The organism is Flavobacterium sp. TS_SC_5 (genome assembly GCF_056156265.1).
This window is the reverse complement of sequence record NZ_CM149588.1, coordinates 980416-1038086: the sequence shown is the minus strand read 5'-3', so window position 1 is coordinate 1038086 and position 57671 is coordinate 980416. Positions and strand designations below refer to the sequence as shown.

Sequence of the window (57671 nt, the reverse complement as noted above, 5' to 3'; positions counted from 1 at the left end):
GGATTTCGGCTTGTTCCAAAATTTCTTGATCCAAATCATTCTCTGCAACATAAGTTGCAACCTTATCGAATTTCATGATGTCTTCCAAATCAATTTGCGGACGAGAAAACACTTTGAACATTTTATCCCCTTGCGTAATCATTGCCGTATCTTTTGATTCTAAAATAGGATTTGCTTCCGCCACCGAAACGCTGGTTTCTTTGAAGAATGCAACCATCTTTTCAGATTCGTTTAATTTGTGTTCCATTCTGCGCAAACGCGCTTCTGAAGCTAAGCCTATTTCATGTGACATAGGCGTCAATCTGAAATCAGCATTGTCCTGACGCAACAATGTTCTGTATTCTGCACGAGATGTAAACATTCTGTATGGCTCTTCTGTTCCTTTCGTGATTAAATCATCAATAAGTACTCCGATATATGCTTCGTCTCTTTTTAAAATTAACGGCGCTTTTTCATGCACTTTTAAATGCGCGTTTATTCCTGCCATCAATCCTTGAGAAGCCGCTTCTTCATATCCTGTAGTTCCGTTTATTTGTCCAGCGAAATACAATCCTTCAATAAGTTTTGTTTCTAACGTATGTTTCAATTGTGTTGGCGGAAAATAATCATACTCGATGGCATAACCCGGGCGAAAGAATTTCACCTTCTCAAATCCAGCAACAGAACTCAACGCTTTGAATTGAATATCCTCAGGAAGCGATGTAGAGAAACCATTTACATATACCTCGCACGTATTCCATCCTTCCGGCTCCACAAATAGTTGGTGTCGTTCTTTATCTGCAAAACGATTTATTTTATCTTCGATCGAAGGGCAATATCTTGGTCCTAGACTTTTTATTCTTCCGTTAAACATTGGCGAACGATCAAAACCTTCTCTTAAAATATCGTGAACATCAAGAGACGTATACGTCATGTGGCAAGATCTTTGATGAACCAATGGAGAAGTTACATCCGAATAAGAAAATTTATCCGGTTTCGCATCTCCTTTTTCCTCGTTCATTTTCGAATAATCCAAAGATCGTCCATCTACTCTTGGAGGTGTTCCCGTTTTCATTCGACCCGATTCAAAACCTGCGGCAACTAAATCTTCGGTAATTCCGTGGGCAGCACTCTCGCCTGCTCTTCCTCCTCCAAATTGTTTTTCTCCAATATGGATCAAACCATTTAGGAAAGTACCATTGGTCAACACAACAGATTTAGATCGAATCTCTACTCCAAGTGAAGTTCGAATTCCTTTTATTTTTCCGTTTTCAATAATCAAACCCTTAACCATTTCTTGATAAAAATCAAGATTAGGAGTTCCTTCCAGCATCATTCTCCACTCCTCAGCAAAACGCATACGGTCACTTTGAACACGTGGCGACCACATTGCAGGACCTTTGGATTTGTTCAACATCTTGAACTGGATTGCAGTTCTGTCGGAAACAATTCCAGAGTACCCTCCGAGCGCATCAATCTCACGCACAATTTGTCCTTTGGCAATTCCGCCCATCGCTGGGTTGCATGACATCTGTGCAATATTCTGCAAGCTCATAGTCACCAATAAGGTTTTTGAACCCAGGTTTGCGGCAGCGGCAGCAGCCTCAGAACCGGCATGGCCAGCACCCACCACTATCACATCATATTCATTTAAAAACATCTTCTTTTATAATTTAATCCTTGTTCAGGATTGTAATTTTGAAATCTATATTTTGTTCCACGTGAAACATTGCGAACCTATTTTCAAACCAACTCTATATGTTCCACGTGAAACACTTTTGACTTGAAAATTTGAAAGACACTATTGTTCCACGTGAAACATAGCGATTTTTTCATCTTCTTTAGAACGCATTAAAAGCTCTTCGGCTTCACCTTTGTCCTTGTAGCCACAATAATGTAAAATGCCGTGAACCAATACACGCTTTAATTCCTCTTCAAAAGAAACATTAAAATCAGTAGCGTTATCTTTTACTCTTTCGATAGAAACAAAAATGTCTCCGTGCAATTCATTACCCATAGAATAATCAAAGCTGATAATATCCGTTAACGTATCGTGATCGAGATACTCCATGTTAATTTTATGAAGATACTCATCATCACAAAAGATATAATTTATCTCTCCTTCTTTCTTGTTTTCCGAGGTAATAACATTTCCCAACCAAGCAGCTGTAGCTTCTTCGTTGTCTAAAATAAAGTCGGTTTCGTAATTAAAATTGATCATTTTTTATTAAAATATTCTTGAACCTTTTGATTAAAATTCGAGCGCAAAGGTAAGGATTGTCTATTTAATATTTCTATGCTATTTAAATAATCTAATAAAGCAGCCGGCAGCGCATTAGATTGATTATTAAACTCCTTTTTATTAGTTTCTGATTGGCGTTTGTTTTCCTCTCCTTGTTGCTGAATGGCAGAATTCAATTTCAATAGTTCCTGTTTTACATTCAGTATCTTTTGAAGTGTTTCGTTCTTAAAACCTTTATTCAACAATTGTTTTTCAATTTGCTTCATTTGTTCCAAAGTGCTTTGTCCATTTCCACCCAATCCTTGTTTGTTCAATTCGTTTTGCAATGCTTCACGTAATTGTTTTTGCTCTTTATAAATTTCCATTATAGCTTGAGCGTCACCTTCGCCACCCTCACCGTCTTGACCTGATTCCCCAGGCTTACCTTGCTTGCCGTTTTGTCCCTTTTGACCTTCACCAGGCTTCTCGCCTTTCTTTATTCCGTCTTTCATTTTCTCGCCAAGACCTTCTTGTTTTTTAATAATATCCGGCAATTGCATTCCTTGTCCTTGACCCGGTTTCGGTTTACCAGAACCCATTCCTGACATTTGCATTTGCATATTGTTAAGCATATCACTTAGGAAATCTCCTAATTTGTTAGCCGCAGAAATGGTATATTGTTGATGCGACAAACCTTTTGGAACTTGAGCATCTGTTAAACTGGACAAAGACTTATCTACGTTGTAAACTACATTGCCAATTTCTTTAGTAATATCCTCCGCAATTTTAGGATTGCGCAACGACATCGCAAACAAACTATCATCAACATGCTTGAACTGTTGTTTTAAATCCTGTTGCACTTTGATGTTTTTATTGAACGCTGGAGATCCTGATTTATGCTTTTTAAATTGGTTCATCAAGTCTTCTTGGGATAAAGAAAATGCTAATAGGTTGTCCAAGATTTGTCTTAACATGGCAACATCTTCCTCCAACTGTTCCATCTCACCTTGCTCCAAAGTTTGCGACATTTTTTGCGACATCTCTTTCATTTTCTTAGATGCGCTTTTTTGATTTGGCTTAGCTTTATCTTTTTTGTCCTTCTTCAATTCCTCAGAGGCTTTCTTTAAATCTTCATCAATACTTTTTTCTTTAGAATCGTCTTTAGGTAAATCCAAAGGTGATTTTAATTCCTTGTTTTCTTTATCCAAATCATTTAAATCTTCTTGGATTTTGTTAAACTCACTATTAATATCTTCTTGCTTGTCTAGTTTGTTTTCCTTTTCATCACTAGATAACTTATCTTGTTTCTCAGAAAGCTTGTCCAATTTGTCTCCTAATTGTTCCGCTTTCTTTTCTACATAAAACCTCTTTGTCAACTCTACTAATTGCTCTAAATTCTTAGTTTGGTTTTTACTGTTTTGTTTGAATTTATCCAACTTAGTCAACAACTCTTCATTCTGAATTTTATCGTTTAGTTCTTTCAATTCATCTAAAAGTTTCTGGTTTTTTTCCAATTCCTTTTCCGCTTTGTCCATTCGTTTTTGAAGCTCTTCTTTTAATTCATCCTTCTTATCGGTTTTGAATTGCTCAAAATTATCGTTCATTTTTTTAGTGAATTCCTTCATCATCTCATCTTGTTTCATTTGACGCTTGATGAAATCATTTAATTTTTGCTGATCTTTGAAATCCAGATTTTCTTTTTCTTTACCGGTTTTTTGCAACTTCTCCATTTCAGAGATTTGCTTATCCTGATTTTTTAAAGACTTCTCTAAACTATTGATATTGTCATTTTGCTGCTGCAAAATTTGATCTTCTTTTTCTTCATCTGTCGAAACACGATTCGAGAAAACAGAAGACTTTGTACTTTTGAAATTATGGATTGCATCGTTATCAAAAACTTCAAAATAATAATCATAAGACACGCCTTGCTCTACCGGAAGATTACTTGGAAACGAAAACACGAATTGATCAAAAGCACTCTTCTTAATAGAAATTGTTCCACGTTTAGCAGTTTGTGGTTTCTCTCTTTCGTAATAAACAATCTGAAGTTTAGACAATCCATAATCATCGGAGATTTGACCTAAAACATAATTCTTAGCCACCTTCAAACTGTCTGGTGCATTGTTCACATTGATTGTTGGGAACTGATCTTTGACAATAGTAAGCTGATAATTGAGTTTTTCATAGTTTTTTACCTTATCATTTGAAGTAAGGATTTGATAATCTGTGTTTTGAACTATATTTTTTGAGAAAACAAAGGTGTTTTCTGTTTTTGAAAAAGTAGCTTTCGAGATTCCATCCATCCACACTACATTTTCTGTCGCTTGTGTATTCATTTTCCAAGTGACACTCGTTCCTTCCGGAATAACAGCATTTCCTGTTCCTTTGATAGTTTCTGATTTTTTATTCAAATAAGAAGGAAAGTTTAACTGCATTTCAAAATTAGCAATCGATGGAACAGTTATCACTTTCAATTCATAATCCGGAGAAGAAATAGCATTTCCCTCCACGTGGAACAAAATATTTTCTGAAGGCTTTGCCATCTTAAATTGAAACTCTCCCGCTTTAGATGATTCCATAAAATAACTTTCATCATCAATAAAAATCATCGCATTCTCAGGAGCTACTTTCCCTTCGGTTTTAATTCGAAGAATAAAATCCTTTCCTTGTTCAGTTTGTAAATTAGAATTAAGAACTACAAATTTAAATGGTGCAGGTGGCAAAAAAGTCGAATTGAAGTGCACTACTCTATTCAAACTTTGAGAAATCATATTGCTGTTTCCAGAGAAGTAAAAAAAAGCAAATAACAATATTGGAATCAAAGCCAAAGGGAAATATTTCCTGTTAACATTATAGTTTATCGCGTTACCAAAAGGAATTGGTTGCAACGCATTCGCTTTTTGTTCAATCGATGCAGCTAATAATTCCGATTTGATTTGATGCTCATTCGGATTTGATAATTGTAAAAAGTTAGTAAGTTTGTCACTCACTTCCGTAAAATGATTTCCAATAATTGACGAAGCCTGATTGTAATCGATTCCTTTTTGAAGTTTGAATAATTTAAAAATTGGAAACAAAATAAAACGGAACAACAGATACACTTCTACTCCAACGAAAGTCCAAAATAAAATGGTTCTTCCCATTGGCTTAAGCCAAAGAAAATATTCAACAAAAAGCGTAAAAAGCAAATACAACAATCCTAAACCGACAAAGAAAATAGTTCCCCGTATCAATTCGTTGGTGTAAAACTTCCTGATGAAAGCTTCTAATTTCTGATAAATAAATTGCTGATTTTCCAAAATTTATACTTTGCTTTTTGTAACCAATAAATATAATAATTTATATGCTTGAAATTATCTAAAATCCAAAATATCTAAATCAATGATTGCAATCACTTGGCAAACAAAATAATCGTTTATACCGCTAATTCGCTAATTTTTATAAAAACATCCAAAATAAATAAACCGCTTGCTATAGAATTACACTAATTAATATCCTTAAATACAAAATTTAGTTTATCTAGAAATAAATTTGCGAATTTGCGGTTCTTTAAAAAACTGATGTGTTTGCCTGATTGAAATCGTATCTTCGCCAAAAATTTACAGCAATGTCTAAACAAGCTCGGGTGCGTTTTGCACCAAGTCCAACTGGACCTTTACATATTGGCGGAGTTCGTACCGCATTATTCAATTATTTGTTTGCCAAAAAAAACAATGGCGTTTTCTTCCTCAGAATTGAAGATACAGACCAAAACCGTTTTGTTCCGGGTGCCGAAGAATATATCATGGAAGCGCTGGAATGGTTAGGAATTGCGCCAGATGAGACTATTGGTAAAAATGAAAAATTTGGTCCATACCGTCAAAGCGAAAGGAAAGATTTGTACCAACAATATGCTGCTGAATTAATCAATTCCGGAAATGCGTATTATGCTTTTGATACAGCTGAAGCTTTGGATGCAGCCCGAAAATTAGAAGAAGAACATGGAAAAACCTTTATATACAATCATACCAACAGAGAAAAACTGGACACGTCGTTAGTTATTTCTGCAGACGAAACTGCAAAAAGAATTGCTGATGGAGAACATTATGTAATCCGTTTTAAAACTCCGGTGAATGAAACGTTTCATTTGCTTGACATTATTCGTGGTGATGTGAAATTTGAAACGAATCTTTTAGACGATAAAGTACTGTTCAAAAGTGACGGTATGCCAACCTATCATTTGGCTAATATTGTGGATGATCATTTAATGGAAACGTCTCACGTAATTCGTGGTGAAGAATGGTTGCCATCAATGCCTTTACACGTTTTATTGTATAGAGCATTTGGTTGGGAAGCTCCGGAATTCGCACATTTACCATTGATTATGAAACCTATTGGAAACGGAAAATTATCCAAACGTGACGGCGATAAAATGGGATTTCCTGTATTTCCATTGGATTGGAAAACCGCAGAAGGCGTTTCATCAGGTTACAGAGAAAAAGGATTTTTCCCGGAAGCCGTAATCAACTTTTTAGCATTATTAGGTTGGAACGACGGAACGGATAAAGAATTATTCTCGCTGGAAGAATTGGTAGAAGCATTTGACTTGAACAGAGTTCATAAATCCGGAGCTAAATTTGATCCTGAAAAAAATAAATGGTTCAATCACCAATATTTAATCAAACAGGAAGATGCAACTTTGGCGAAAGCCTATGCTCCTATTTTGGCTGAAAAAGGATTTTCTGTTGATGAAAGTGTCTTAACAAAAGTTGTTTCTTTAATCAAGGAACGCGCGCATTTTGTTTCTGAATTTTGGGAAATGAGTGATTTCTTTTTTGTAGCTCCAACTGCGTATGATGAAAAAGCAAGCAAAAACTGGAAAGCAGAAACTCCGGCATTGATGCAGGAATTAATTTCTGTTGTACATGAAATCACCGATTTCACTTCTATGAATATCGAAACGATTGTGAAAGAATGGATGACAAAAAATGAAATTGGAATGGGAAAAGTAATGCAACCATTTCGTTTGAGTTTAGTTGGAGCGCTCAAAGGTCCTCACCTATTTGATATTGTTGAAGTAATTGGAAAAGACGAAACGATTACTAGAATTCAAAAAGCAATAGCAACTCTGTAAGCGTACAAGAATATTGTTTAACAGAAAGGCATCTAATTCATAATTTAAGACTTATGAATTAGATGCCTTTCCTTTTATTACACTTAAAATTTATCTATTAAAAAAAGTAATACCAAGTAAATAAACATTTTAATTTGTAAATTGTGAGATAATTTTTAACTAAAAAAAAACATTATGAACATTGCTTTAATTATCCTACTCGTATTCGGGTTTTTCATTTTACTTTCTTCATTTTTTACAGTCAAGCAGCAAACAGCTGTTGTTGTAGAGCGATTTGGAAAATTTTTAAGTATCAGACAATCCGGTTTGCATTTAAAGATTCCATTAATTGACAGAATCGCAGGACGTGTGAATCTAAAAATCCAACAATTAGACGTTATCATTGAAACAAAAACCAAAGACAACGTTTTTGTGAAACTTAAAGTTTCGGTTCAGTTTATGGTTATCAAGGAGACTGTTTATGACGCTTTTTATAAACTGGAATATCCGCACGATCAAATTACTTCTTATGTATTTGATGTTGTTCGTGCCGAAGTTCCGAAACTGAAACTGGATGATGTTTTTGAAAGAAAAGATGATATTGCCATTGCTGTAAAAAGAGAATTGAACGAAGCCATGACTACTTATGGTTACACAATTATCAATACTTTGGTAACGGATATCGATCCGGATATTCAAGTAAAAAATGCGATGAACAGAATAAATGCTGCCGATAGAGAAAAAACAGTAGCTGAATTTGAAGCTGAAGCATCCAGAATTAGAATTGTGGCCAAAGCGGAAGCAGAAGCAGAAAGCAAGCGTTTACAAGGACAAGGTATTGCAAACCAAAGAAGAGAAATTGCAAAAGGATTAGTAGAAAGTGTGGATGTCTTGAACAGAGTTGGAATCAATTCTCAGGAAGCTTCGGCATTGATTGTGGTAACACAACATTATGATACACTGCAAGCTATTGGTGCTGACGCTAATTCGAATCTGATTTTACTACCAAATTCTCCACAAGCTGGAAGTGACATGCTTAATAACATGATTGCTTCATTCAGCGCTTCCAATCAAGTAGGCGAATTAATGAAAAGAAGAAGTGAAAAAGTGAATTCAAGAAGAGAAAACGCTATCGAATTACCCGAAGAACCTGAATCTTCAGATTCAGAAGAATAAAACTTAAATTATAAAAAAAGAGGCTTAAACGCCTCTTTTTCTTTTTGCAAACCAATTTTTTACAAACGGAATTACTTTATTGAGTATAAATGGTGCTGCTGTTGAAACGATTGCTCCATAAGGAATAACGGAACTATACGACCCTATTAAATCGCTTACAATGTTTTGAGGTGTAAAGCTTTCCTTAGTTTTCTTTACTCCAAAAACCAATTTTTGATAACTGATTTCTTTTTCAATCTTTAAAATCTCCAGTTCTCTATCAATTTGAGCGTAAGAAGAATATATTTTTTTTTCCATAATTTAGTCTTTAAAAAATATTTCTGAAAATTTCTCTAATATTGGTCCTTCTACGATTTTATCTTTTATTAAAAATAAGAGACTAGTTATCAATAGGTATATACCTCCAATTATTAAAAATCCCAATGGATAACTATCTAAATACTTACCAATCGCCATTGCTCCTGCTATTGAACAAAACAATAAAACCATACTAAAACACAAAAAAATCAATGCAAACTTCAGAATCATGGTCGTAGATTTCATTGCTACTTTGAAACCCCATAATTTATAATAAGCCACATTGCTCTGGATATACCCTTGTATTTGTTCCTGAATATCCTCCGTATTTTCTTTTAATTCTTCAAAAGCCATAATTTTATTTTAAAATGATTAAATAATCAAAAAAAATTATTTTTGAAATTTAGCGTTCTGTCTTTTTAACTCCGCTAATTTATCTTCTAAAAAAGAAATAACTTCTTCCGTTTTATGACTCATGTTCGAAACTAAATCTTCATAAGAATCTTCCAAGTCAAATTTAGCAGTTGTCAATTTATCATTTAACTGTGAAGATACCGTATCAAACTTATTTTGAAGATCATTTTTAGCATCATCAAAACCATCTTTTAATTTACCTCTGGTTTTTGATCCTTTATCCGGTGCATATAAAATTCCTAATCCAGCCCCAATTGCTACTCCTGCTAAAACAGCTAATAATGTATTCCCTGTATTATTCGACATGATTCCTAATTTTAAAAGTTTGTTTCATAAAGATACGGATTTATTAACAACAAGCCGTTAACAACTCGTTAAAGTGTATTTTTACAGGACACAAAGCAAATAAAAGCGAACTGTTCTACGATTATTTAAATTCTATACTTACTGTCGTTCCTTTTAAAAATCCCTCTTAAAATCAATTTATGGACGTTGTTTTCGATTGAAAAAAAATATTAAAAAAAGTATTTTTATAAGAAATTACAATAATAAGAAAAACTCTCTAAGAAGAGAGCTTTTGATTGATAAAATCTATTTAAAAAAAGAATTTTATATTTTAAGATCATTTAATAATTGCAACACTTTTTCATTTTTCTCGTTCGTTTTTAATTCTGAAAGTTGTGTTCCAAAAAGACTAAAATTACTCAAATCATTTTTCAAATTTTCGATAGCTAAAATTCTAACTGCAGCCATTTGACTTTTTAATGACATCGTGTATAATTTAGTCAAAGCTTCTTCTTCGATATCTTTTACTTGAACTTTATCCGAATGATGTAAAATCAAATTAGAAAACAGCAACGAGTTATTATCATTCTTAATATTTTTTACAATAGTCTGAATAATTAAACTGTAATTATCAATACTTTTTATATTTGCAACAATGCTGTTGAGAATCAAATTCGCGTTGTTTTCGTCCTTTTCTTTTACATATTTATTGATTTCTTTTTGAGTATTCATCAATAAATTTTCTTCTTTTTTGCCTTTTTCTTCCCAAGCATCTTTCAATCCAACAGTTTTATTGAAGACTATTTTACCTTCAGTGGAATCTTTATCAACATTGAAATAACCCAAACGTTGAAACTGAAATTTCTCCCCAGACTGAACCGTTGCCAAACTTGGTTCTACAAATCCTTTTACAATTTGTAACGAATCAGGATTCATAAATTCCAAGAAATTTTTCTCTTTATGACTGTCTGGTGCTTCATCAATAAACAAGCGATCGTACAAACGAACTTCTGCTTCTAAAGCATGTTGTATTGAAACCCAATGCAAGGTTCCAGCCACTTTTCGTTGACTGGCTTCGCTCCCGCTTCCGCTTCTGCTGTCTTCATCATAAGTTACATGAACTTCAGTGATATTCCCTGCAGCATCTTTCACAACACTTTCTCCTTTAATGATATAAGCATTTTTTAGACGTACTTCTCTGCCTAAACTCAATCGGAAAAACTTCGCTGGAGCATCTTCAAGAAAGTCTTCTCTTTCAATAAATAATTCATTTGAAAAAGGAACTTTTCTAAATCCTGCATTTTCATCTTCCTGATTATTTTCGGCTTCCAACCATTCGTCTTTATCCTGCGGATAATTCGTGATTACTAATTTGATCGGATCTAAAACCGCCATAACCCTTGGAGCCGTTTTATTTAAATCTTCGCGCAAGCAAAATTCTAAAAGTGAAAAGTCGATTATATTTTCTCTTTTGGCAACGCCAATTATATCACAAAACTTACGAATAGAATTTGATGTATACCCTCTTCTTCTCAATCCTGAAATCGTTGGCATTCTGGGATCATCCCAACCATTTACTATGTTTTCCTGTACTAATTGCAACAGTTTTCGCTTGCTCATTACCGTGTAATTCAAATTCAAACGTGCAAATTCATATTGATGTGGTCTTACTTTTGAGTCATCATAAATTTGGTCTAAAAACCAATTGTACAATTCTCTATGCATAACAAATTCCAGCGTACAAACAGAATGCGAAATTTGTTCGATATAATCACTTTCTCCATGTGCAAAATCATACATCGGATAAATTTTCCAATCGTTTCCGGTTCTGTGGTGATGACGGTGTAAAACACGATACATTAATGGATCACGCATCAACATATTGGTAGAAGCCATATCAATCTTCGCACGTAAAACGTGGCTTCCTTCTGGGAAATCACCGTTTTTCATTCCTTCAAACAAAGTCAAATTTTCTTCAACCGAACGATTTCTGTAAGGTCCATCCACTCCTGGTTGCGTAGGCGTACCTTTTTGCGCGGCCATCTCTTCTGATGATTGACTGTCAATGTAAGCCTTACCGTTTTTAATCATTTTTACAGCCCAATCGTATAATTGTTGGAAGTAATCCGATGCATATCGTTCTTCGGCCCAACTGAAACCCAACCACTGCAAATCTTCTTTGATTGCATCTACATATTCTTGCTCTTCTTTCGCTGGATTTGTATCATCAAAACGCAAGTTAACCGGCGCATTGTATTTTAAACCCATTCCAAAATTCAAGCAAATTGATTTGGCGTGGCCAATATGCAAATACCCGTTAGGCTCGGGGGGAAAACGAAAACGTAATTTATCCTGGTGAAAACCGTTTGATAAACTGTCTTCAATGATTTGTTCTATAAAATGGAGCGATTTTTCTTCAGTTGACATTTTTTTGTTTTATTTTAGCAAAGATAAAAAAAGTTTGAGGTTAAAAGTTTAATGTTTCCATAGAAACCTATGAAAAGTTAGCAATTCAGCTTTTAACTTTACACTTTAAACAAAAAATAAAATAATGGGAATTATAAAACTTCAAAATATCAGAACCTACTCCTACCACGGTTGCTTAATCGAGGAAGGAAAAATAGGATCAGACTATACGGTAAACTTAGAGGTGAAAACTGATTTCAGAAAATCCAGTATTACGGATAATTTGAAAGATACTGTTGATTACGTGCTCTTGAATCGTATTGTTGTAGAAGAAATGGCGATTCGTTCGGACTTATTAGAACATGTGGCACACCGTATTTTGACGAGAATATTTGAAGAAATTCCTGAAATTTCCAGAATTATTGTTGCTGTTTCTAAACTAAACCCTCCTATTGGCGGTGATGTTGAAGCAGTTACTATTGAAATGGAAGAATACAGAAGTTAGATAAAAATATTTTTTAAAATTTTTAAACTTTAAACTTTTAAACTCTAAACTTTTTGAGTACTTTTGCCGTCCATGCAACTATGGCGTCGTGGCCGAGTGGCTAGGCTGGGCTCTGCAAAAGCTCCTACTCCGGTTCGAATCCGGACGATGCCTCTAAAAGCTTTCTAGAAATAGAAGGCTTTTTTTATGTCAAATTTTTAGGAAAAATCAAATAAAATTATAGTTCGAATCCGTCCCGAAGCTTCGGGAGATGCCTCAAAAAGCTTTCTAGAAATAGAAGGCTTTTTTTTGTCTAATTTTTAATAAAAATTAAATAAAATTATAGTTCGAATCCGTCCCGAAGCTTCGGGAGATGCCTCAAAAAGCTTTCTAGAAATAGAAGGCTTTTTTTTGTCTAATTTTTAATAAAAATTAAATAAAATTATAGTTCGAATCCGTCCCGAAGCTTCGGGAGATGCCTCAAAAAGCTTTCTAGAAATAGAAGGCTTTTTTTTGTCTAATTTTTAATAAAAATTAAATAAAATTATAGTTCCAATCCGTCCCGAAGCTTCGGGAGATGCCTCAAAAAGCTTTCTAGAAATAGAAGGCTTTTTTTTGTCTAATTTTTATTAAAAATTAATTAAAATTATAGTTCCAATCCGTCCCGAAGCTTCGGGAGATGCCTCAAAAAGCTTTCTAGAAATAGAAGGCTTTTTTTTGTCTAATTTTTAATAAAAATTAATTAAAGATAGAGTTCGAATCCGTCCCGAAGCTTCGGGAGATGCCTCAAAAAGCTTTCTAGAAATAGAAGGCTTTTTTTTGTCTAATTTTTAATAAAAATTAATTAAAGATAGAGTTCGAATCCGTCCCGAAGCTTCGGGAGATGCCTCAAAAAGCTTTCTAGAAATAGAAGGCTTTTTTTTGTCTAATTTTTAATAAAAATTAATTAAAGATAGAGTTCGAATCCGTCCCGAAGCTTCGGGAGATGCCTCAAAAAGCTTTCTAGAAATAGAAGGCTTTTTTTTGTCTAATTTTTAATAAAAATTAACACTAGTGTCCACTATAGATTAAAAAAAGTTCTTTGAAATTATTGTAAATCTGTATTTTAAGTCTCATTTTAGAGCGTGACGATTTGAATTGAATTCTTATGTTCGTAAATTAACTTTACGAAAATGAATCACGGCAAATATGTCTTTTCTCAATTGGTTGAATTTCTACCACAACGTGTTTTTGATAGACTTGTAACAAAATATAATGGTAATAAAAGTGTTAAACATTTTACTTGTTGGAATCAACTTTTATGTATGCTTTTTGGTCAATTATCCTCTCGTGAAAGCTTGCGAGATTTGATAACTGTTATCGAAGCACATCAATCAAAATCGTATCATTTAGGATTTGGAAAAAATGTAACTCGAAGCAACTTATCCAAGGCAAATGAAAATCGTAATTATAAAATATTTGAAGACTTTGCCAACCATTTAATATTGATTGCCCAAGAAAAAAACTGCAACGATAGTTTTGAAATAAAAGGTAATATTTATGCTTTTGATTCTTCAACTATTGACTTGTGTTTGAGTGTGTTTTGGTGGGCTCATTTTCGAAAAACCAAAGCAGGAATAAAACTCCACACACTTTTTGATATTAACACACAAATCCCAGTATTTATTCACATCACAGAGGCAAATGTGCACGATGTTAATGCTATGGACATCATCAATTACGAACCTTTTGCTTACTATATTTTTGACCGTGCTTATGTTGATTATTTAAGGCTTTATCAAATCACAAAATCAACTGCTTATTTTGTAGTCAGGGCAAAATCAAATTTAAAATTCAAAAGAATGTATTCTAAAAAAACGGATAAATCTACTGGGGTTATTTATGACCAAACAGGGAAAATAGACGGCTTTTATACTTCAAAAGATTATCCCGAAAAGATTAGAAAAGTGAAGTTCTTTGATGCTGAAAATAATAAAACCATAATCTTTTTGACTAATAATTTTGACTTGTCAGCCGAGCAAATTGCTTTGCTTTACAAACAGCGTTGGCAGATTGAATTATTCTTCAAATGGATTAAACAACATCTGAAAGTTAAGACCTTTTGGGGTACAACAGAAAATGCTGTTCGCATACAAATCAACATCGCAATAATAACTTATTGCTTGGTGTCAATAATTGCAAAAGATTTAAAAATCAATCGTTCCATCTACGAAATTCTACAAATTTTATCAGCATCATTACTTGATAAAACACCTGTAAATGAATTACTTATGAAATCAGATTACAATAATGTCAATGAACTTGATTCTAACCAGCTGGTTTTCAACTTATTTTAAGTGGACACTAGTGAAATATTGTACTGAAAAAAGACGCAAATTATATTTCAGGAACGATACAATATGGGGGGAATTTATCCTCTGGAGCCAATAATTTCAAAGGAGGTTTTTTTATGTCAAATTTTTAGGAAAAATTAAGTAAATATAGGGTTCGAATCCGTCCCGAAGCTTCGGGAGATGCATCTAAAAGAGATACAGAAGTGTGTCTCTTTTTTTATGTCTAATTTTTAGAAAAAATTAATTAAAGATAAGGTTCGAATCCGTCCCAAAGCTTCGGGAGATGCCTCTAAAAGAGATACAGAAATGTGTCTCTTTTTTTATGTCTAATTTTCAGGGAAAATTAAGTGTTAAGTCTTAATTAAACTTAAATTCTTAATGGTTTAAAAACTTAAATGACTTACATGTTTAAAAAAAAAAAGCCTTGATTCTAAATAATTTAGAGTCAAAGCCATTTCTATTTTATAAAAATTAAAAACTAGATTTATTCAATCTTTTCAAAAGCTTTTTTAACCATTTCTTTTTCTTCCGGAAACCAACCCTGTGTGATTAAAACCATCCCAAAAACCATCATTACAATACTGATTCCTTTTTTAATTTTTAGAATATTTACTGGTGTTAGTTTTGTTTTTAATTGCTTAGCCAAAAGTATTTTGAAACAATCTACAACCAAATAAGTTCCAATAACTGCAATAAAAAACGTAATCATTCTTGATGTTTGCATTTCAAGTTTTGGGCCAACAGAAATAATGATTGCCAACCAAAAACCAAGTACACCAACATTTATAATATTTAATAAAAAACCTTTTATGAAAAGGCTTATATAGTTTTTTTTGACAATTTCCTTGTCGATGATATCGGTATTGATTTTCTGTTCTTTTTTTAACTGTATGAAGGAAATTATACCATAAACTAACATTAATACACCTCCAAAAATGAAAAGAGCCGGCTGATCTTTTAAACTTTGAATCAATCGGTAACTGCCTAAATAGGCAACGCCAATGAAAATAATATCTCCTAAAATGACTCCTAAATCAAATACTAAAGCAGCTCTAAATCCTTTTACAATACTTGTTTCCAGTAAAATAAAAAAAACAGGACCAATCATAAAACTCAAGAAAATTCCCCAAGGAATACCAGCTATAATATCGTTTATCATTAAAAATTTAAATTTGTTACCCCTAAAATCTAAACCAAAGTACTAATTTTTTTCTAAAATCGTACCGCCGATGAAAACTTCCTTGTTAATCTGTTTTGGTTTCCCGTAGATAAAAATAGAACCTCCAGCACGAACTTTCGCATCAACTAATGTAGATGCATGGATTTCTGATTTTCCGCCAGCAGCAACGCTTATTGTGGTTTGTGAAGTCTCTAATTCCTTTGCGTTTAGAATACCGCCGGAAGTAATTACAACATCTTGATTTTTCGCTTTCCCGGACAAAGTAACTATTCCGCCTGCATTTGCTTTAATGTTTACTTTGTCAACATCTATTTCTAATTTTATTTCTCCTCCTGATTTTGCATTCAAATCTAAGCTTGTTTGTTTGAAATCTTTTTCGCTTGATACATAACTTCCCTCACTAACTGCAATGCTTTCCAGGTTTATAAAATATAATTTAACAATAATATCATCTCCAGATAATAATTGTGGAAACGGCATCCTGATTTTCAATTCTCCATTTCTATTTACAGTTTCCACTTCATCAGCGCGTGCTCCGGTTACAACAATCTTGTTTTCTGAAGATTCAATTAATTTGACATTGATTTTATCAAAAACTTTAACATCGTCAAAATCTCCTAAGTTTCTGGTTACTTGAGCGTTTGTAATTTGACTTAAAAATACAAAAGCAATAATCACTAATTTTTTCATTTTTTTTATTTTGACGGTTCTTCAATTCTTCTTAAAAAATTAAAATCCAGTTGTTTTTTAACTAAATCGGCATTTTTTACTTTAACGTAAATTTCATCTCCTAATTGTAATAATTTACCAGAAGTTGCGCCGGTTAGTGCATATTGTTTTTCATCAAAAGTGTAATAATCGTCTTTTATATCCCGAATTCTACACATTCCTTCACATTTATTCTCGATGATTTCAACGTAAATTCCCCATTCCGTAACACCAGAAATTACTCCCAAAAATTCTTGGTCCTGATGATCTTGCATGTATTTTACCTGCATGTATTTAATGGAATCACGTTCTGCATTAGTTGCCAAACCTTCCATGGTAGAGGAATGCAAACATTTTGTTTCGTACGTTTCTTCATCAACAGATTTTCCTCCATCAAGGTAATGTTGTAACAATCGATGCACCATGACATCAGGATAACGACGAATTGGCGAGGTAAAATGCGAATAATAATCAAAAGCCAAACCGTAATGTCCTATGTTATCCGTAGAATATTTGGCTTTACTCATACTTCTAATTGCAAGAGTGTCAATTAAATTCTGTTCCTTTTTACCATTAACATCTTCCATTAATTTATTCAAAGCTTGTGAAATAGAACCTTGTTTAAAATCAATTTTATGTCCAAACTTGGCAATAACAGCTTGCATCGCAAAAAGTTTATCCTCGTTAGGCTCATCGTGAATTCTGTAAATAAACGTTTTCTTTTGTTTTCCAATGTACTCCGCTACTTTTTTATTGGCTAAAAGCATGAATTCTTCGATTAGATGATTTGCATCTTTCGAAACTTTAAAATAAACGCCTTGCGGTTCACCCGCTTCGTCTAAATTGAACTTCACCTCTACTTTGTCAAAAGAAATAGCGCCTTCAGCCATTCTTCTTTTTCTAAGAATTTTAGCTAATTCATCCATTTTTAGCGTCGCAGCAACAATTGCTGCTGAAACTTGATACGAACTTCCTGTAATCGAAATTTCTTCCGGAATCACATCGTCTTTGGTTTCTATGATGTACTGCGCTTCCTCGTAAGCAAAACGCTGATCGGAATAAATTACTGTCCTTCCAAACCATTGGTTAACCACTTGCGATGTTTCGGTAATTTCGAATATGGCTGAGAACGTATATTTTTCCTCATTTGGACGTAACGAACACGCAAAATTGGATAATACCTCGGGTAACATTGGCACTACTCTATCCACTAAATAAACGGATGTCGCTCTTTGATACGCTTCATCATCCAGGATTGTTCCTTCCTGAAGATAATGCGAAACATCAGCAATGTGAATTCCAATTTCGTAGTTTCCGTTTTCTAGTTTTTTAAATGACAAAGCATCATCAAAATCCTTCGCATCTTTTGGATCAATGGTAAAAGTCAACGTATCTCGCATGTCACGACGTTTGGCAATTTCCTCTTCTTCAATCGAAGTATCGATTTTTTGTGCAAACGTTTCCACTTCAATAGGAAATTCTGACGGCAAACCGTATTCAGCAAGAATCGCATGGATTTCTGTATCGTGTTCTCCTGGTTTCCCTAGAACTTTAATTACGGAACCAAAAGGACTATCAGCTCTGGCTGGCCAATCTTCTATATGAACCAAAACTACATCGCCCTGCTCCGCCTCGCCTATTTTATCCTTTGGAATAAAAATATCAGTGTACATTTTTGGATTTGCAGTAGAAACAAAAGCAAAATTAGCTTGAATGTCAATAACACCAACAAAATCGGTTTTATGTCTTTCAAGGACTTCAATTACTTCACCTTCCGGTCTTTTTCCTTTTCTACGATTGTAAACATAGACTTTAACAATGTCTTTGTCTAAAGCGCGATTTAAGTTATTTGTAGGAATAAAAACATCTTCTTCCATGTCAGGAGTAACAAAATAAGCAGTTTTGCGTCCTGTCATGTCAATCTTACCTTCGTAATACTCTTTACTTTCAGCTTTCACTAAGTATTTACCCGGTTCTGACTCTATAATTTTATTTTGCGAAGCCAAAATCTTCAAATCTTTGATAATTTGATTTCTGCTTTCGGTATCATCAAGCTCTAGCTTTGCTCCTATTTGTTTGTAGTTGAATGCTTTATTAGCACTTTGCGATAATATTTTTATAATTTTTTCAGAGAAATCTTTCCCTTTTTTTATCGGCTTTCTTAATCTTTTACTCATAAATCTGTTCTTAAAAGTCTAAAATTACAAAATAGTAAACTGTTTTCAGTACAGAGTACACAGTTTTAAAGAAAATATAACTTTACAGAATAGTTGTATCTTTATAAAAAGTATCAAAAAATGGAAGAATTTCAAACAATTGCAATTTTTAATTATTCGCATGAAATTGTAGTTATAAAGCATTTGCTGGAGCAGGAAGAGATTAATTATTTTTTTGAAAATGAAACATTGGTTTCTATTGATCCGTTTGGAAGTTTTGCTTACGGTGGAATTAAACTCAAAATTCATTTCAACGATTTTGAAAAAGTTCAGGAATTATTAGACAACCTAAACAATAATTTGAAAATTGTTTGAAACTGAAATCAATCTAAAATCAATTTTTTGACTTTGACTTTTTTGAAAGTTGTCAACATATATTAATATAATAAAAAAGAAAAATTAAATTTAAATTATTTTTTGGTTGTTATTATTGCTTGTTAATAGTTGCAATAAATTTATTTTAAAATGTATTGAAATCAAGTTTAAAGATGTTATCGGGAGTTATCAACATACTTATTTTAGGATAAAGTATTAGTTTTAAAGTATTTTTAGATTTTAATTAACAATGGTTGATAACAGAAAAACTATTGGTTTTGTAAATAACTCACATCACCGTTTTTTGTTGATAACCTACTTTTTAATATTAATAACTATTCTAAAAATTCCCCTAACTAAATTAGGATTTAAAAACTGGGTTTTGGATTACATATTTTTTCGATACAACCAAAAAATAGTTCTTATTTTCTATCCAAAGTTATGAACAGTTTGTGTTAATTTAAAGTTAACTGAATATCAAGCAATTGCGTTATGCTATTAACAATGTAAATTTTTAACATTTTTAATATAAAAATTTCATTGATTTACAGCTATTTATACATTTAAAAGAATTGTTGATAACCGCTAAATAAATCATAATCTGATAGTTACAATATGAATTCTTGCATGTAGTTTTGATGATGCATTTGAATTGAAATTATCAAATAAAGAAGCCTTAATTAATTCATCATAATAGATTACTTTAATTAAATTTGCAGCACACAACTTAATACATATAATATGAAAATCTCCATAGGAAACGATCACGCAGGACCGGATTACAAAAAAGCAATCGTTGAAATGCTTAAAGCAAAAGGACATGAAGTAACGAATTATGGAACTGACTCAGCAGAAAGCGTAGATTATCCAGATTTTGGTCGCCCTGTTGCAACAGATGTTGCTGAAGGGAAAGCTGATTTTGGAATTGTTATTTGCGGAAGCGGAAACGGAATTTCAATGACGGTTAATAAACAATCTAAAGTTCGTGCTGCTTTATGCTGGATGAAAGAAATTGCAGTTTTGGCCCGTCAGCATAACGATGCGAACATTATTAGTATTCCTGCGCGCTTTACTTCGATTCCACAAGCAGTAGAAATGGTAGAAGCATTTTTAAACACTGAATTTGAAGGTGGAAGACACCAAAATAGAGTAGATAAAATTTCTTGTTAGAACTCTATTATTCCAAAATAAAAAAGTACAAAAAGGATTAAAATTTGGATTACTATAATTCCGTAAAACCTCAAAAGGAAGCTTTCTTTTGAGGTTTTATGTCTAAAGAAAAGCATGGCTAACCCGGAACCAATTGTTCCGCCCAGAATACTTGTAAACAATAAATTACGTTCTGAAATTCTCCATTTTTGCTGTATGGCGAGCCATTTGTCTAGTCCTATTATTGAAAAAGCAACTAAATTAATAAGCGGAAAATACCAGAATAAAAAAGACATAAATAAGGAGTTTTGACTCAAAGATACTATTTTAGCAATATGATTTTATAATCTTAAATTTAAAATGACTAACATACAATTCATAGCTAAGTCTGTTCAAACTGCAGCTATAAACATTCAAAATACCGTTCAATTATTACAAGAGGATTGTACCATTCCATTTATTTCACGCTATCGAAAAGATAAAACGGGTAATCTTGATGAAGTTTTTATTGAACAAATTGCAAAATTTCAAAAGGAATATGAAGTGATTGTAAAACGCAAAGAAGCGATTTTAAAATCGATTCTGGAACAAAATGCACTTAGCCCAGAATTAGAGAAAAAAATCCAACAGAGTTACGATTTACAGGAATTAGAAGATTTTTATCTGCCATTCAAAAAGAAGAAAAAAACTAAAGCCGATACTGCCCGAGAAAACGGATTGGAGCCATTAGCCAAAATTATTATGGCGCAAAATAGTGATGATGTCGATTTTATTTCAACAAAATATTTGAACGAAAATGTCATCAATGAAGATGCAGCGTTGCAAGGAGCAAGAGATATTATTGCCGAATGGATTAATGAAAATATTTATGTTCGAAAGCAACTCCGACGATTGTACGAACGCAAAGCCAGCATAACTACTAAAGTCGTTAAAACAAAAAAAGACTACGAAGCGGCGCAGAAATTCAATCAATATTTTGATTGGTCAGAACCGTTGACTAAAGCACCTTCGCACAGATTATTAGCGATGCTTCGCGCCGAAAATGAAGGTTTTATCAAGTTTAAAGTAGAGGTTGATATTGATGAAGCGTATGATATTATTGATGCGTTAGTTTTAAAAAGTCAAAATAAAACTATGTCGCACGTACAATTAGCCATCGAAGATTCGTATAAACGATTACTGAATCCAGCCATTTCAAACGAAGCTTTGCAAGAAGCTAAAGCCAAGGCTGATGCCAATTCTATTCAGGTTTTTGCAAATAATTTAGGGCAATTATTATTAGCTCCGCCTTTAGGTGAAAAACGAATTCTGGCCATTGATCCAGGATTTAGAAGCGGATGTAAAATTGTATGCTTAGATGAAAAAGGAGATTTGTTGTATAACGAAACCATTTATCCGCATGCACCTCAAAAAGAGGAAGCGATGGCGATGAAAAAAATTCGTTCGATGGTCAATTCGTATAAAATTGATGCGATTTCAATAGGAAACGGAACGGCTTCGAGAGAAACCGAATTCTTTATCAAGAAAATCGCTTTTGATAAACCGGTTCAGGTTTTTATAGTTTCTGAAGCGGGAGCATCTGTGTATTCGGCTTCGAAAATTGCCAGAGACGAATTTCCTAATTATGACGTTACGGTTCGAGGTTCGGTTTCTATCGGAAGACGATTGAGTGATCCATTGGCGGAATTGGTAAAAATTGACCCGAAAGCCATTGGCGTAGGCCAATACCAACATGATGTAGATCAAACTAAACTCAAAGAAGAATTAGACAATACGGTGATTCGTTGCGTGAATTCAGTTGGAATAAATATCAACACGGCGAGTAAACATTTGTTGAGTTATGTGAGTGGAATAGGTGAGAAGCTAGCTGAAAATATTGTGAATTATCGTTCGGAAAACGGTCCTTTTACAGATCGTAAACAACTCAAAAAAGTATCTCGTTTAGGTGAAAAAGCGTATCAGCAAGGCGTTGCTTTTATCCGAATTTCAAATGCAAAAAATCCGTTAGATAATTCAGCGGTTCATCCGGAGGCCTATGGAATTGTGGAAAAAATGGCAAAAGATTTGAAATTGACGGTGAATGATTTAATCGCCAATAAAGAAAAAACAGCCTTAATCAAACCAGAAAATTACATTACACCAGATATAGGATTATTGGGATTGAAAGACATCATCAAAGAACTCGAAAAACCAGGATTAGATCCAAGAAAATCAGCTAAAGTATTTGAATTTGACCCAAATGTAAAAACTATTAAAGATGTAAAAACAGGAATGGTTTTACCAGGAATTGTCAATAACATTACCAATTTTGGTTGTTTTGTGGATATCGGAGTCAAGGAAAGTGGCTTAGTTCACATTTCGCAACTAAAAGCGGGTTTTGTAAGTGATGTGAATGAAGTGGTAAAATTACACCAACACGTTCAGGTAAAAGTAACGGAAGTGGATGAAGATAGAAAGAGAATTCAGTTGACGATGGTTATTTAAACCATAAAAAAAGGCTTTTCAAATTATGAAAAGCCTTTTTTTTATTTTATTTCTTCTTCTTTTTTATCAGCGGGCTGGCCGTCTTTAGCAGCATTTTTGAATTCTTTGATTCCGCTTCCTAAACCTTTCATCAATTCCGGGATTTTTTTACCACCAAAAAGTAATAAAACAATCGCTAATATAACAAGGATTTCTGTAACACCTAATCTTCCCATGATTGAATAATTTATTGCCGAAGCAAATTAGTAATAAAACTGCAGACAAAGGTATATAGAATTAGTTAACCGAAAATCATTTTGATGCATTTATTTGGTTTCAACGGCGTTAAAAATTTATTAAAACTTAATTTAGGTTTGTAATAATCAAGGAAAACAAGGAAATACAAGCAACGACAATAATTGTTATATTTGTTCAATAATCAATTTATATGTCCAAGAAAAGACAAAAACGAAAAAAAATTAAAGAAAAACTATTCAATAAACGACGTTTAATCATACTAAACGAAGATACATTTGAAGAAACTTTTTCATTAAAGCTTACTTTAATGAACGTTTTTGTTGTAGCGACCTCAGGAGCAATAATTATCACATTTGTTACCACTTTTATTATTGCTTTCACCCCATTACGAGAATTTATACCAGGCTATTCTTCATCAAAATTAAAGCGAGATGCTATGGAACTGGCTTTAAAATCAGACTCTTTGTCAAAAGCTTTGAAAAGAAATGAAGCGTACATCAAATCCATTCAGAAAGTGTTGACGGGAGAATTAGAATATGCAAAATTCAATAAAGACTCGATACTGGAAGCAGCAGATGAAATTAGTACAGCAGTTGATTTGTCGCCATCCAAACAAGAACTGGAATTGCGGGAACAGGTAGCAAAAGAAGAGAAAAATTCGCTTTCTAAAAAATCAAAAAAAGAGTAAAAAAATAATTTTTTATCTTTTAAAGAACAAAATAAAAATGTCAATAAAATCAATTGCAGCCAAAATATTTGCAAAAAAAATATACAAGAAAACACAACTTTGGGCCAATAATCCTATTGAAACGCAAAAGAAGGTTCTACAAAAATTAATCAAAGATGCCAAGCAAACGCAATTTGGTATCGATCATCATTTTGAGCAAATAAAGAATGAAAAGGATTTTGCCAAGCAAGTTCCGGTTCGGGATTATGAAGCGTTAAAACCGTATGTGGATAAGGTGGTAAAAGGGGAGGAAAACATCCTTTGGAAAGGAAAACCACTTTATTTTGCCAAGACCTCCGGTACAACTTCCGGAGCCAAATATATTCCGTTGACTAAGGAATCGATGCCGTATCATATTGAGGCTGCCCGCAATGCGATCCTGCATTACATTCACGAAACCGGAAAAGCTGATTTTGTGGATGGGAAAATGATTTTCTTACAAGGAAGTCCCATATTAGAAGAAAAAAATGGAATTAAATTAGGAAGATTGTCTGGAATTGTGGCGCATTTTGTTCCAAAATATCTTCAAAAGAACAGAATGCCTTCTTGGGAAACGAATTGTATCGAAGATTGGGAAACCAAAGTAAATGCGATAGTCGAGGAAACATTCAACGAAAATATGGCTGTGATTTCCGGGATTCCTTCTTGGGTGCAAATGTATTTTGAGAAATTGCATCAAAAAGGAGGGAAGCCGGTGGGTGAAATCTTTAAAAATTTCAATTTGTTTATCTACGGCGGCGTCAATTATGAACCGTATCGTGCCAAATTTGAAAATCTTATTGGACGAAAAGTAGACAGTATTGAGTTATTTCCGGCTTCGGAAGGATTTTTTGCATATCAGGATTCGCAAAAGGAACGCGGCATGTTACTGCTTTTGAACTCTGGAATTTTTTATGAATTTATAAAATCGGACGAATTCTCTAATGATCCCGACGGTTCGGGACCAAAACGATATACGATTGGCGAAGTGGAATTGGGTGTGAATTATGTTTTGATAATTTCTACCAATGCGGGACTTTGGGGCTATAATATTGGTGATACGGTTCAGTTTACCAGTTTAAAACCGTACCGAATAATTGTTTCGGGAAGAATCAAGCATTATATTTCGGCTTTTGGAGAACATGTAATTGGGAAAGAAGTGGAAAATGCGCTACGGGAAGCAATTATTGGAACTACAATCCGAATCAATGAATTTACGGTGGCGCCGCAAATCACTCCCGCAGCAGGATTGCCGTATCACGAATGGTTCATAGAATTTGATCCCGAAGCATCGGGAGAACCTGAGGATCTAGAGAATTTTGCGGAAGCGCTGGACAATGCCATGCGAAAACAAAACATGTATTATGATGATTTGATTGTGGGCAAAGTGTTGCGAAAAGTGGTGGTTACCAAAGTCGTTAAAAATGGTTTTCAAGACTATATGAAATCGATTGGTAAACTGGGAGGTCAAAATAAAATCCCGAGACTTTCCAATGACAGAAAAATAGTCGATTTGTTAAAAAGAGAATAGATGAAAGAAAAAAGATATCTGGTATTAATATTTTTAACTTGTTTCTCAATTACGGCTCAAATCAAAGGTTATGTGGTTGATGACAAAAAACAACCTATTCCCTACGTTAATATTTGGGTGGAAAGCGAAAATACTGGAACGACATCTGAGGAAAATGGTTCATTTTCTATTCATGTCGAAGATCAAAATAAGGTTTTGATTCTCTCGGCTTTGGGTTTTGAAACTAAGAAAGTTAAAGTTTCGGAAGCAGAAAAAGTAGTTTTGAAAAGAATAATTTTTCAGTTGGATGAAGTGGTTATTTCTAAAAGTAAAAGCACTGTAGAAATAGAGATTGGAAACTCTAAACACATAAATTTGTCACATTTATCAGGTGCTAAACCATTGATTTTTGCTAAACGATTTAATTATAGTAATGATTTTTCAAAAACACCAAACATTAAAAACACTATTATTTTTACAAAAAATGAAATAAAAAATGCCACTTTCAAATTAAGAATTTTTGGAGTAGATAAAGAAGGTGGTCCAGGTTTGGATTTATTAAATGAAGATATTATTGTAAAAGTTAAAAAAGGGAAAAGACAAAATAAAATTGATTTAACTAATTATAATTTGCTACTTCCTCAAAACGGAATTTTTATAGCTTTTGAATCAATGATTATAGAAAGCAATAAGTTTGAATTCAAATACAATGAAAGCAATTCAAGAAAAATAAAAGAACAAGTAGCATACGCTCCCAATATTGTTTGCAATGCGGTAGAACTAGAAAATACGTTTGAATATAGTGGAGGGAAATGGATTCAAAGAAAAAAATCAGTTAGTGAAAATAATTATAAAAATAAAGTTATTGAACCTGCAATTAATCTTACTTTAACAAATTAGAAAATAAAAAAACTACCTTTGCAGGTTAGAAAATAAGCAGAAAATGAAAGAAACAAAAAATATATCACGCTCCAGAGCGCAAGAATCATCGGCAGCAATTGAAAAAATGTACATCACGATGCGTCACCTTTTCAACAGGGGATTTTACAAACCTATGGGAATTTCAGGTGATACCTTGCGCGAAGCATTATTAGCATTGCGACCAGAAATTTATGGAAATATTGCCGAAGAAAAAGTAGAATTGAACGGACTTTTATATGTCATTGAACGTCTGCCGGTAGGAATTGAAGAATGTAGGTTTATCAATTTAACTTCGGATGAAGGGTATTCTAAATCACATTTTCAGGCGATTGTTCCGCCAAAAAGACGCCGTAATTGTTACCGTATCGATGAGGAGCAAATGAATGTGGAGATTACAAGAGGACGTTCGGATATTTATGATATTCTGACGCATTTGACTTTCATTTTCATCGAATCACACAAAATTAGAAACCGAGTTTTACTGGATGATGCCGGCGAAGTTTCTCGCGACTGGTTCAAACTGGAACAAGCAGTTTCACAAAAGAAGAAACTGACTTTGGTAGAAAAAGAGAAAGCCATTTCGCATGCCGCCAATATTCTGGGAAGAACATTTGAGGAAGTATTGGATATTTATGATGCTTTTGGTTCAGTTGCTGCGCCAGATCGTTTCTTGCATGTCATCTTTTGGTTGGGAAAACTAGCCATTGAAGAAATTGTAGATGATAACAAGAGAACAATCACCTTTAGTCCTATTTTGAGAGAGCGTTTGGGTCACCATATTCACGGGGAAATTTGGGCTACTAACATCAAGGAAGTTTTGAAAGAAAACCAACTTTTAGACCGTCCGATTCACGTAATTAGTGCGAACATGCACAGTGTGATGAACTCTATTTTTGCAACGGAAGTTTTGAAAACCAAGTTCAAAGACAAATCGGATTTCTTTATTTACGAGGAATTGAGTAAGTCCGGCGCCAATGCGGTTCGAAACCAAGTGGAAGAAGTTGCGTTGAAATGCGGTATGATTTCGTTGCCGGATACATCAGGAACAAATATCGATGTGCAGATTTTTGATACTGCTAAAATTGATTGGGCAAAAACATCTTTTCCTAAAGCAAATATCGGTGATAAAGAACCAGTATTGATTGTGATGGATTATGCCTTTGGAGAACAAGCATACGAAACCATTGATGAGTTGTTAAAACCGTTTAAAAAAGACACCTTATTGAATGTGGAATCAGTTTCTATAATGGGAAAAGCTGGAATTTTAGAAGGTGGAAAAGGTGACATTATGATTCCGAATGCACACATCAATGAAGGAACGGCGGATAATTATTTTTTCGAAAATGAATTGACTGCTGATATGTTTGAAGGGAATGATATTGCTGTTTTTGCCGGACCAATGGTTACTGTTTTGGGAACTTCATTACAAAATAGAGATTTATTGAAGTTTTTCTATGAATCAACATGGGGAATTATCGGACTGGAAATGGAAGGTTCGTATTATCAAAAAGCGATACAATCTGCTTCTAAAATCAGAAAAAGTGTTCCTCATGATGTGAAGGTGAGATATGCGTATTATGCCTCTGATAATCCGTTGGAAACCGGAAGTACATTGGCTTCAGGCGGACTGGGAACCACCGGTGTAAAACCAACGTATTTGATTACGATTAAGATATTGGAACAAATTTTCCACGTAAAATAAAAACATAGGATGAACAATAACCAACCCAATAACCAAGAGGATCAAGAAATTGATTTGAATCACGTTTCAAAAAAAATAGGAAGTTTTTTTGAAAATATTAATACGTTTTTATTTAACTGTATTCAGTTTTTTGTAAAAAATGCGATTGTAATTTCAATTTTGTTGGTAATTGGAGTTGGATTAGGGTTTTATTTAGATGTGACAAAAAAAATCTATAATCATCAAATAATAGTTACCCCAAATTTTGAAAGCACTGATTATTTATATTCAAAAATTGACTTGATTGAATCTAAAATTAAAGAGCGGGATACCGTTTTTCTGAAAGAAATTGTAGGGATAAAAAGGCTAAAGAAATTATTAAAATTGAAATTAAACCCATTACTGATGTTTACAAATTCATTGAAAACAAGGCAGAGAACTTTGAATTAATTAAGTTGATGGCTGAAGGCGGAGATATAAAAAAAATCCTCGAAGATAATTTGACAAGTAAGAATTACACTTTGCATACGATTACTTTTAAAACCAAAAAACAAATACACAATACCGGAACTGTTCAACCTATTTTAAATTATTTAAACGAAACGGATTACTATAAAAAAATCCAAAAAGAAACGGTAAATAATATCCAAGTAAAAATGATTCAAAATGACACTATTATTTCACAAATAAATGGTGTCTTGAATGGATTTTCTAGCATGGTAAATGGCGCTCAGAAAAGTGACAAATTGGTTTATTACAATGAAAACACACAGCTTAACGATGTTATTAAAACTAAAGAAATTTTAATTAATGAACAAGGAATTCATAGAGTAGAATTAGTTGGATTAGATAAAATTGTAAAAGACAATAGTACAACATTGAATATTGAAAATACGAGCTCAGTCAATGGAAAGTTAAAATTGGTTTTTCCTGTTTTATTTTTGCTTTCTTTTATTTTAATTTCTTTATTTTTAGGGTATTATAAAAATCAAATGAGAAAATCAAAAGGGATCTAATTAATTAGATAAATATAAATTCCTAAATTTTTGAAAAAAAAATCAATATGGGTTTCAATAAAATAAAAAAAAATCCATTTGTTTTACAGAGTTTAAAAACGATGTTTTTAAGAATTTTAGGTGTAGTTACTCTTTTTGGATTTTCATTGTTTTTAACGCATAATTACGACCCAAAAATCATTGGTCAATATGACTTTATTAGGATGGTTTTATTAGTACTGAGCAGTATTTGTGTTTTGGGTACGGATCAATCCATTTTGTATTTTACTGGAATTTTAAAAAGCACTAATGAAACCCAAAAACTAAAGGCAATTTATAAAAAGATTGTAGTGCTTATTTTTATGCTGTGTTTACTGGTATTAATTGTATTTTTTAGCATTGGACCAAATAGAATTGCTGTTTTTTTTAATGATAAAAGCACTTATTTGCTGATGGCTAAGGCAATTATTGCGTTATTTTTCTATTCGGTAACCTTATTTAATACAGAAACAATTCGAGCATTAGACAAAATTTATATGGCCGAATTATTTAGAAATACGTTCAAGTATGTTTCTGTTATTATTGGAGCAGTCGTTTTGTTTTATTATCATCAGGAAACCTATTTAGTTGATACTTTTTTGATTGGATTTTTGGCACTTTCGATAATAACAACAATTATTATTTTTAAGCTTTTCAAAAAGCAGAAAGACGATTCGATACTGCTAAATGACACCAATTCTTTTTCGTACTCTTTTATTGCTCACAAATCATACCCCATGGCTATAAGTAATTTAGCTATTTTCTTGATGATGACTTTTGATGTGGTTTTTTTGAAAAAATTTAAAGGCGATGAAACCGTAGCTTATTATGCTGTTGCAATGAAGTTAGTTTCGATTTTGTTTATGATTAACAACTCCGTTTATATTTCTGTTTCTTTAAAAATCGCACAACTTTATACAGACAAGAATCGCACAGAACTATTAAAAGCCCTGAAACACAGTGCCAGAATAATTGTTTTGTTGACAGTACCGGTGGTATTATTTGTTTGTTTGTTTTCCGAAAATATTTTATATTTCTTTGGAGAAAATTACATACAAGGGAAACAGGCGCTTCTTATATTAATGATGGGACAATTAATGGCTTCCTTTTTTGGAGTATCTGCTATATATTTGAATATGACGGGAAGACAGAGTATATTTCAAATTGTCTTAATCTTTGCAGTTCTGGTCAATTTAATTCTAAATATTATATTAATTCCAATATATTCTCTTACCGGAGCGGCAATTGCTTTTGTTTCGAGTTTACTTTTTTGGAACATAGTTACAGCAATAATTATTTATAAAAAAGACAAGTTGGTAGTTCTATTTCATTAGAATAGGCGTAAAACAAGACTTTTTTCATATGATTGTTCACAAACAAAATAAGATTTTCCTATAAAAAGCAAAGATGCAAACACTAGTTAAAAAAAATAAGGCAGTATTTATAGGGTTGTTTTTTTGTAATTTAATAATTGCCTTTTTGACGCCTTATATTTTGCCGGAAAGATATTTTAATGATACGGTAATAATCGTATTTGATAAAGGTCATGAAATTGGGTGGTTAGGCAGTTATCCGTTTGCGATTATGTTTTACAAACTTACGGGCTTACGGCATCTTCCTTTTTTTCTTATTGCCCTGATTCAATTTCCTATAATAACTTATATTTTATATAAAATAGGTGTTCCTTCTAACTTCCATAAGCTGAATGTAAAAAACGTTTTGGTCTATATTGCGTTGCTGCTTTCAGGAATATATATGTCTATGCCCACTAAGGAATTTATAACATTTTTGATGTTCTGTACCATTCCTTTTATATTTCAGTCCAATAGAAAACCAATATTTAAAATTGTTTTTTCACTTTTTTTAATAGCTTGTTTTTCATTTTTCAGGCCGTATTATCTTTTAATGCCAATATTCGCGGTAGGAATGTATTTAGTATCATTTATCAAATTTGAGAACAAAACATTTTCTACTATTTTTTATGGATTACTGATTGCCATTTTTTTATCGCTAAGTCATGGCGTTATAAGAGGAGAGTATATTTCTAAACAAACAAGGGAAGATTATGTCACTAATGCAAATAAAAATAGCATAAACACAGCAATCGTGTCGCCAATTTCTCAAGATTCATGGTACGGTGAAGCATTTGGAATTGTTTATGGTTTTATGGCTGTAAATGTCCCTGTAGTTGAGGCAATAAAACATGTTTTATCTCCGCAAGTGCTGGCTTTTGTAATTTGGCAATTATTGATTTTTTATATTTTATTTGTTCGATTTTCCAGATGTTTAAAAAACAGAAAACAATATCAATTTGAGTTGTGGACTTTATTAATTTTATTTGCTTATTTTATAGTTCAAGGCATATTTGAACCCGATTTAGGCACTTCCGTCCGACATAAAATAGGACTTTTTCCTTTAATATATTTTGCACTGTATTATGAATATTTCAGAAAAGACATTCGACAAAGTATTTAACGTATTTTTATTTTTAATTGCTATTACCTTAATTTTCAGAAAACTGTGCACTATTTTTTTGATCATTTTTGTAGTTTTAAATTTGTTATTTTTAAAAAAAATAAAAATTTCAAAAAGCCAATTGCCAATTATGTTGGTAATAGCAGCTCCGTTTTTGACGGAAATACTGTTTTTTGGAAATAATGATTCATACGCCCTAGGTCTCAAATCACTGGAGAAAAGTCTTTCACTGCTCTTTTTTCCGCTATTTATAATAGGGAATTACCAACGTATTCAATTTCTTCAAATTTTAAAAGCGTATTGCGTGGGCACAACAGTTATTATGTGCTTCTTTTTTGTCCGTTTTATACTTTTGGATCCTTGGCATTTTTTCAAATACCTAAATGGAATTGATCTTTGGGAAATGGGTTATGTGTTTTCGAATGGTATTGGGATTCACGCGCCTGCGCTCAATATGCATTTGGCTTTTGTTGCTTTTTCTAATCTTTATTTTTTGTTTGATACTTCAAAAAAAATGAAAGGTAAATGGTTTAAATTTGGAAATTGGACACTTTTTATTCTCTCCTTCTTCTTTGTTTTATACGTGAATACCAGAATGGCATTGCTAGCCACTTTGGTTGGTTTTATGACGGTTGGATATTTTCAAATTTCCAAAAGGTTAATTTCTAAAGTTTTTTTCAAAAGAGCAATAATAGCACTGGTTTTGATTGGTTCCATTTTATTTTTGTTCCTTCAAAAGGATCCTTACATGAAAGAAAAGTATTCGACCCAGATTTTTTCGAATATGGACAAAGTGGGGAAATTAGATGAAATAGATCATCCAGAAATCGCCGTTTACAGTTCGTTTGTGACCCGATTGTCCATTTGGAAATCAGCTTGGGAATTGTCTCTTAAAAATCTTCCTTTTGGTGTGGGAGCATCGGACGGGAAGATAGAACTAGTAAAGTATTTTAAAGAAACGAATCAAATATTTCTGGCAAAATATGAGTTTCCAACACACAATCAATTTTTAGATTATTTACTAAAATTTGGAATATTGGGATCAATTGTGGCTTTACTTTATATTGGATTTATTGCTTTTTTGGGATTTAAAACAAAAAATGCAGTTATAATTTCCTTCTTTTTATTGTTTTTTATTTCAAACTTTACAGATGACTTTCTCCTTCGTTTTGATGGAATTGTGTTCAGCGGGTTATGGATTTCTATATTTGCCAGTTATTGGCTTCAACAAAAGAAAAAAATCATTGTTGCGTAATATTTTAGAATAAAAAAAAACCGCTTATTTAGCGGTCTTAATTACATCTTTTTTAAATTCTAAATGAGGGAATATTTCTCCAACCTCAGAAAATTGTTGCAAAGTTTCCATTGGCACATTTTTCACCACATAATCTTTTCCTGGAGGAAGCGTTTTGATATAATCATCTGTAGCAGCCACAGAATTAGTTCTCCAACGAGCGCCTTCTTTTATTAAATACCATTGACCATTAGTTCCCAAAACAATTTTGCCTTCGTAACGGTCAAAGTCACTAACTTCAACTTGTACTTCATTAGTCGCTACTGGCACTACTTCCTGAATGGTATCTTGCTGTGTCGTTTCCTCTTTCTTGTTTCCACAAGACAATGAAAATAAAGCAACTAGAGTCGCAATCATAAACGTTTTTTTCATTTGAATTTATTTTAAATGATAGAAATCAAAATTTCCGTAAATATCGTTATTTTTTTTAATCAAAGAAATTTAATAGAAGTTATATGTAGTAGGAATATTTTTTAAAATAGATGCTAATGAGATAATTTACATCATTACTTTGTAATTATTAAATTTGTAATACATTTGATTTATATTATTAAATGAGCAAAGAATAGCGAATGATTATTATTCTTTTACATCAAAAAAATGGCAAAAAAAAAGATAGTTCATTTATTGCATTCTATAGGAGGAGTCGATGTGTATTTGAGACTTGTTTTAGAAAATATGAATACTGATTCGTATGAAAACATTGTTATTCATGGAACTAAAGACACGGAAAAACCTTTTTTTGATAAAAACGGGAATACAATAAAAGAATATAAAGTTTCTATTTTTAGAGATATTTCAATATTCTATGATATTAGATCATTATTTCAAACGTATAAAATTCTAAAAAAAGAAAAGCCAAATCTAATACACGCACACAGCGCTAAAGGTGGAATTGTAGGCCGAATTACAGGAAGATTATTAGGAATAAAAGTGATTTATACGCCACACGCTTTCTCTTATTTGAGTACACAAAATAGTCTGAAAAAAAGCCTTTTTTTGAGTATTGAAAAGCTGCTTGCCAATGGAAATAATCTACTGCTTGCCACATCAGCATCCGAGAAAAAGCGTGCCATAGAAGAAGTTGGTTATAAACCAGAAAATGCGATAGTTTTCAATAATTGCATTGAACCAATAACTAAAATACAACCCTTAACCATTCCTAAAAAGTGGCGTGAAGATTACATTTGTACCGTTGGGCGTCCATCATATCAAAAAAATATTGAACAAATGATACGGGTGATGCATGAAGTTAATAAAGAAGCTAAAATTCATTTAATCCTAATGGGAGTTGGCCCGGTATCAGGCCAGTTAGAATCCGTTAAAAAGTTGATTCAGGAATTAGACATGACCGATTATGTAACGCTTTTAAATTGGACAGAAAGAACCGATGTATTTCATATAATTAATCAATCTAAATTTTATATTTCAACATCCAGATATGAGGGAATGCCGTATTCTATTATTGAAAGTTTAGCATTATCTAAAGCTTGTGTAGTTACTAATTGTGATGGAAATAAAGATTTGATTGTAGATAATTATAATGGATTTGTTGTTGATAATGAAGATATAAAGGGTTTTAAAAGTAAAATTTTGAAGCTATTGAGTGATAAAAAATTATTGGATAAGTTGTCAAAAAATGCGTTTAATTCGTATTCCGAAAACTACAATATTAAAGAGAATATTTCTGAACTGGAATCCATCTATTTAGAATAATATTGAAAAAAAGTTAATGTATAAAGAGCTCATCAAACAAAAGATTAAAAAAGAAAAATTTCATCCAGGGATTATTGGGTTTTTCATTAATTATAATTTTCTGATTCGGAAATCAATTCGAAGCGCCATAAAAAATAATGCTGATAAACTTAATGGTTCTTTGTTAGATTTTGGTTGTGGAACGAAGCCTTATAAAAATCTATTTGTAAATGTAAAGGAATATATTGGTGTAGATTATAAGATTGAAGGAAGAGAACAAAATTATAATGAAGTAGATAAATTTTATGATGGCAAAAAAATTCCATTTGAAAACGAACGGTTCGATTCTCTTTTGTGCACCGAGGTTTTAGAACATGTCTTTAATATCGAAGAATTATTAAAGGAATTTAATAGAGTATTAAAGAAAAATGGAACGGCTCTAATAACGACTCCTTTTATGTGGGAAGAACACGAAATGCCCTATGATTTTGCAAGATATACAACACCGGCGTTAAAATATTTGTATCAAAAAAATGGTTTCAAAGTGGTTGATAATTTTAAAACAGGAAATTATATTGAAGTTATTTTTCAGTTCAATTTAAATTACATAAAGAATATACTCCCTAAAAATAAAAACTTAAGACAGGTTTTTCTAATTCCTTTTATCATCTTTTTCAATTTTTTTGGAGTGCTTTTCAGTTTAGTATTGCCAATTGATAAAACAGCTTATTTCAATAATGTATTTGTTTTAGAAAAAATTGAATAATTTAAATTGCTTAACCAATAATTGAACATAAACGGTTATGAAAAAAAAGATTTTGCTTATATTTCTTTCACAATCCTAACGATAAGTTTATTTTTGACAGAATCCTCTCTGTGAGGTTAAAGAGAGTGGTAGTGTAGAATTAATTATTTGTTTTTAATAAATTACTTCTATGATATCCAAACTATAAAATCAATATGAAAAGAATACTTATCACCGGAGCCGCAGGATTTTTAGGATCACATCTTTGTGACCGTTTTATCAAAGAAGGTTATTTTGTAATTGGTATGGATAATCTCATCACGGGAGATTTAAAAAACATTGAGCATCTTTTCAAACTGGAGAATTTTGAATTTTATCATCATGATATTACAAAATTTGTACATGTTCCGGGTCAACTAGATTATATCCTTCATTTTGCTTCGCCTGCAAGCCCAATAGATTATTTAAAAATCCCGATACAAACCTTAAAAGTGGGTTCTCTTGGAACGCACAATCTTTTAGGTTTGGCAAGGGTAAAAAATGCAAGAATCCTTATTGCATCAACTTCTGAAGTATATGGAGATCCATTGGTTCATCCGCAAACGGAAGAATATTATGGCAATGTAAACACGATAGGACCGAGAGGTGTATATGACGAAGCGAAACGTTTTCAGGAATCCATAACCATGGCGTATCATACCTTTCATGGCGTAGAAACCAGAATTGTTAGAATTTTTAATACGTATGGTCCAAGAATGCGTCTTAATGACGGTCGCGTTATTCCAGCTTTTATAGGTCAGGCAATTCGTGGGGAAGACTTAACTATTTTTGGGGACGGAATGCAAACCCGTTCGTTTTGTTATGTAGATGATCAGGTAGAAGGTATTTTTAGATTATTGCATTCTGATTATGTGTATCCGGTAAACATTGGAAATCCGGATGAAATCACCATCAAGGATTTTGCAGAAGAAATTATAAAACTCACGGGAACCAATCAAAAAGTAGTATATCATCCTTTACCTGTAAATGATCCTTTACAGCGTCAGCCTGATATTACAAAGGCAAAAGAACTGCTTGGATGGGAAGCCAAAATCGGTCGTGCCGAGGGAATGAAAATCACTTACGACTATTTCAAATCGTTGTCCAAAGAAGAACTTTCTAAAGAAGAACATAAAGATTTTTCAGGTTACATTAAATAACAAAAGAATAACATAATTTTATATTCGTTTTTAAATTATTGGTAACGAGAGGAGTAATGGAATTCATTCATCAAATATGACGGCATCTCAAACAGGAAGATATTCAAAATACATTAGACCCATTAGTATTTCAATAGACCTAATTGTTATTTTGATTCTTGGTTTTTTCTTCTTCAAGGACCTTAATTTTAACATTGAGCGCTTTCTTGTTTATCAGTCATTTGGGTGGATTACAGTTGCTTTTTTTATAAGATTCTACGAGATATATCGCTTTACAACTCCACTTGAAATAATCTCAAAAATAGTAAAGCAAGGCGTTTTATTCCTTTTAATAACCATTGCTTTTTTTCCGTTTTCAAAACAAGTTGTTTTTAACGGAATAATAGTTGCGATGTTTATATTCTCCGTTATGCTACTGATTACTATTTCAAAATTTTTATTGTTTTATTATTTAAAAGAATATAGAATAATAACAGGAAGTAATTATAGAAACGCTGTCATAATTGGTTATACTCCGGAGGCTATAGCATTAAAAAATCTTTTTGAAACAAGAAGTGATTATGGCTATCGTTTTTTAGGCTATTTTTCAGATAAGAAATCAAATCAAAATATTACAGGGAAATTGGTAGATTTGAAACCTTTTGTTATAGAAAATTCTGTCGATGAAATTTATTGCTCTTTGAATGAAATTTCAGATGAAAACTTGAAAGATTTAATTGATTTTGCTGATGAAAATTATAAAAAGATAAAATTTATACCAGATACAAAAGAGATTTTTTCTAAAAATTTAAAAATTGACTATTACGAATTTTTCCCGGTTCTATCGCTGAAAAAAACTATGCTCCATGAGCCTGCTACAATGATATTCAAAAGGGTTTTTGACATTGTTTTTTCAATTGCAATTATTATCGGTCTCTTGTCCTGGCTAATTCCTTTATTAGCAATTTTAATAAAATTAGAATCCAGAGGTCCGGTTTTTTTTAAACAAGGAAGACCAGGAATTGATGAAAATGAATTTTTATGTTATAAATTTCGTTCTATGAAAATCAATATAACAACTGAAAAAGAAGCCTCTAAAAATGATCCTCGCGTTACCAAAATAGGAGGGTTTATGAGAAAAACAAGCTTAGATGAAATGCCTCAATTTCTAAATGTTTTATTGGGTGACATGTCAGTAGTAGGTCCAAGACCGCATCTTTGGGCTCAAAATAAAGTTTATGGAAATAAAGTTAAAAAATATATGGTGAGGCATTGTGTTAAACCAGGGATTACTGGATTAGCCCAGGTTAATGGGTTCCGTGGTGAAATTCAAACGGAAGACGATATGATTAATAGAATAAAATTTGATGTTTTTTATATTGAAAATTGGTCTTTAATTTTAGATTTAAAAATAATTTTCCAAACGGTTATCAATATTTTTAAAGGAGAAGAAAAAGCCTACTAGAAAACATTTTGTCGAATTAAATCTTCTATTTGTGTATTAAGATTAAACGAAGTTTGAACGTCATTAAAAATTCGTTTTTTCATTAAATCCAATTCTGCTTTTTGAATATTTGAAATGGTTTGCAGTTTCTCGTTCAAATCATCATAGTTTCCTACTTTGGCCACCCAGCCTAAATTATGTTTTTCAGTTATGGTTTCACCTTCACCACCACCAAAGTATAAAACTGGAAATCCCAATGCGCCATACTCAAAAATTTTAGAAGGAACAGAACCGTAAATTCTGGTCTTTAAAGGAACTATTGTGATATCAAACGATTTTAATTTTTCGTGTAAAGCTTTACGTTCTAACATTCCATAAAAGAAAATTTTCTTGTCTGCTCTGGACTGAATCAGCGCTTCAATTTGTTTTTTTTCAGCACCATCACAAATAGGTGTAACTCGATATTTAAGCCTTCTAAATTGATTTTTTGGCACATTTCTAAAACACCTTGTGCCACACCAAAAAGACCGGCATAGAATATTTTAATAGGTTCGTTTTCTCGGGTTTCCAAATCCATTTCAATCGTTTTGTGGTCTGGAAAATTGCGATATAAAAAACATTTTTTTTCAGGGGAAATAGATTGGATATGAGTAATAATTTCGTTGGATTGACCTAAAATTAAACTTGCTTTTTTGTAGATAAAACGTTCTAAAAATAAAGAAACACGATGCGAAAATGAATTGGCTTTTAAAGCATTTAATTCAACGGCAGCCAATGGCCATAAATCAGAAACATTCAGAATAATTTTTTTTCGCTCCAGTGAAAGAACAAAAACTGAAATAAACGAAAGCAGTAACGGCGGGGATTGCACCACTACTTTTTGTGGTGTTTTTTGAAACAATAAGTAAAGAAATAAGCCCAAAGAAAAGGATAAAACCGATAGCAGTCTTTTGATTATATTTTTACTGTTGCTTGGATAAATCCAAAGACGTTTTACAAGAATATTTTGTAGATTTTCAGTAACAAAAAACTTGCCTTTGTATTCCGGAAACAGTTCGCCTTTGGGATAATTACCTAAAGGACAAATTACAGACACTGTATACTTATTTTGATGTAATTTTAAAGCCAGCTGCTCGATTCTATTTGCTGCAGCCCCTTTCTCTGGCGGATAATAATTTGATATGATGAGGATTTCTTCCATTATTTTTTTGAAAATAAAATATCAATTATTCGTTCAGAAGCGTTACCGTCCCAAAGTTCAGGAATTCCTGCTTTTCGAGGACCATTTTGAAGAAATTCTCCAAACATTTTGTTTAGATTATAAATCGATGTGCCAACTAAAGTATTCGTGCCTATGGTTTCCGTTTCAGGTCTTTCAGTATTATTTCGCATGGTAAAACAGGGAATTCCTAAAACCGTAGTTTCTTCTGAAATTCCACCAGAATCTGTAATGACAGCAAAACTGTTTTTGATTAAAAACATAAAATTCAAATAACCTTGTGGTTCAACAAATAGTATGTTTTTTAAGTTTAAATTAGTTTCACCTAAAATCGCTTTTGTTCTCGGATGGATAGGGAAAATTACTTTTTTATCACCAACCATTTTATCAATTCCTTGCAAAAGTTGAATCAATGATTGCTCTTCATCAACATTCGAAGGGCGGTGTAAAGTCAAAATGATGTAATTCTTGGTTTCTAAATTGAATTCATTCCAAAAAATTGGTGCTGAAATGCGATTGAGGTTCTGATATAAAGTGTCTATCATTACATTTCCAACAAAATGAATATTAGAAGAATCTGCCCCATATTTTAACAAATTTTCTCCTGCCCAAATTGAGGTTGTAAAAAAATAATCGGTTATACTATCCGTAACAATTCGATTGATTTCCTCGGGCATTGTCATATCACCTGAACGAATACCAGCCTCTACATGAATTACTTTGATATTTAATTTTTTTGCAACAATCGCACAGGCCATAGTCGAGTTGACATCGCCAACCACCAAAACTAAATCACATGGATTTTGCAGTAATTCTTGTTCAAAAGCAACCATTATTGCAGCAGTTTGTATTGATTGTGAGCCGCTTTTCACCTCTAAATTTACATTCGGCTCAGGAATATTTAATTCTCCAAAAAATGTATCGCTGAGGTTTTTGTCATAATGTTGTCCAGTATGCACCAATCGATAGGAGATTTTCGCACCTTCGGCTTGTTTTTTCTCTATCGCTTTGATAATGGGGGCGATTTTTACAAAATTGGGTCTTGCACCAGCAACTATTGTGATTTTCATAATGTTATTTTACAAATGAAACAAATTGTTTTAATTTTCCGCTTTTGTTTCGTTCTAATTTTTCTTTTTTATGGAAAATGAACACCAAATCATTTTCTAAATAAAGTGTTATCGCTTTTTCAATTTTTTCAATTTGTTCCAAATTTAATTCGGTTTCGCTCACATATTCAATTTCAAAAGTATCTATTTTGGTTTGTTTTATCACAAATTCTTTTACATTTCCGTCGTCTTCGATGATGCTTTTTGTCACATAATAAAAGGTAAGTCCAGGTGATTTTTTCCCGCTGGGTAAAATGGCAACATCATTGGTTCGTCCTATTAATTTCTTGAGAATGGTTTTTTGTAACGTACTTTTTTCATCCAAAATTCCAATATCACCAATGTCATAGCGTATGAATGGATGCGCTTTATTGAACAACGAAGTAATCACGATTCGACCCGAAGTACCATTTGGAACTGCTTTATTATTATCATCCAAAATTTCCACAAACAACGTTTCCGAATTGACTTGCCATTCGTATTGAGGATTTTCAAAAGCAATCAAATCCAGTTCAGAAGCACCATATTCATTGACAATAGGAATACCAAATTGTTTTTCTAAAAGAAGTTTGTCGTCTTCAAAAAGCATTTCAGAAGTTACCATACATACTTTTAAACTTGGACAAATTGTATTTAATACGATGTTTTTCTTTTGTAAAAATTTGGCAAACAAAACAATGGAACTCGTATACCCATTGATGTAATCGAATTTATTATTTTGGAATTTTTTCAGAATTTTTTCTAAAACAGCATCGGATAAATCGAAAATGGAGAAGCGAAACCGATGGCTCAAAAAATCCTTGAAACGTTCTTTTTTGTTTCCAATAAAATCCATTGGAATTCCATAAAATCGGGCTTGGTAGGAGGTATTAAAATCAATTCCATACCAACCAAAACGGTATATATTTGAAGCCCAAGTTAACGCATGGCAGTATTTATCTTTGGCAAAAACAAAGGGAGTTCCGCTTGAACCGGATGTTTTATTGACGTAACTGTTTTTAGCGGAATAGCCTTCTGAAAGCCTTTCCAGTAATGGTTTTTGTAAATTTTTCTTATTCAAAATGGGTAAATCTTCCCAGTTGGTAAAAGTTGTAATACCGACTAAATCTTTGTAAAAAGGATTGTTTTGCAAATAAAAATCGACAATTTCCACTTTTTTGTTTTCAATAAAAACTTTATGTTCTTTTTCAGATAAAGCTACAATTTTCCGCAATTCGGCTTTGGCTTCCCGCATTGGGAAACCATTTATTTGTAGCGATAAGTCGAATAGTCGAAACATGTTAGAGGTATATTCCACCAAAAATAATATTTACCAACAACTAATGATGGAGAACCAACAACTTTTTGAGAATTAATTATTTTTTAAGTTCAAAAGCAATTATTTTTGCAGCACAACTAAACACAACTACACATGACAATTTTACTACTGGGTTCAGGCGGAAGAGAACATGCTTTTGCATGGAAAATGATTCAAAGTCCGCTATGCGACACACTTTTTGTAGCACCTGGAAATGCGGGTACGGCTTCTATAGCTACTAATGTTGCTATCAGTCCAACTGATTTTGAAGCTGTAAAAGCTTTCGTAATTCAAGAAAAAGTAGCCATGGTTGTCGTAGGACCAGAAGATCCTTTGGTAAAAGGGATTTATGATTACTTTCTAAACGATACCGAATTAAGTCATATTCCGGTTATCGGTCCATCAAAAATGGGTGCACAATTGGAAGGTAGTAAAGAATTTGCTAAAGAATTTCTAATCAAACATAACATTCCAACTGCCGCTTACGATAGTTTCACTGCTGAAACAGTAGAAAAAGGATGTGAATTCCTGGAAACATTGCAGCCCCCTTATGTTTTAAAAGCAGATGGTTTAGCCGCTGGAAAAGGAGTTTTGATCATTCAGGATTTGGCGGAAGCCAAAGAAGAATTAAGAAACATGCTCGTACATCAAAAATTTGGTGACGCCAGTTCTAAAGTTGTTATCGAAGAATTCCTTGACGGAATAGAATTAAGCTGTTTCATTCTTACAGATGGAAAAAACTACAAAATATTGCCAACTGCCAAAGATTATAAACGCATTGGCGAAGGCGACACAGGATTAAATACAGGCGGAATGGGAGCCGTATCACCAGTTCCCTATGTTGATGCTGTATTGATGGAAAAAATTGAAACACGCATCGTAAAACCTACAATTGATGGTTTTCAAAAAGATGGAATTCCATACAAAGGCTTTGTTTTCATTGGGTTAATCAATGTTAATAACGAGCCAATTGTAATTGAATATAATGTGCGAATGGGCGATCCGGAAACCGAAGTGGTTATCCCGAGATTAAAAACGGATTTAGTAGAGTTGTTTTTGGCTGTTGCCAATGAAAAACTAGACGAAATTAATTTGGAGATTGATGAAAGAAGCGCAACAACAATTATGGTTGTGTCTGGCGGGTATCCGGAGGAATTCGAAAAAGGAAAAGTGATTTCTGGATTAGATCATATTCAAGATTCAATTGTGTTTCATGCAGGAACAAAACTAGAAAACGGAAATGTTGTTTCTAATGGCGGAAGAGTTTTAACCATAACTTCGTACGGAAATGATTTTGAAGAGGCCATAAAAAAATCTTATCAAAATATAGAAAAGCTACATTTTGATAAGATGTATTTTAGAAAAGATATTGGAAACGACTTAAAATAGTTTCCAATTATCGTTCACTTTTTTTTCAAATATTATTTTAAGAAAGAGTGAGCGGTAGTATCTTGCTTCTCAGTACCAGCGTCTTCAAAAATTTTCAATTGTTTGATCCAATATACCATCGCTGAAGCGCAGATAATCATAAAAATCCAGTTGATTGTATTTGCAACAAACCAAGAAGATAGCTCTAATGAGCGTAAAAAGTCTAGAGGAGCAAATAAAATATTTACAAATAAGTATTGTATTCCTTCGAAAAATGATTTCATAATGTATAAGATTAATTTATTAATTGTCTTAAGGAACTTGGAATCTTAAAAAAGAGTATCTTTTTTGAACTTGGAGAGTTTACTTTTTAAACAAGTATTATATTTACGAACACAAAAGTATAAAATATCCGTATGATAACAAGTGTTTTTAGAAAATCTACACCGTTAAATTTTTCATTGGTCGTAATTTTAATGCTGGTTTTCTTTTTATTGTATCAAATTCAAGATTTATCTTGGTTCAATTCTGCTTTTTTAATTTTTAAAAAAGCAACAACATTTATTATTTTGTTGGCATCAGTTTTCTTAATTGACTTTATTGCCCGCAGAAATGCACTTAGTAAAGACAGTAGTTATACGATTTTTTTCTACTTTTTATTTTTACTTTTTTTTCCTTCGGTACTGGATAATACAAATTTAATTATTTCTAATTTTTTTATTTTATTAGCGCTTCGAAGGTTAATTTCTTTACAATCGCTGAAAGCGTCCAAAGAAAAAATATTTGATGCGTCATTATGGATTTTTCTGGCCTCTTTATTTCATTTTTGGAGTATAATCTTCATTGTGTTGGTTTTTATATCCATAATTTTTCATGTTGCCAGAGATTATAGAAATTGGATACTACCTTTCATTGCTTTTTTTATAGCTATAATTATTTTTATGCTTTTTGCAACAGTATTCAATTTAGATGTTGTTGAATACATTCTGAAAAGTGTAAAAATCAATTTTAACATTGATTATTTTACAAATAGTTATCAAAATGGTGCTTTGTCCATTTACGCGACCGTAGCTTTATTTTTTGTAATTTCTATGTTTGCCACATTGTCAAGCCGACCACAATTGTTACATACTTCCTACAAAAAAATCATTGCTTCTTTTTTTATCGGCGTAGTTATTTATGTAATTTCTGCTAACAAAAGTAATGATTTATTAGTTTTTACAGTTGCGCCATTGGCCACAATGGCCACTAGTCATATCGAAATACCTCAAGAAAAATTAAAACAGGAAATGGTACTTTTTGTGCTAATTGCCTGCAGCCTTTTTGCTTTTTTTGGCCAATTATAATTTGTCACCATAGGCTAAATCACCAGCGTCTCCCAAACCTGGAACAATGTAACTGTGTTCATTGAGCTTTTCGTCTAAAGAAGCAACCCAAAGATGACAGTTTTCAGGCAAGTATTCTTCTAAATGCGCAATGCCTTCCGGGGCAGCAATCACAACGGCAATATGTATTTCTTTTGGCGTTCCTCTTTTCATTAATTTATTATACACCGCAACTATGGACTGACCAGTAGCAAGCATGGGATCAACTAGCACTAAATTTTTTCCGTTGATGTCAGCAAGAGCTTGGTATTGCACTAAAATATCAAAGTAATCGTCATTATTGGGATGATGTCTAAAGGCAGACACGAAACCATTTTCGGCATTGTCAAAATAATTTAAAAAACCCAAATGTAAGGGTAATCCGGCTCTCAGAATAGAACACAAAACTAGTTGGTCTTTAATCTCAGTAGTGTTTTTAATGCCTAGCGGCGTTTTGATTTCAACGGGTGCGTAATGCAGTTCTTTACTTAATTCATACGCCATTACTTCGCCAATACGTTCAATATTTCTTCGGAAACGCATGCTGTCATTATGAACATTCACATTTCGTATTTGTCCCAAAAAATGATTCAGGATACTGTTCCCTTCCGATAAATAATGAATTTGCATGGTTGTATTTTTGTAATTAAACTAATAGTTATTTTTTTATGGTATAAAAGTATAAAAAGTATCTTTGTCTTTTAATATATAAAGATATGTTTTCAAAATTAGCGTACGCCGTATTCGAACAAAGTATCAAAGAGTATCATCAATTTGATAATGTTGATCAGCCCATAAATAATCCTTTTCCGAAGGATAAATTCGAACATTTATTGTATCACAAGAACTGGATTGACACTGTTCAATGGCATTTTGAGGATATTATCCGTGATCCAAATATTGATCCTGTTGCAGCTTTGACATTGAAAAGAAGAATCGATGCTTCTAATCAGGAACGCACGGATATGGTGGAATATATTGACAGTTATTTTCTTCAGAAATACAGTCATGTTGTAGTAAAAGACCATGCAAAAATCAATTCTGAAAGTCCGGCTTGGGCTTTTGACCGATTATCGATATTAGCATTGAAAATTTACCACATGCAAGAAGAAGCTACTCGTGCTGAAGCTTCACAAGAGCACAGAGATAAATGTCAGATAAAGTTGAATATTTTATTGGAACAAAGAACTGATTTGTCTACTGCAATCGATGATTTGTTGACCGACATTGCAAACGGCGATAAATTCATGAAAGTGTACAAACAAATGAAAATGTACAATGATGATGATTTGAATCCTGTTTTGTATCAAAACAAAAAGTAAAAGATATTTTGAACATTAATTAATTGTCCAAAAAAATCAAACATATAGCCGTCATGAGACTTTCCGCAATGGGAGATGTCGCCATGACGGTTCCTGTTTTACGGGCTTTTGTAAACCAGTATTCACAAGTTAAAATCACGGTTATTTCCAGACCGTTTTTCAAACCCTTTTTTGAAGGAATTCAGAATCTTTCTTTTTTTGCTTTCGATGAAAAAGAACGGCACAAAGGATTTCTTGGATTGTTGCGTTTATTCCAAGATTTGAAAGCTTTACAAATTGATGCTTTCGCCGACCTACACAACGTTTTACGTTCTAAAATCGTCCGAAATCTTTTTGCTTTAAGCGGAAAAAAAACAGCCTCGGTAGTTAAAGGAAGAGCAGAGAAAAAAGCATTAACGCAACCCGAAAATAAAGTGTTCCAGCAACTTCCAACGATGTTTGAAAGACACATCAAAGTATTTGAAGAACTTGGTTTTACTGTTGATTTATCGCAGGCAGTTTTTCTTAAAAAAGCAGTTTTGAGCCCGGAAATTTTAGCATTAATTGGAACAAATCATCAAAAACTGATAGGTATAGCTCCTTTTGCACAATACAATTCTAAAGTTTATCCGTTGGATTTAATGCAACAAGTGATTGATAAATTGGCTTTGGATAAAACCAATACCATTTTACTTTTTGGCGGTGGAAAAAAGGAAATTGAAATCTTAGATTCACTTGCTTCCAATAAGAAAAACGTCATCAATATAGCGGGGAAAATTAAGTTTCAGCAGGAATTACAACTCATTAGTAATCTTGATATAATGCTTTCAATGGATTCTGGAAATGCACATATTGCAGCCATGCTTGGCGTAAAAGTCATCACGCTTTGGGGCGCGACGCATCCGTATGCGGGATTTTTACCGTTTAATCAGCCATTAGAAAATGCTTTGGTGTCTGATAGGAATCAGTATCCTAAACTACCAACTTCGGTGTATGGTAATAAAAAAGTTGCAGGTTATGAAGATGCCATGCGAACGATTTTGCCAGAAACAATAGTTTTAAGAATAAAAAAGTTCTTTTGAACCATTAGGGCATTAAGTTATTTTAAAAGTAATGAAACTTAATTCCTTAATGGTATAAAAATTCAAAGCCAGATTTTCTCATCGCGGCAACGCACCAAAATGTACCGTTTTAAATTCGAAATGGTTTCCTGATAATTTGGAGCATCATACCCAAAACGGTCGTGTTCGGCTTGTTCTTTCTCGATAGCATTGCAGCCTTTTATGACTTCTTTGAGCATATCGAGCATCGCTAATTCTTTGTTGTTTGTTTTTTGAAATTTGAATTCTACGATTTCATCTTGTAATTGCTCACAATATTCCAAAAGTTGCGCTACTTCCGGCTTATCAAGAAGGGAAGGGTTGTTTTTGAATATTTCTCGAAGGGATTTCATTTTAAAATAATAGTTTTTACAGTGTAAGTTTAGTTTAAAGCTTAGATTTCAAATCCATTCTTTCGTGAAGAATTCTTATTATTTCTATTTCTTTGACCGAAATAATTCTATAAAAAATAATGTGATGATTGGTTTTAAATCCTAAAAAGTTAGGTTGAATTAACTCATAATTTTTCCCAAAGTTGGGATAATTGGCTAATTCCTGACAAGATTCTAATAGGAGTTTGTAATACTTATTGGCTTGTTTTTCTGACCATTCCTCATAAGTGTATTCCCAGATTTCAGCTAAATCGTTAACAGCTAAATTGGTCAAATAATATTTAGCCATTTGCTTTTTTCTTTGCTTGTAACGTTTCTAAGTGTTTTTTTGGATCAAAGTCTTTAGCAAATCCACTATCAATGCCTTCCTGAATGGCATTTTTTAATAGTAAAACTTTATCTTCTTCCTCTTCTAGCATGCGAAGTCCGGCTCGAATTACCTCACTTGCATTTTGAAACCGACCTTTTGAAATACTTTTTTCTACAAAAGTTTCAAAATGATTTCCTAAAGAGACGGATGTATTCTTTCCCATGATTTCAATTTTTTACTAAAGTACCAAAATTTGGTAACATTTGAAATATTTTTTTGAAAATTTAACTTATCATCATAGAGAAGTAATCATTTGAGCGATTCCAATTAGGATCATTACAATTCCAGCAAGATTTCCTTGCCATGTTTTTGTGTTCTTTGAAAACAACTTGGACAAATGCAAATCTGTACTAATGTCTTTTCTCATATAAATCAAAATTATAATTCCAAAAATAATAAAACCTATTCCCCAAAACATAGTATTCAATTTTAAGTTAATTGATAATTTCCTGTTGTTTTCAGCACAATTTTGATCGCTAGACACTCACTTCCATATGCATAAGAAAAAACACATAAAGGTGAACAAAAAACGGTGTGCATCTTGATTATCAAATCGTTTCGTTAATATACTAAAAATCAAATTTTCTTAAAACAAAAAAACTTCCCTTTTCAGAGAAGTTTTCAGTATCATTTATACTATTTCCTAAACGTCATCATAATCTACATAGATAGTTTCAGATGTTGGATGCGCTTGACAGGTAAGAATAAGTCCATCGGCGATTTCTTTATCGGTAAGGATAGAATTTTTAGTCATTTCGGCAGTTCCGGAGGTAACGCGAGCCAGACAGCTGCTGCAGATTCCGCCTTGGCACGAATACGGAGCATCAATACCTTGCTTTAAAGCGGCATCAAGAACGGTTTGTTTTTGTGACATTTCGAAAGTTGTTTCCTCGTCATCCACCATGATGGTGATTTTTGAATGGCCGCCTAACGATTTTTCTATTTTATTTTCTTTGGTTGAAGAAGCAAATAATTCGAATTTAATATTAGATTCTTTTACATTATGTTCTTTCAAAACTCCGGAAACGATATTGATCATTTCTTCTGGTCCACACAAATAGAACTTATCAAATTCCAATTCCTTGTGTTTGTTATTCAGAACAAAATTCACTGTCGATTTCTCAATTCGTCCAAACAAAGCAGGTTCTACTTTGGCTTGACTGTAAACATAATGTACAAAAAGGCGTCCGACATATTGCAACTGCAAATCGTGTAATTCTTGGTGAAAGATGGTTTCTTCAGGCGTTTTGTTCCCGTAAACCAATACAAAAGTACTCTTTGGTTCGTTTTTCAATACTGATTTTAGGATAGACATCACGGGTGTGATTCCGCTTCCGGCAGCAAAAGCCGCGTAGTTTTTTTGTCGGTCCGCTTGTGGTTCAAAAGTGAATTTTCCTTCCGGTTTTCCCACTTCAAGAACATCGCCTGATTTGAGTTTTGTATTAGCAAATTGAGAGAAAGCACCGTTTGCGACCGCTTTCACAGCAATGCGTAATTCCCCGCTGTCAGGAGCTGAGCATATAGAATACGCACGACGAATTTCTTCACCGTCCAAGGTTAATTTTAGATTGATATATTGACCCGCAACAAAAGTATAATTTGCTTTTAATTCTTCAGGTACGTTAAAAAGTATGGAAACAGCGTCTTTGGTTTCGCGTTTTACTTCTTTTATGATTAATTTCAGAAAGGATGACATGATATTTTTTTTGCAAATATAGTAAACAGAATAGGTTTTTTGAATTCAAAATATTTGAAAATTTTAATACCTAAAACTATTATGTATAATAATCTTATGTATATTTGTTTTTGAAAATTAGACCGCTTCGTGTCTCGCAAGTACAAAAAAATGAAAAACTCACAACTATACAAAGGAAGTCTGAATACGATTATCATGAAATTGCTGGAGGAAAACGGCAAGATGTACGGCTATGAAATAACCCAGAAAGTAAAAGCGATTACACAAGGCGAACTCAACATCACCGAAGGCGCTTTGTACCCGGCTTTGCACAAACTGGAAGCCGAAGGTTTGCTGGACGTAGAAATCGAAAAAGTGGATAACCGCATGCGTAAATATTACAAACTGACGGAAACCGGGCAGAAAGAAACCGTAAACCGACTCTCAGAACTCGAAGATTTCATTCGAAACATGCAGAGTTTAGTGAACCCAAGTCCAAAATTAGAATTTTAATTTTTTGAAGATGAAACTAACCACCGAACAAATAGAATGTATTAATCAAACTTTAATTAAAAAAGGGGTGAAGTTTGACGATTTGAAAATGGAAGTTTTAGATCATATTGCTTCACAAATTGAATATGAGATGGCAACCACCCAAAAAACATTCCCAGAAACATACAATCAAGTTTTTGAAAGATGGAATGACGAATTTGAACCCACTAGAGCTTTTTTTTCGCTAAGAACCTATTATCCTAAACTAGCAAGGAGTAAATTTGGAAATCAAATAAAACTTGAAATATTTACAACAATTACAATCGCCGCATTATTGTTCTTTAGTTTTCAATTGGTATCGGATTTAAATACAAAACTGCAGTTTATTATCTGGATTAAAAAAGTGTTTTTCTACGCTTATATTGGGACAATACTATCGATGTTTATTTTTAAATTTTTCAATGCAAAATCAAAAGTGTCGTCTACTTATAAATATTCATTTGATGCTCGATTTCCTTCTATTTTCATTTGGTTAGCTTTCATTTTTAATGATGCTATCCCAAATGATACAACCAATCAGAATTTGTTTATTCTGTCGATGGGCTGTCTTTTTATGTATTTACTGTCTACTGTTTATTTAGGATTTAAGCATTATCAATTCCAAAAGAAAATTTCAATACAATAAAGCCATGAAACTAACCAACCAACAAATCGCCCAGATAGAAGAAACCTTAGTTTTAAACGGTCTTGTTTATGAAGACATTAAATTAGAAGTTACTGATCATATCGCTTCAGAAATAGAAGAAAAAATATGCAATGATACGAGTTCTTTTGAAGTTGCTTTCACAGAAGTTTTTAATAAATGGAAACCAGAATTAAAACCATCCTTTTCTGGGTTAATAGGTTTTACAAACCCTAGAATAATGACTATTAAATGTCATAAAATAGTAAAAAGACAATTATTTACTGCAATTACAATTTCTTCTTTGATTGCGCTCGCATCAATGGTATTTGTAAGAAATTCGAGCTATGGATTGGTTCTAACAAATATTCAAGGAGTTTTGAGATCATTTGTTCTTGTCGAATTTTGTTTGGTTATTTTGGCTTGGGGTTTAATTTGGCAATCAAAACACCAAACCACTTATAGTTATTTGATGAAGAAAAAAAGTTTTGGTCTCATCATTGTTCTTTTTATGCTTGGTATTGGTTTGTTTCCAGTAATGTTAAATCATCCAGATGCTAAAATTGCTTTTGTATCTGTTTTTACCGCAATGACTTATGTTTTAATCACTGGAATTTACCTTCAATTGGCATACAAACATTTTCAATTTGAAAAAAAATTATCATTTACCAAACCATGAAACTAACCACCGAACAAATAGAATATGTATCTAATTATGTCAAATCATTTGATATAAAACACTATGAATTACAAGTAGAATTGACGGATCACATGGTCATTAGTATGGAGGAAATTTGGGAGAAAGATCCGGAACTTACTTTTCATCAAGTGAAACAGTATGCTGAAAATAAGTTTGTAGGCGATTCTAGTTTTAAATCTATTGAAGAGGAAAGAAAACGTATTTTGCAAAAAGAGTACAGGAAAGTACAATGGAAAATGATAACTGAATACTTGAAATTCCCTAAAATAATTGGAAGTATTTTGTTAGTATATCTTGCATATACTTTTTCAGCTTATTTTGTTAGTCCTCAAAAATATTTAGGGGGATTATTTTGTTCTTTATTACTCATTGATTTGCCATCGTTGTATTACTGGTGGAAAAGCAAAGAAATTGAAGGTAAACATTTTTTAACTTTAGAAACCTTACAACCTAATCCTTGGGTATTTTCTTTTCCTAATTTGGGAATGGGTATGAGTAATCTACTGGGACAAGAACTACAACAATACCAATGGTTAGTGTTACTCTTTTGTTGTATTTGGGTATTAGGAATTTTGATTTCAGTTACAGCAATCCATCTTCAAAGGAAGACAATTGTGAATGTCAAAAAACAATACCAATTAAATTAATCCTATGAAACTAAACACAGAATTCAGATTATCAACCCAGTAGTTTGTCATGCTGAGGAACGAAGCATCTCTACAAGTTGCTCACAGTTCATTTAGCCAACGCATGTATAAGGCTCGTATAGAATTTAGTTACTTAAATTACTCATAATGCAGTGATGCTTCGTGCCTCAGCATGACAAATAGCAAGAATGAAACAATTACATGTAGTAGTTACAGTATTGAAGTGCAGAATAAATTTTTACATATAACTAAATAATTATCAGTTAATGTTCGAACAATTTTGTCATGCTGAGGAACGAAGCATCTCTACAAACTTGAATTTCATTTTAAAAATAAAAGACATGATTGAATATCAAGAAGGTTTTCATACCTATTATGTATACATATTAACCAATAAAGCGAAAACTGTTTTGTACACTGGAGTTACAAATAATTTAAAAATTCGACTACAGCAACACAAAGAATCCTTGAATCCGAATTCTTTTACAGCCAAATATAACGTTCATTTTTTGTTGTATTTCGAGAAATTTACTTGGATACAACTAGCAATTGCAAGAGAGAAAGAAATTAAAGGATGGAAAAAAGACAAGAAAATTACACAAATAAAAACAATTAATCCGGAGTTGAATTTCCTTAATCACTTGTTTGAATAATAGAGCAGCGATGCTTCGTTCCTCAGCATGACAAAAAGAAGTGTTTTCGATTTACACAAGTTTATGTTCAAAAGCTAACAATCAAAAAAACTATAAGAAAATATCGATTAACTTAATTTTTAAAATGAAACTAACTTCCCAACAAATAGACCAGCTCTACCTTTTTACCCGCCAGCATTATGTGGAATATTATGATTTGCAAACGGAACTAGTCGATCATTTGGCAAATGCTATTGAAACCGAATGGCAACAAAATCCCAAACTTACTTTTGATGAAGTGTTAAACAAAGAATTCAAGAAATTTGGGGTTTTTGGTTTTATGGATGTGGTCAAAAGTCGTCAAGCTGCTTTAGGAAAAAAATACAACAGTATCGTTTGGGAACATTTTAAAGATTTTTTTGGTATTCCTAAAATTGTCTTAGCACTCGCAATGACTGTTTTATTGTTCACTGTTTTAAAGGTAAGTACCTATCAAGAGTGGACTATAATTGGTTTATATCTTGCGTTGTTTGGTTTTACGATTTATGAAATGATTAAATCCCTTAGGCAAAGAATTAATAAAAAGAAATTACAGCAAAAAAGATGGTTGTTTGAAGACATCATCAATCAATATGGAACTTTTTCTGGTGCTATACTTTTACCCTTTAATGTATTGTTACAACTATTCAATCGTTTTGATAGCTATGTAACTAATGATTATTTTTTACTAGCAATAAGTCTTGTTTTAGTATTATTATCTGTTATTCTTTTCATCATTTTCAAAATAATCCCTTCCAAAGCCCAAACCTATCTAGAACAAACCTACCCGGAATATAAATTAGAAAATTTGTAACGTTTTCTTATTTTGACTACATATTACCAAACCAAAATAACCAAACTATGATTCAAAAATTCCTTTATCTCGAATGGAAAGCATTTTTTAGGTCAGCTTCCTTCGCAACTAATTTGGCTTTGAAAATCCTGATGGGTTTTGTTGCCGTTTATTTCATTTTAATTTTCTTGGCATTGGGAGTTGGAGCCTTTTATATTTTAAAGAAAATGAATTTGGATCCCATTGTAACCGTTAATCAATTCATGATTTATTATGTATTGATGGATTTAATCATCCGATTGCTGTTGCAAAAAATCCCGGTGATGAACATTCGCCCGATGTTGATTTTCCCCATAAAAAAATCCACGATTGTTCATTTCTCACTAGGAAAAACCGTTTTGTCCTTCTTTAATTTGGTGCACGCCTTTTTCCTGATTCCGTTTTGTGTTGTTTTAATCATTGAAGGCTATGATGTACTTTCCGTAGTGCTTTGGTACACTGCCATCTTTTCTTTGCTATTTATCAACAATTTTCTGAATATTCTACTGAGTAACAAGGATAATTTATTTGCCATCTTCTTAGCAATAGCTGCCGTTTTGGGAGGATTACACTATTATGGACTCTTTAATATCACGGAAATTACAGCGCCATTTTTTAATGCCATTTTCAATACGTATTGGGCTTTTGCCATTCCAGTATTAGCATTAATCGCTTTATATTATGTCACGTTCCAGTATTTCAAAAAGAATTTATATCTGGATGCGGGATTGTCTAACAAACATGATGTAGCCAAAACGGAGGAGCTGACTTGGTTAAACCAATTTGGAACCATAGGAACCTTCTTAAAAAACGACATTAAATTAATCAAAAGAAACAAACGTTCTAAAACCACTGTGGGATTGAGCGTCATGTTCCTTTTTTATGGCTTTCTTTTTTTTACTAATAGTATTGAAGCTTACAATAATCCTGTCATGCATATTTTTGCAGGGATTTTCGTTTCAGGTGGATTCTTAATTACTTTCGGACAATTTGTACCGAGTTGGGACAGCGCGTATTACCAGTTAATGATGACGCAAAACATTCCGTACAAAGGTTATTTGAGTTCGAAGTGGTGGCTAATGGTGATTGCTACAATTGTAACCACAACCATTGCGTCGTTCTATCTTTACTTTGGAATTCATGTGTATTTAACCATAGTTGTGGGTGCGATTTATAATATCGGAGTCAATTCTCATTTGGTTTTACTGGGTGGTGCTTACACCAAAACACCTATCGATTTGAGTTCTGGCAAAGGTGCTTTTGGTGACAAAAAAGCATTCAATGTAAAAACAATGCTTATCTCAATTCCGCAATTAGGATTACCGGTTTTATTGTATTGGTTTGGTTCAAAATTTGGAAACCCAAATATAGGCTTAGCGCTAGTAGCAGGGGTAGGAATAATTGGATTTGCCTTCAAAGAGAAAGCATTTTCCGTGATTGAAAAAATCTATAAATCAGAGAAATACGCGACCATTGCGGCTTACAAACAAAAAGGATAATCCAGCGATTAACGAAATCAACAAATAACCGAATAACGAATAAACTTTTTCAAAAATGATACAAGTAAATAACCTTTCGAAAACATACAACGGAACAACCGTATTAAAAATAGATAATTTAGAAATAAAAAAAGGCGAAAGCTTTGGATTAGTAGGTAATAACGGCGCCGGAAAAACCACTTTTTTTAGCCTTTTATTGGATTTAATCCAGCCGTCAACAGGAAATATCATCAACAATGATGTTCAAGTAAACACCAGTGAAAACTGGAAACCGTTCACCGCTTCTTTCTTGGATGAAAGTTTCTTAATTGGCTACTTAACTCCGGAAGAATATTTCTATTTCATTGGCGATTTACGCGGACAAAACAAAGCCGATGTCGATGCTTTATTGGCCACACACGAAGAATTTTTCAATGGAGAAATACTTAAAAACAAGAAATATTTACGCGATTTATCCAAAGGAAACCAGAAAAAAGTGGGTATCATCGCTACCTTAATCGGAAATCCGGAGGTTATTATTCTGGATGAACCGTTTGCTAATTTAGACCCAACCACACAATTCCGATTAAAAAAAATCATTAAGGATTTAGCTGATAATCCGGAAGTAACCGTACTGGTTTCCAGCCATGATTTACTGCACACCGTTGAGGTAAGTGACAGGATTGTCGCGCTGCACAAAGGCGAAGTGGTCAAAGACATTCAAACTTCTCAAGAGACTTTACAGGAATTAGAACTGTTTTTTGCGGTTTAAAATTTACGCAACAGACTCAGACAAAATTTTACCGCTAATTTGCGAATTGTATACTCCAATGCGTTTATACAATTTGTGAATTAGCGGTTTTATTTGGGCGTAACCCTGCGTCTCGTCCCAAAAGCCGAGACTTCGGGTCGGGCTGTCCGCTGTATCTTTATTTTCTTAAAGAAAGAAAATAAAGGATGCCGCTTCCATCCCTTACGCACTCGCGGATTACCCAAATATAACGTCATAATTTTCACGATAGCAAAAAGAAATGTATTTTTACCAGTGCATATACTAAAAAGTATATTTAATAGTTAATTGATAAAATCGTTTTCCATTGAAAATCAATATATTTAAACCGTTATCCTTCTTGTTATTTTTGGCTTTTTTGGTAGCTTGTTCTACTAAAAAAGACACCTTTATGGCGAGGAATTCACATGCTTTGAGTACCAAATATAATATTTTATACAACGGTCAAGTAGGCTTGGATAAAGGAGTTGAGGCGGTAAATGCCAATAGCGATGACGATTTTTGGCAACTTCTGCCGGTAGAAAAAATGCAAATCGTAGAAGATTTCACTTCCACAACAAAACCTAAAAACACCGATTTTGAATTGGCAGAAACCAAAGCCACCAAAGCCATTCAAAAACACTCAATGAACATTGGCGGAAAAGAAAAAAACAGCCAAATTGACGAAGCGTATCTAATGCTTGGAAAAGCTAGATATTATGACCAACGGTTTGTTCCTGCGCTCGATGCATTCAATTATATTCTGTACAAATACCCAAACAGCAGCCGAATTTATGAAGCCAAAATTTGGCGAGAGAAAACCAACATGCGTCTGGGAAATGATGCTTTGGTCATAAAAAACATCAGTAAATTATTAGAAGATCACGAAGTAAAAAAACAAGTTTTTGCAGATGCAAACGCACTTTTGGCAGCTTCTTTTTTAAACATGGAGGAGAAAGACAGTGCAGTTGCTAAGATAAAACTCGCCATCGAATTCACCAAAGTAAATCAGGAGAAAGCTCGTTACCGTTTTGTTTTGGGACAATTGTATCAAAGCTTAGGATACAAAGACAGTGCGGTTACTTCCTATCAATCCGTGATTGACATGAACCGGAAAGCGGAGCGAAGATTTGTGATTCAGGCACATGCTAAAAAAGCGGAGTTGTTTGATTATCAATCGGGAGATTCGGTTTCTTTTGTAAAAACATTCGATAAATTGATTCAAGACCGTGAAAATCGTCCATATAAAGATTTGATTTTTCATCAAATGGCGGTATTTCACGACAAACAAAACAATCAGAAAACAGCTTTGAATTTTTACAATGCATCGTTACGAACGAATTCAAAAGACACCTATTTAGTAGCGTCAAATTATAGAAATTTAGGAAACATGTATTTTAGAAATACGGAATATCCTGCCGCAGCAAAATACTATGACAGTACTTTGGTTAAACTGAATAACAAAACAAGGGAATTTGCAAAAATCCAAAAAATAAGAAGCAACCTCGATGAGGTGATTTTGTATGAAGCGCTGGCAAAACGAAACGACAGTATTTTAAATGTGGTTTCGATGAATTCTACGGACCGTTCGGCTTATTATGAAAAATACATTATTAAATTAAAGGAACAAGATGAGGTTAAAAGGCTTTTAGACGAAAAAAATAAAGCCAAACAGGAAAATATGAATAGAAACAATTCGATTACATCGATGGATCCTGTTTCTGGTCAAGTTCCCACAAAATCAGTTCGAAAATCACCCATGGCTCCTCCTACTATTGCCAGTGTGGCTTCTCAATCAGCACCGGGTAATTTTTATTTTTATAATCCTACAACAGTAGCTTTTGGTAAAGTAGAATTCAAAAAAAATTGGGGTGAAAGAACTTTAAATAGCAACTGGCGAATCGCATCGGCAAATGCAAATCCAACTGCAGTTGATTCTTTGAGTGTAAAGAAACAAACTGTTGGAACGGAAGCGGACTCAAATAAAATAGTCGAGCAATACACAACTGATTTTTATCTTAAGCAACTTCCAACCGCACAAGTAGAATTGGACAGCATCAACAAAGAACGCAATTTTGCGTATTATCAATTGGGAATTATTTATAAGGAAAAATTCAAAGAAAATGATTTGGCTATCGCTAAATTAGAGCAATTATTAAACAACAATCCTGAAGAAAAATTGGTTCTTCCAGCGATGTATAATTTGTACAAATTATATCAAATCACTGATGTAAATAAAGCTACAGCGTTAAAAAATAAGATCTCAACGCAATTTCCTGATTCTCGTTACGCGCAAATTATCAATAACACAAATCCAAGCGGAACTTCTCAAAACGAAACGCCGGAAAGTGTTTATAATAAATGGTATAAAGCATTTCAACAAGAACAGTTTGTTAGTGTGTTGGAAAATTCAGACGCTTTGATAAATCAGTTTTCGGGAGATGAAATTGTATCTAAATTTGAGTTGCTGAAAGCAAATGCCATTGGTAAACTAAAAGGCTTAACTGCTTACAAGAATGCATTGCAAGTGGTGGCAGACAATTATC

The 57671-nt window shown here is 32.9% G+C and carries 57 protein-coding genes and 1 tRNA gene (2 of these 58 only partly in view); 34 read left to right on the top strand and 24 right to left on the bottom strand.

Annotated features, from left to right (window positions below; genetic code table 11):
- The 3 genes from mnmG to AC0J6S_RS04690 form a co-directional block, all read right to left on the bottom strand.
- Positions 1 to 1639: the 5' portion of a tRNA uridine-5-carboxymethylaminomethyl(34) synthesis enzyme MnmG gene (gene mnmG, locus AC0J6S_RS04700; RefSeq protein WP_474955659.1), read on the bottom strand. It extends 233 nt beyond the left edge of the window; the window shows 1639 of its 1872 coding nt (coding positions 1–1639); its start codon is at positions 1637 to 1639; its stop codon lies beyond the left edge, outside the window.
- Between the two features lie 141 nt (positions 1640 to 1780).
- Positions 1781 to 2200, bottom strand: a complete 420-nt coding sequence (ybeY, locus tag AC0J6S_RS04695) for an rRNA maturation RNase YbeY (RefSeq protein WP_474955658.1) — start codon at positions 2198 to 2200, stop codon at positions 1781 to 1783.
- On the bottom strand, positions 2197 to 5499 hold the full coding sequence (locus AC0J6S_RS04690; protein ID WP_474955657.1) for a hypothetical protein: 3303 nt from the start codon (positions 5497 to 5499) through the stop codon (positions 2197 to 2199). The genes ybeY and AC0J6S_RS04690 overlap by 4 nt, the downstream gene beginning before the upstream one ends.
- 308 nt (positions 5500 to 5807) lie before the next feature.
- Between AC0J6S_RS04690 and gltX the strand changes: the two genes are divergently transcribed.
- Together gltX and AC0J6S_RS04680 are read left to right on the top strand one after the other, a co-directional pair.
- Positions 5808 to 7313 (top strand): glutamate--tRNA ligase, encoded by a 1506-nt coding sequence (gene gltX / locus AC0J6S_RS04685; protein WP_474955656.1) that lies wholly within the window; start codon positions 5808 to 5810, stop codon positions 7311 to 7313.
- 174 nt (positions 7314 to 7487) lie between these two features.
- Entirely contained in the window at positions 7488 to 8468 is a 981-nt protein-coding gene (locus AC0J6S_RS04680) for an SPFH domain-containing protein (RefSeq protein WP_474955655.1), read from the top strand.
- Between the two features lie 24 nt (positions 8469 to 8492).
- Here the strand turns inward: AC0J6S_RS04680 and AC0J6S_RS04675 are convergent, their stop codons facing one another.
- The 4 genes from AC0J6S_RS04675 to AC0J6S_RS04660 all read right to left on the bottom strand — a co-directional run bounded on the left by AC0J6S_RS04675 (position 8493) and on the right by AC0J6S_RS04660 (position 11891).
- Positions 8493 to 8765: a DUF6327 family protein gene (locus AC0J6S_RS04675; RefSeq protein WP_474955654.1), complete on the bottom strand. Its 273-nt coding sequence runs from the start codon at positions 8763 to 8765 to the stop codon at positions 8493 to 8495.
- A gap of 3 nt (positions 8766 to 8768) precedes the next feature.
- The gene (locus tag AC0J6S_RS04670) at positions 8769 to 9119 is read right to left on the bottom strand and encodes a competence protein (RefSeq protein ID WP_474955653.1); all 351 of its coding nucleotides are present in this window, start codon (positions 9117 to 9119) and stop codon (positions 8769 to 8771) included.
- A gap of 36 nt (positions 9120 to 9155) precedes the next feature.
- Positions 9156 to 9485 (bottom strand): YtxH domain-containing protein, encoded by a 330-nt coding sequence (locus tag AC0J6S_RS04665; protein WP_113664703.1) that lies wholly within the window; start codon positions 9483 to 9485, stop codon positions 9156 to 9158.
- A gap of 303 nt (positions 9486 to 9788) precedes the next feature.
- Entirely contained in the window at positions 9789 to 11891 is a 2103-nt protein-coding gene (locus AC0J6S_RS04660; protein WP_474955652.1) for a glutamine--tRNA ligase/YqeY domain fusion protein, read from the bottom strand.
- A 124-nt stretch (positions 11892 to 12015) separates the two neighbouring features.
- Between AC0J6S_RS04660 and folB the strand changes: the two genes are divergently transcribed.
- The 3 genes from folB to AC0J6S_RS04645 all read left to right on the top strand — a co-directional run bounded on the left by folB (position 12016) and on the right by AC0J6S_RS04645 (position 14690).
- Entirely contained in the window at positions 12016 to 12375 is a 360-nt protein-coding gene (folB, locus tag AC0J6S_RS04655) for a dihydroneopterin aldolase (protein ID WP_131907958.1), read from the top strand.
- 82 nt (positions 12376 to 12457) lie between these two features.
- Positions 12458 to 12528: transfer RNA gene (locus tag AC0J6S_RS04650), tRNA-Cys, on the top strand.
- A gap of 998 nt (positions 12529 to 13526) precedes the next feature.
- Positions 13527 to 14690: an IS4 family transposase gene (locus tag AC0J6S_RS04645; protein ID WP_474953884.1), complete on the top strand. Its 1164-nt coding sequence runs from the start codon at positions 13527 to 13529 to the stop codon at positions 14688 to 14690.
- A gap of 481 nt (positions 14691 to 15171) precedes the next feature.
- Here AC0J6S_RS04645 and AC0J6S_RS04640 read toward each other — a convergent pair whose 3' ends face one another.
- The 3 genes from AC0J6S_RS04640 to rnr are packed head-to-tail and all read right to left on the bottom strand — an operon-like array spanning position 15172 to position 18752.
- The gene (locus AC0J6S_RS04640) at positions 15172 to 15846 is read right to left on the bottom strand and encodes a LysE family translocator (RefSeq protein WP_474955651.1); all 675 of its coding nucleotides are present in this window, start codon (positions 15844 to 15846) and stop codon (positions 15172 to 15174) included.
- Positions 15847 to 15888: 42 nt separating this feature from the next.
- A complete protein-coding gene (locus AC0J6S_RS04635; RefSeq protein WP_474955650.1) occupies positions 15889 to 16557 on the bottom strand; it encodes a head GIN domain-containing protein in 669 nt (222 codons plus the stop codon).
- 5 nt (positions 16558 to 16562) lie between these two features.
- Positions 16563 to 18752 (bottom strand): ribonuclease R, encoded by a 2190-nt coding sequence (gene rnr / locus AC0J6S_RS04630; protein WP_474955649.1) that lies wholly within the window; start codon positions 18750 to 18752, stop codon positions 16563 to 16565.
- 120 nt (positions 18753 to 18872) lie between these two features.
- On the opposite strand from rnr, the gene AC0J6S_RS04625 reads away from it, so the two are divergent.
- Positions 18873 to 19106 carry a hypothetical protein gene (locus AC0J6S_RS04625; RefSeq protein WP_091166467.1) on the top strand — a complete coding sequence of 78 codons (234 nt, stop codon included), beginning with the start codon at positions 18873 to 18875 and terminating at the stop codon, positions 19104 to 19106.
- 741 nt (positions 19107 to 19847) lie between these two features.
- Entirely contained in the window at positions 19848 to 20276 is a 429-nt protein-coding gene (rpiB, locus tag AC0J6S_RS04620; RefSeq protein WP_474955648.1) for a ribose 5-phosphate isomerase B, read from the top strand.
- Here rpiB and AC0J6S_RS04615 read toward each other — a convergent pair.
- Positions 20273 to 20551, bottom strand: a complete 279-nt coding sequence (locus AC0J6S_RS04615) for a DUF1294 domain-containing protein (RefSeq protein ID WP_474955647.1) — start codon at positions 20549 to 20551, stop codon at positions 20273 to 20275. The genes rpiB and AC0J6S_RS04615 overlap by 4 nt on opposite strands.
- Positions 20552 to 20615: 64 nt before the next feature.
- On the opposite strand from AC0J6S_RS04615, the gene AC0J6S_RS04610 reads away from it, so the two are divergent.
- Complete coding sequence (locus AC0J6S_RS04610; protein ID WP_474955646.1) at positions 20616 to 22739, top strand: Tex family protein; 2124 nt, start codon at positions 20616 to 20618, stop codon at positions 22737 to 22739.
- A gap of 41 nt (positions 22740 to 22780) precedes the next feature.
- Here the strand turns inward: AC0J6S_RS04610 and tatA are convergent, their stop codons facing one another.
- Positions 22781 to 22954 carry a twin-arginine translocase TatA/TatE family subunit gene (gene tatA, locus AC0J6S_RS04605; RefSeq protein ID WP_113636086.1) on the bottom strand — a complete coding sequence of 58 codons (174 nt, stop codon included), beginning with the start codon at positions 22952 to 22954 and terminating at the stop codon, positions 22781 to 22783.
- A gap of 212 nt (positions 22955 to 23166) precedes the next feature.
- Between tatA and AC0J6S_RS04600 the strand changes: the two genes are divergently transcribed.
- The 9 genes from AC0J6S_RS04600 (at position 23167) to AC0J6S_RS04560 (ending at position 32558) form a co-directional block, all read left to right on the top strand.
- Entirely contained in the window at positions 23167 to 23664 is a 498-nt protein-coding gene (locus tag AC0J6S_RS04600) for a peptidase (RefSeq protein WP_474955645.1), read from the top strand.
- Positions 23665 to 23701: 37 nt separating this feature from the next.
- Positions 23702 to 25213: a GH3 family acyl-acid amido synthetase gene (locus AC0J6S_RS04595; protein WP_474955644.1), complete on the top strand. Its 1512-nt coding sequence runs from the start codon at positions 23702 to 23704 to the stop codon at positions 25211 to 25213.
- Entirely contained in the window at positions 25214 to 26092 is an 879-nt protein-coding gene (locus AC0J6S_RS04590; protein WP_474955643.1) for a carboxypeptidase-like regulatory domain-containing protein, read from the top strand. It abuts the gene before it with no gap.
- A 43-nt stretch (positions 26093 to 26135) separates the two neighbouring features.
- A complete protein-coding gene (locus AC0J6S_RS04585) occupies positions 26136 to 27815 on the top strand; it encodes a DUF6909 family protein (protein WP_474955642.1) in 1680 nt (559 codons plus the stop codon).
- Between the two features lie 9 nt (positions 27816 to 27824).
- On the top strand, positions 27825 to 28244 hold the full coding sequence (locus AC0J6S_RS04580) for a hypothetical protein (RefSeq protein WP_474955641.1): 420 nt from the start codon (positions 27825 to 27827) through the stop codon (positions 28242 to 28244).
- Positions 28245 to 28252: 8 nt separating this feature from the next.
- Positions 28253 to 28810, top strand: coding sequence for a hypothetical protein (locus tag AC0J6S_RS04575; RefSeq protein WP_474955640.1), 558 nt, complete (start codon positions 28253 to 28255; stop codon positions 28808 to 28810).
- 47 nt (positions 28811 to 28857) lie between these two features.
- Positions 28858 to 30162 (top strand): MATE family efflux transporter, encoded by a 1305-nt coding sequence (locus tag AC0J6S_RS04570; protein WP_474955639.1) that lies wholly within the window; start codon positions 28858 to 28860, stop codon positions 30160 to 30162.
- A gap of 73 nt (positions 30163 to 30235) precedes the next feature.
- Positions 30236 to 31303, top strand: a complete 1068-nt coding sequence (locus tag AC0J6S_RS04565; RefSeq protein WP_474955638.1) for a hypothetical protein — start codon at positions 30236 to 30238, stop codon at positions 31301 to 31303.
- A 130-nt stretch (positions 31304 to 31433) separates the two neighbouring features.
- Positions 31434 to 32558: an O-antigen ligase family protein gene (locus tag AC0J6S_RS04560; RefSeq protein WP_474955637.1), complete on the top strand. Its 1125-nt coding sequence runs from the start codon at positions 31434 to 31436 to the stop codon at positions 32556 to 32558.
- 24 nt (positions 32559 to 32582) lie between these two features.
- On the opposite strand, the gene AC0J6S_RS04555 is transcribed toward AC0J6S_RS04560, so the two are convergent.
- Positions 32583 to 32969: a hypothetical protein gene (locus AC0J6S_RS04555; RefSeq protein WP_474955636.1), complete on the bottom strand. Its 387-nt coding sequence runs from the start codon at positions 32967 to 32969 to the stop codon at positions 32583 to 32585.
- A 228-nt stretch (positions 32970 to 33197) separates the two neighbouring features.
- Between AC0J6S_RS04555 and AC0J6S_RS04550 the strand changes: the two genes are divergently transcribed.
- From AC0J6S_RS04550 to AC0J6S_RS04535, 4 genes are all read left to right on the top strand, one after another.
- Positions 33198 to 34313 carry a glycosyltransferase gene (locus AC0J6S_RS04550; protein ID WP_474955635.1) on the top strand — a complete coding sequence of 372 codons (1116 nt, stop codon included), beginning with the start codon at positions 33198 to 33200 and terminating at the stop codon, positions 34311 to 34313.
- A 16-nt stretch (positions 34314 to 34329) separates the two neighbouring features.
- Positions 34330 to 35058: a class I SAM-dependent methyltransferase gene (locus AC0J6S_RS04545; protein ID WP_474955634.1), complete on the top strand. Its 729-nt coding sequence runs from the start codon at positions 34330 to 34332 to the stop codon at positions 35056 to 35058.
- Positions 35059 to 35252: 194 nt separating this feature from the next.
- The gene (locus tag AC0J6S_RS04540; RefSeq protein ID WP_474955633.1) at positions 35253 to 36236 is read left to right on the top strand and encodes a UDP-glucuronic acid decarboxylase family protein; all 984 of its coding nucleotides are present in this window, start codon (positions 35253 to 35255) and stop codon (positions 36234 to 36236) included.
- A gap of 151 nt (positions 36237 to 36387) precedes the next feature.
- Entirely contained in the window at positions 36388 to 37680 is a 1293-nt protein-coding gene (locus AC0J6S_RS04535; RefSeq protein WP_474955632.1) for an undecaprenyl-phosphate glucose phosphotransferase, read from the top strand.
- Here AC0J6S_RS04535 and AC0J6S_RS04530 read toward each other — a convergent pair.
- Genes AC0J6S_RS04530 through AC0J6S_RS04515 form a run of 4 tightly spaced genes read right to left on the bottom strand, consistent with a single transcriptional unit; the run spans position 37677 to position 41266 of the window.
- On the bottom strand, positions 37677 to 38153 hold the full coding sequence (locus tag AC0J6S_RS04530) for a glycosyltransferase (RefSeq protein ID WP_474955631.1): 477 nt from the start codon (positions 38151 to 38153) through the stop codon (positions 37677 to 37679). The two genes, AC0J6S_RS04535 and AC0J6S_RS04530, sit on opposite strands and share 4 nt — an antisense overlap.
- Positions 38069 to 38860, bottom strand: coding sequence for a glycosyltransferase family protein (locus AC0J6S_RS04525; RefSeq protein WP_474955630.1), 792 nt, complete (start codon positions 38858 to 38860; stop codon positions 38069 to 38071). Before AC0J6S_RS04525 ends, AC0J6S_RS04530 begins: the two co-directional genes overlap by 85 nt.
- A complete protein-coding gene (gene wecB / locus AC0J6S_RS04520) occupies positions 38860 to 39948 on the bottom strand; it encodes a non-hydrolyzing UDP-N-acetylglucosamine 2-epimerase (RefSeq protein WP_474955629.1) in 1089 nt (362 codons plus the stop codon). Before wecB ends, AC0J6S_RS04525 begins: the two co-directional genes overlap by 1 nt.
- Positions 39949 to 39952: 4 nt before the next feature.
- Positions 39953 to 41266 (bottom strand): phenylacetate--CoA ligase family protein, encoded by a 1314-nt coding sequence (locus tag AC0J6S_RS04515; protein ID WP_474955628.1) that lies wholly within the window; start codon positions 41264 to 41266, stop codon positions 39953 to 39955.
- A gap of 132 nt (positions 41267 to 41398) precedes the next feature.
- Between AC0J6S_RS04515 and purD the strand changes: the two genes are divergently transcribed.
- Complete coding sequence (gene purD, locus AC0J6S_RS04510; RefSeq protein WP_474955627.1) at positions 41399 to 42673, top strand: phosphoribosylamine--glycine ligase; 1275 nt, start codon at positions 41399 to 41401, stop codon at positions 42671 to 42673.
- A 32-nt stretch (positions 42674 to 42705) separates the two neighbouring features.
- On the opposite strand, the gene AC0J6S_RS04505 is transcribed toward purD, so the two are convergent.
- On the bottom strand, positions 42706 to 42936 hold the full coding sequence (locus AC0J6S_RS04505) for a DUF6341 family protein (RefSeq protein ID WP_073353823.1): 231 nt from the start codon (positions 42934 to 42936) through the stop codon (positions 42706 to 42708).
- A gap of 132 nt (positions 42937 to 43068) precedes the next feature.
- On the opposite strand from AC0J6S_RS04505, the gene AC0J6S_RS04500 reads away from it, so the two are divergent.
- Entirely contained in the window at positions 43069 to 43998 is a 930-nt protein-coding gene (locus AC0J6S_RS04500; protein ID WP_474955626.1) for a DUF6427 family protein, read from the top strand.
- Here AC0J6S_RS04500 and upp read toward each other — a convergent pair.
- Positions 43993 to 44646 carry a uracil phosphoribosyltransferase gene (gene upp / locus AC0J6S_RS04495; RefSeq protein WP_474955625.1) on the bottom strand — a complete coding sequence of 218 codons (654 nt, stop codon included), beginning with the start codon at positions 44644 to 44646 and terminating at the stop codon, positions 43993 to 43995. The genes AC0J6S_RS04500 and upp overlap by 6 nt on opposite strands.
- Positions 44647 to 44732: 86 nt before the next feature.
- Here upp and AC0J6S_RS04490 point away from each other — a divergent pair, with 86 nt between their 5' ends.
- Positions 44733 to 45338: a DUF4254 domain-containing protein gene (locus AC0J6S_RS04490; protein WP_474955624.1), complete on the top strand. Its 606-nt coding sequence runs from the start codon at positions 44733 to 44735 to the stop codon at positions 45336 to 45338.
- 53 nt (positions 45339 to 45391) lie between these two features.
- Entirely contained in the window at positions 45392 to 46399 is a 1008-nt protein-coding gene (locus tag AC0J6S_RS04485) for a glycosyltransferase family 9 protein (protein WP_474955623.1), read from the top strand.
- 62 nt (positions 46400 to 46461) lie between these two features.
- Here AC0J6S_RS04485 and AC0J6S_RS04480 read toward each other — a convergent pair whose 3' ends face one another.
- The 5 genes from AC0J6S_RS04480 to AC0J6S_RS04460 form a co-directional block, all read right to left on the bottom strand.
- Positions 46462 to 46770 carry a hypothetical protein gene (locus AC0J6S_RS04480; protein WP_474955622.1) on the bottom strand — a complete coding sequence of 103 codons (309 nt, stop codon included), beginning with the start codon at positions 46768 to 46770 and terminating at the stop codon, positions 46462 to 46464.
- A gap of 34 nt (positions 46771 to 46804) precedes the next feature.
- On the bottom strand, positions 46805 to 47098 hold the full coding sequence (locus AC0J6S_RS04475; RefSeq protein ID WP_474955621.1) for a type II toxin-antitoxin system RelE/ParE family toxin: 294 nt from the start codon (positions 47096 to 47098) through the stop codon (positions 46805 to 46807).
- Positions 47091 to 47342: a type II toxin-antitoxin system ParD family antitoxin gene (locus AC0J6S_RS04470; protein WP_474955620.1), complete on the bottom strand. Its 252-nt coding sequence runs from the start codon at positions 47340 to 47342 to the stop codon at positions 47091 to 47093. Before AC0J6S_RS04470 ends, AC0J6S_RS04475 begins: the two co-directional genes overlap by 8 nt.
- A 72-nt stretch (positions 47343 to 47414) precedes the next feature.
- Complete coding sequence (locus AC0J6S_RS04465) at positions 47415 to 47597, bottom strand: hypothetical protein (protein ID WP_474955619.1); 183 nt, start codon at positions 47595 to 47597, stop codon at positions 47415 to 47417.
- A gap of 225 nt (positions 47598 to 47822) precedes the next feature.
- Positions 47823 to 48875, bottom strand: coding sequence for a 2Fe-2S iron-sulfur cluster-binding protein (locus tag AC0J6S_RS04460; RefSeq protein ID WP_474955618.1), 1053 nt, complete (start codon positions 48873 to 48875; stop codon positions 47823 to 47825).
- A gap of 150 nt (positions 48876 to 49025) precedes the next feature.
- Between AC0J6S_RS04460 and AC0J6S_RS04455 the strand changes: the two genes are divergently transcribed.
- From AC0J6S_RS04455 to porW, 9 genes are all read left to right on the top strand, one after another.
- Positions 49026 to 49367 (top strand): PadR family transcriptional regulator, encoded by a 342-nt coding sequence (locus AC0J6S_RS04455; RefSeq protein ID WP_091166558.1) that lies wholly within the window; start codon positions 49026 to 49028, stop codon positions 49365 to 49367.
- Between the two features lie 10 nt (positions 49368 to 49377).
- Entirely contained in the window at positions 49378 to 50031 is a 654-nt protein-coding gene (locus AC0J6S_RS04450; RefSeq protein WP_474955617.1) for a hypothetical protein, read from the top strand.
- 4 nt (positions 50032 to 50035) lie between these two features.
- A complete protein-coding gene (locus AC0J6S_RS04445; RefSeq protein ID WP_474955616.1) occupies positions 50036 to 50707 on the top strand; it encodes a hypothetical protein in 672 nt (223 codons plus the stop codon).
- Entirely contained in the window at positions 50704 to 51375 is a 672-nt protein-coding gene (locus AC0J6S_RS04440; protein ID WP_474955615.1) for a hypothetical protein, read from the top strand. The genes AC0J6S_RS04445 and AC0J6S_RS04440 overlap by 4 nt, the downstream gene beginning before the upstream one ends.
- Positions 51376 to 51716: 341 nt before the next feature.
- Positions 51717 to 52028 carry a GIY-YIG nuclease family protein gene (locus AC0J6S_RS04435; protein ID WP_474956323.1) on the top strand — a complete coding sequence of 104 codons (312 nt, stop codon included), beginning with the start codon at positions 51717 to 51719 and terminating at the stop codon, positions 52026 to 52028.
- A gap of 124 nt (positions 52029 to 52152) precedes the next feature.
- Positions 52153 to 52860: a hypothetical protein gene (locus AC0J6S_RS04430; RefSeq protein WP_474955614.1), complete on the top strand. Its 708-nt coding sequence runs from the start codon at positions 52153 to 52155 to the stop codon at positions 52858 to 52860.
- A 47-nt stretch (positions 52861 to 52907) separates the two neighbouring features.
- The gene (locus AC0J6S_RS04425) at positions 52908 to 54377 is read left to right on the top strand and encodes a DUF5687 family protein (RefSeq protein ID WP_474955613.1); all 1470 of its coding nucleotides are present in this window, start codon (positions 52908 to 52910) and stop codon (positions 54375 to 54377) included.
- Between the two features lie 55 nt (positions 54378 to 54432).
- Positions 54433 to 55128 (top strand): ABC transporter ATP-binding protein, encoded by a 696-nt coding sequence (locus AC0J6S_RS04420; protein WP_474955612.1) that lies wholly within the window; start codon positions 54433 to 54435, stop codon positions 55126 to 55128.
- Between the two features lie 325 nt (positions 55129 to 55453).
- Positions 55454 to 57671: the 5' portion of a type IX secretion system periplasmic lipoprotein PorW/SprE gene (gene porW, locus AC0J6S_RS04415; protein WP_474955611.1), read on the top strand. 407 nt of this gene lie beyond the right edge of the window; only the first 2218 of its 2625 coding nucleotides appear in the window; its start codon is at positions 55454 to 55456; its stop codon lies beyond the right edge, outside the window.

Coding starts and splice junctions, on each gene's coding strand:
- ybeY (WP_474955658.1), bottom strand. CDS start 2,200: ATGATCAATTTTAATTACGAAACCGACTTTATTTTAGACAACGAAGAA.
- gltX (WP_474955656.1), top strand. CDS start 5,808: ATGTCTAAACAAGCTCGGGTGCGTTTTGCACCAAGTCCAACTGGACCT.
- AC0J6S_RS04680 (WP_474955655.1), top strand. CDS start 7,488: ATGAACATTGCTTTAATTATCCTACTCGTATTCGGGTTTTTCATTTTA.
- AC0J6S_RS04675 (WP_474955654.1), bottom strand. CDS start 8,765: ATGGAAAAAAAAATATATTCTTCTTACGCTCAAATTGATAGAGAACTG.
- AC0J6S_RS04670 (WP_474955653.1), bottom strand. CDS start 9,119: ATGGCTTTTGAAGAATTAAAAGAAAATACGGAGGATATTCAGGAACAA.
- AC0J6S_RS04665 (WP_113664703.1), bottom strand. CDS start 9,485: ATGTCGAATAATACAGGGAATACATTATTAGCTGTTTTAGCAGGAGTA.
- AC0J6S_RS04660 (WP_474955652.1), bottom strand. CDS start 11,891: ATGTCAACTGAAGAAAAATCGCTCCATTTTATAGAACAAATCATTGAA.
- folB (WP_131907958.1), top strand. CDS start 12,016: ATGGGAATTATAAAACTTCAAAATATCAGAACCTACTCCTACCACGGT.
- AC0J6S_RS04645 (WP_474953884.1), top strand. CDS start 13,527: ATGAATCACGGCAAATATGTCTTTTCTCAATTGGTTGAATTTCTACCA.
- AC0J6S_RS04640 (WP_474955651.1), bottom strand. CDS start 15,846: ATGATAAACGATATTATAGCTGGTATTCCTTGGGGAATTTTCTTGAGT.
- AC0J6S_RS04635 (WP_474955650.1), bottom strand. CDS start 16,557: ATGAAAAAATTAGTGATTATTGCTTTTGTATTTTTAAGTCAAATTACA.
- rnr (WP_474955649.1), bottom strand. CDS start 18,752: ATGAGTAAAAGATTAAGAAAGCCGATAAAAAAAGGGAAAGATTTCTCT.
- AC0J6S_RS04625 (WP_091166467.1), top strand. CDS start 18,873: ATGGAAGAATTTCAAACAATTGCAATTTTTAATTATTCGCATGAAATT.
- rpiB (WP_474955648.1), top strand. CDS start 19,848: ATGAAAATCTCCATAGGAAACGATCACGCAGGACCGGATTACAAAAAA.
- AC0J6S_RS04615 (WP_474955647.1), bottom strand. CDS start 20,551: ATGTCTTTTTTATTCTGGTATTTTCCGCTTATTAATTTAGTTGCTTTT.
- AC0J6S_RS04610 (WP_474955646.1), top strand. CDS start 20,616: ATGACTAACATACAATTCATAGCTAAGTCTGTTCAAACTGCAGCTATA.
- tatA (WP_113636086.1), bottom strand. CDS start 22,954: ATGGGAAGATTAGGTGTTACAGAAATCCTTGTTATATTAGCGATTGTT.
- AC0J6S_RS04600 (WP_474955645.1), top strand. CDS start 23,167: ATGTCCAAGAAAAGACAAAAACGAAAAAAAATTAAAGAAAAACTATTC.
- AC0J6S_RS04595 (WP_474955644.1), top strand. CDS start 23,702: ATGTCAATAAAATCAATTGCAGCCAAAATATTTGCAAAAAAAATATAC.
- AC0J6S_RS04590 (WP_474955643.1), top strand. CDS start 25,214: ATGAAAGAAAAAAGATATCTGGTATTAATATTTTTAACTTGTTTCTCA.
- AC0J6S_RS04585 (WP_474955642.1), top strand. CDS start 26,136: ATGAAAGAAACAAAAAATATATCACGCTCCAGAGCGCAAGAATCATCG.
- AC0J6S_RS04580 (WP_474955641.1), top strand. CDS start 27,825: ATGAACAATAACCAACCCAATAACCAAGAGGATCAAGAAATTGATTTG.
- AC0J6S_RS04575 (WP_474955640.1), top strand. CDS start 28,253: ATGGCTGAAGGCGGAGATATAAAAAAAATCCTCGAAGATAATTTGACA.
- AC0J6S_RS04570 (WP_474955639.1), top strand. CDS start 28,858: ATGGGTTTCAATAAAATAAAAAAAAATCCATTTGTTTTACAGAGTTTA.
- AC0J6S_RS04565 (WP_474955638.1), top strand. CDS start 30,236: ATGCAAACACTAGTTAAAAAAAATAAGGCAGTATTTATAGGGTTGTTT.
- AC0J6S_RS04560 (WP_474955637.1), top strand. CDS start 31,434: ATGTTGGTAATAGCAGCTCCGTTTTTGACGGAAATACTGTTTTTTGGA.
- AC0J6S_RS04555 (WP_474955636.1), bottom strand. CDS start 32,969: ATGAAAAAAACGTTTATGATTGCGACTCTAGTTGCTTTATTTTCATTG.
- AC0J6S_RS04550 (WP_474955635.1), top strand. CDS start 33,198: ATGGCAAAAAAAAAGATAGTTCATTTATTGCATTCTATAGGAGGAGTC.
- AC0J6S_RS04545 (WP_474955634.1), top strand. CDS start 34,330: ATGTATAAAGAGCTCATCAAACAAAAGATTAAAAAAGAAAAATTTCAT.
- AC0J6S_RS04540 (WP_474955633.1), top strand. CDS start 35,253: ATGAAAAGAATACTTATCACCGGAGCCGCAGGATTTTTAGGATCACAT.
- AC0J6S_RS04525 (WP_474955630.1), bottom strand. CDS start 38,860: ATGGAAGAAATCCTCATCATATCAAATTATTATCCGCCAGAGAAAGGG.
- wecB (WP_474955629.1), bottom strand. CDS start 39,948: ATGAAAATCACAATAGTTGCTGGTGCAAGACCCAATTTTGTAAAAATC.
- AC0J6S_RS04515 (WP_474955628.1), bottom strand. CDS start 41,266: ATGTTTCGACTATTCGACTTATCGCTACAAATAAATGGTTTCCCAATG.
- purD (WP_474955627.1), top strand. CDS start 41,399: ATGACAATTTTACTACTGGGTTCAGGCGGAAGAGAACATGCTTTTGCA.
- AC0J6S_RS04505 (WP_073353823.1), bottom strand. CDS start 42,936: ATGAAATCATTTTTCGAAGGAATACAATACTTATTTGTAAATATTTTA.
- AC0J6S_RS04500 (WP_474955626.1), top strand. CDS start 43,069: ATGATAACAAGTGTTTTTAGAAAATCTACACCGTTAAATTTTTCATTG.
- upp (WP_474955625.1), bottom strand. CDS start 44,646: ATGCAAATTCATTATTTATCGGAAGGGAACAGTATCCTGAATCATTTT.
- AC0J6S_RS04490 (WP_474955624.1), top strand. CDS start 44,733: ATGTTTTCAAAATTAGCGTACGCCGTATTCGAACAAAGTATCAAAGAG.
- AC0J6S_RS04485 (WP_474955623.1), top strand. CDS start 45,392: ATGAGACTTTCCGCAATGGGAGATGTCGCCATGACGGTTCCTGTTTTA.
- AC0J6S_RS04480 (WP_474955622.1), bottom strand. CDS start 46,770: ATGAAATCCCTTCGAGAAATATTCAAAAACAACCCTTCCCTTCTTGAT.
- AC0J6S_RS04475 (WP_474955621.1), bottom strand. CDS start 47,098: ATGGCTAAATATTATTTGACCAATTTAGCTGTTAACGATTTAGCTGAA.
- AC0J6S_RS04470 (WP_474955620.1), bottom strand. CDS start 47,342: ATGGGAAAGAATACATCCGTCTCTTTAGGAAATCATTTTGAAACTTTT.
- AC0J6S_RS04465 (WP_474955619.1), bottom strand. CDS start 47,597: ATGTTTTGGGGAATAGGTTTTATTATTTTTGGAATTATAATTTTGATT.
- AC0J6S_RS04460 (WP_474955618.1), bottom strand. CDS start 48,875: ATGTCATCCTTTCTGAAATTAATCATAAAAGAAGTAAAACGCGAAACC.
- AC0J6S_RS04455 (WP_091166558.1), top strand. CDS start 49,026: ATGAAAAACTCACAACTATACAAAGGAAGTCTGAATACGATTATCATG.
- AC0J6S_RS04450 (WP_474955617.1), top strand. CDS start 49,378: ATGAAACTAACCACCGAACAAATAGAATGTATTAATCAAACTTTAATT.
- AC0J6S_RS04445 (WP_474955616.1), top strand. CDS start 50,036: ATGAAACTAACCAACCAACAAATCGCCCAGATAGAAGAAACCTTAGTT.
- AC0J6S_RS04440 (WP_474955615.1), top strand. CDS start 50,704: ATGAAACTAACCACCGAACAAATAGAATATGTATCTAATTATGTCAAA.
- AC0J6S_RS04435 (WP_474956323.1), top strand. CDS start 51,717: ATGATTGAATATCAAGAAGGTTTTCATACCTATTATGTATACATATTA.
- AC0J6S_RS04430 (WP_474955614.1), top strand. CDS start 52,153: ATGAAACTAACTTCCCAACAAATAGACCAGCTCTACCTTTTTACCCGC.
- AC0J6S_RS04425 (WP_474955613.1), top strand. CDS start 52,908: ATGATTCAAAAATTCCTTTATCTCGAATGGAAAGCATTTTTTAGGTCA.
- AC0J6S_RS04420 (WP_474955612.1), top strand. CDS start 54,433: ATGATACAAGTAAATAACCTTTCGAAAACATACAACGGAACAACCGTA.